General features: G+C 51.0%; 45 protein-coding genes. 32 read left to right on the top strand and 13 right to left on the bottom strand.

The annotated features are described in order from the left end of the window. Positions 1–307: 307 nt before the first annotated feature. On the bottom strand, positions 308–1,063 hold the full coding sequence (locus tag Q5741_RS15505; protein WP_305025019.1) for a spermidine synthase: 756 nt from the start codon (positions 1,061–1,063) through the stop codon (positions 308–310). 174 nt (positions 1,064–1,237) lie between these two features. Here Q5741_RS15505 and Q5741_RS15500 point away from each other — a divergent pair, with 174 nt between their 5' ends. The 7 genes from Q5741_RS15500 to Q5741_RS15470 all read left to right on the top strand — a co-directional run bounded on the left by Q5741_RS15500 (position 1,238) and on the right by Q5741_RS15470 (position 6,060). After that, a complete protein-coding gene (locus tag Q5741_RS15500; RefSeq protein ID WP_305025018.1) occupies positions 1,238–1,681 on the top strand; it encodes a hypothetical protein in 444 nt (147 codons plus the stop codon). A 28-nt stretch (positions 1,682–1,709) separates the two neighbouring features. Then, a complete protein-coding gene (gene csaA, locus Q5741_RS15495; RefSeq protein WP_305025017.1) occupies positions 1,710–2,039 on the top strand; it encodes a chaperone CsaA in 330 nt (109 codons plus the stop codon). A gap of 84 nt (positions 2,040–2,123) precedes the next feature. Beyond that, entirely contained in the window at positions 2,124–2,429 is a 306-nt protein-coding gene (locus tag Q5741_RS15490; protein WP_305025016.1) for a hypothetical protein, read from the top strand. Between the two features lie 189 nt (positions 2,430–2,618). Continuing rightward, positions 2,619–3,143 (top strand): sigma-70 family RNA polymerase sigma factor, encoded by a 525-nt coding sequence (locus Q5741_RS15485; RefSeq protein ID WP_305025015.1) that lies wholly within the window; start codon positions 2,619–2,621, stop codon positions 3,141–3,143. A gap of 36 nt (positions 3,144–3,179) precedes the next feature. After that, positions 3,180–4,244, top strand: a complete 1,065-nt coding sequence (locus tag Q5741_RS15480) for a hypothetical protein (RefSeq protein WP_305025014.1) — start codon at positions 3,180–3,182, stop codon at positions 4,242–4,244. Continuing rightward, a complete protein-coding gene (locus Q5741_RS15475; protein ID WP_305025013.1) occupies positions 4,241–5,221 on the top strand; it encodes an ABC transporter ATP-binding protein in 981 nt (326 codons plus the stop codon). Before Q5741_RS15480 ends, Q5741_RS15475 begins: the two co-directional genes overlap by 4 nt. After that, positions 5,221–6,060 carry an ABC transporter permease subunit gene (locus Q5741_RS15470; RefSeq protein ID WP_305025011.1) on the top strand — a complete coding sequence of 280 codons (840 nt, stop codon included), beginning with the start codon at positions 5,221–5,223 and terminating at the stop codon, positions 6,058–6,060. The genes Q5741_RS15475 and Q5741_RS15470 overlap by 1 nt, the downstream gene beginning before the upstream one ends. 136 nt (positions 6,061–6,196) lie before the next feature. On the opposite strand, the gene Q5741_RS15465 is transcribed toward Q5741_RS15470, so the two are convergent. The 3 genes from Q5741_RS15465 to Q5741_RS15455 form a co-directional block, all read right to left on the bottom strand. Next, positions 6,197–6,382 carry a hypothetical protein gene (locus tag Q5741_RS15465; protein ID WP_305025010.1) on the bottom strand — a complete coding sequence of 62 codons (186 nt, stop codon included), beginning with the start codon at positions 6,380–6,382 and terminating at the stop codon, positions 6,197–6,199. A 398-nt stretch (positions 6,383–6,780) separates the two neighbouring features. Beyond that, positions 6,781–7,161 carry a cytochrome P450 gene (locus tag Q5741_RS15460; RefSeq protein ID WP_305025024.1) on the bottom strand — a complete coding sequence of 127 codons (381 nt, stop codon included), beginning with the start codon at positions 7,159–7,161 and terminating at the stop codon, positions 6,781–6,783. Between the two features lie 57 nt (positions 7,162–7,218). After that, entirely contained in the window at positions 7,219–8,376 is a 1,158-nt protein-coding gene (locus tag Q5741_RS15455; RefSeq protein ID WP_305025009.1) for a VanZ family protein, read from the bottom strand. Between the two features lie 237 nt (positions 8,377–8,613). Between Q5741_RS15455 and Q5741_RS15450 the strand changes: the two genes are divergently transcribed. Together Q5741_RS15450 and Q5741_RS15445 are read left to right on the top strand one after the other, a co-directional pair. Then, positions 8,614–8,991 (top strand): hypothetical protein, encoded by a 378-nt coding sequence (locus Q5741_RS15450; RefSeq protein ID WP_305025008.1) that lies wholly within the window; start codon positions 8,614–8,616, stop codon positions 8,989–8,991. Positions 8,992–9,180: 189 nt separating this feature from the next. Next, on the top strand, positions 9,181–9,963 hold the full coding sequence (locus tag Q5741_RS15445; protein WP_305025007.1) for an exodeoxyribonuclease III: 783 nt from the start codon (positions 9,181–9,183) through the stop codon (positions 9,961–9,963). A gap of 100 nt (positions 9,964–10,063) precedes the next feature. On the opposite strand, the gene Q5741_RS15440 is transcribed toward Q5741_RS15445, so the two are convergent. Both Q5741_RS15440 and Q5741_RS15435 read right to left on the bottom strand, forming a co-directional pair. Next, a complete protein-coding gene (locus Q5741_RS15440) occupies positions 10,064–11,323 on the bottom strand; it encodes an MFS transporter (RefSeq protein ID WP_305025006.1) in 1,260 nt (419 codons plus the stop codon). Between the two features lie 161 nt (positions 11,324–11,484). Then, entirely contained in the window at positions 11,485–12,177 is a 693-nt protein-coding gene (locus tag Q5741_RS15435; protein ID WP_305025005.1) for an O-methyltransferase, read from the bottom strand. Between the two features lie 175 nt (positions 12,178–12,352). Between Q5741_RS15435 and Q5741_RS15430 the strand changes: the two genes are divergently transcribed. The 3 genes from Q5741_RS15430 to Q5741_RS15420 all read left to right on the top strand — a co-directional run bounded on the left by Q5741_RS15430 (position 12,353) and on the right by Q5741_RS15420 (position 14,553). Next, complete coding sequence (locus Q5741_RS15430; RefSeq protein ID WP_305025004.1) at positions 12,353–13,252, top strand: LysR family transcriptional regulator; 900 nt, start codon at positions 12,353–12,355, stop codon at positions 13,250–13,252. 67 nt (positions 13,253–13,319) lie between these two features. Continuing rightward, on the top strand, positions 13,320–13,556 hold the full coding sequence (locus tag Q5741_RS15425; protein WP_305025003.1) for a hypothetical protein: 237 nt from the start codon (positions 13,320–13,322) through the stop codon (positions 13,554–13,556). Between the two features lie 139 nt (positions 13,557–13,695). After that, the gene (locus Q5741_RS15420) at positions 13,696–14,553 is read left to right on the top strand and encodes a DNA-binding protein (RefSeq protein WP_305025002.1); all 858 of its coding nucleotides are present in this window, start codon (positions 13,696–13,698) and stop codon (positions 14,551–14,553) included. Between the two features lie 133 nt (positions 14,554–14,686). Here Q5741_RS15420 and Q5741_RS15415 read toward each other — a convergent pair whose 3' ends face one another. The 3 genes from Q5741_RS15415 to Q5741_RS15405 all read right to left on the bottom strand — a co-directional run bounded on the left by Q5741_RS15415 (position 14,687) and on the right by Q5741_RS15405 (position 16,728). After that, positions 14,687–14,866, bottom strand: a complete 180-nt coding sequence (locus Q5741_RS15415) for a hypothetical protein (protein WP_305025001.1) — start codon at positions 14,864–14,866, stop codon at positions 14,687–14,689. Between the two features lie 171 nt (positions 14,867–15,037). Beyond that, entirely contained in the window at positions 15,038–15,622 is a 585-nt protein-coding gene (locus Q5741_RS15410) for an AAA family ATPase (protein ID WP_305025000.1), read from the bottom strand. A gap of 44 nt (positions 15,623–15,666) precedes the next feature. Beyond that, the gene (locus Q5741_RS15405; protein WP_305024999.1) at positions 15,667–16,728 is read right to left on the bottom strand and encodes a suppressor of fused domain protein; all 1,062 of its coding nucleotides are present in this window, start codon (positions 16,726–16,728) and stop codon (positions 15,667–15,669) included. 292 nt (positions 16,729–17,020) lie between these two features. Between Q5741_RS15405 and Q5741_RS15400 the strand changes: the two genes are divergently transcribed. From Q5741_RS15400 to Q5741_RS15380, 5 genes are all read left to right on the top strand, one after another. Next, on the top strand, positions 17,021–17,980 hold the full coding sequence (locus Q5741_RS15400) for an AAA family ATPase (protein ID WP_305024998.1): 960 nt from the start codon (positions 17,021–17,023) through the stop codon (positions 17,978–17,980). A gap of 42 nt (positions 17,981–18,022) precedes the next feature. Then, a complete protein-coding gene (locus Q5741_RS15395; protein WP_305024997.1) occupies positions 18,023–18,658 on the top strand; it encodes an RNA ligase family protein in 636 nt (211 codons plus the stop codon). 222 nt (positions 18,659–18,880) lie between these two features. Continuing rightward, positions 18,881–19,969 (top strand): AbrB family transcriptional regulator, encoded by a 1,089-nt coding sequence (locus Q5741_RS15390; RefSeq protein WP_305024996.1) that lies wholly within the window; start codon positions 18,881–18,883, stop codon positions 19,967–19,969. Positions 19,970–20,301: 332 nt separating this feature from the next. Beyond that, a complete protein-coding gene (locus tag Q5741_RS15385) occupies positions 20,302–20,580 on the top strand; it encodes a hypothetical protein (RefSeq protein WP_305024995.1) in 279 nt (92 codons plus the stop codon). Positions 20,581–20,648: 68 nt separating this feature from the next. After that, positions 20,649–21,239, top strand: a complete 591-nt coding sequence (locus tag Q5741_RS15380; protein ID WP_305024994.1) for a TVP38/TMEM64 family protein — start codon at positions 20,649–20,651, stop codon at positions 21,237–21,239. A 49-nt stretch (positions 21,240–21,288) separates the two neighbouring features. Here the strand turns inward: Q5741_RS15380 and Q5741_RS15375 are convergent, their stop codons facing one another. Further along, positions 21,289–22,668: a cryptochrome/photolyase family protein gene (locus tag Q5741_RS15375; protein ID WP_305024993.1), complete on the bottom strand. Its 1,380-nt coding sequence runs from the start codon at positions 22,666–22,668 to the stop codon at positions 21,289–21,291. A gap of 183 nt (positions 22,669–22,851) precedes the next feature. Here Q5741_RS15375 and Q5741_RS15370 point away from each other — a divergent pair, with 183 nt between their 5' ends. The 8 genes from Q5741_RS15370 (at position 22,852) to rnhA (ending at position 30,591) form a co-directional block, all read left to right on the top strand. Continuing rightward, positions 22,852–23,526 (top strand): hypothetical protein, encoded by a 675-nt coding sequence (locus Q5741_RS15370; RefSeq protein ID WP_305024992.1) that lies wholly within the window; start codon positions 22,852–22,854, stop codon positions 23,524–23,526. Positions 23,527–23,622: 96 nt separating this feature from the next. Beyond that, positions 23,623–24,804 (top strand): DUF4272 domain-containing protein, encoded by a 1,182-nt coding sequence (locus tag Q5741_RS15365; protein WP_305024991.1) that lies wholly within the window; start codon positions 23,623–23,625, stop codon positions 24,802–24,804. A 132-nt stretch (positions 24,805–24,936) separates the two neighbouring features. Then, positions 24,937–25,173 (top strand): hypothetical protein, encoded by a 237-nt coding sequence (locus Q5741_RS15360; protein ID WP_305024990.1) that lies wholly within the window; start codon positions 24,937–24,939, stop codon positions 25,171–25,173. Positions 25,174–25,250: 77 nt separating this feature from the next. Beyond that, complete coding sequence (locus Q5741_RS15355) at positions 25,251–26,705, top strand: CAP domain-containing protein (protein ID WP_305024989.1); 1,455 nt, start codon at positions 25,251–25,253, stop codon at positions 26,703–26,705. 138 nt (positions 26,706–26,843) lie between these two features. Continuing rightward, the gene (locus Q5741_RS15350) at positions 26,844–27,881 is read left to right on the top strand and encodes a leucine-rich repeat domain-containing protein (protein WP_305024988.1); all 1,038 of its coding nucleotides are present in this window, start codon (positions 26,844–26,846) and stop codon (positions 27,879–27,881) included. Positions 27,882–28,149: 268 nt separating this feature from the next. Next, a complete protein-coding gene (locus Q5741_RS15345) occupies positions 28,150–28,695 on the top strand; it encodes a sigma-70 family RNA polymerase sigma factor (protein WP_305024987.1) in 546 nt (181 codons plus the stop codon). Continuing rightward, on the top strand, positions 28,688–29,815 hold the full coding sequence (locus tag Q5741_RS15340; RefSeq protein ID WP_305024986.1) for a DUF4179 domain-containing protein: 1,128 nt from the start codon (positions 28,688–28,690) through the stop codon (positions 29,813–29,815). Before Q5741_RS15345 ends, Q5741_RS15340 begins: the two co-directional genes overlap by 8 nt. A 104-nt stretch (positions 29,816–29,919) precedes the next feature. Beyond that, positions 29,920–30,591 carry a ribonuclease H gene (gene rnhA / locus Q5741_RS15335; RefSeq protein WP_305024985.1) on the top strand — a complete coding sequence of 224 codons (672 nt, stop codon included), beginning with the start codon at positions 29,920–29,922 and terminating at the stop codon, positions 30,589–30,591. Between the two features lie 60 nt (positions 30,592–30,651). Here the strand turns inward: rnhA and Q5741_RS15330 are convergent, their stop codons facing one another. Then, on the bottom strand, positions 30,652–31,818 hold the full coding sequence (locus Q5741_RS15330) for a hypothetical protein (RefSeq protein ID WP_305024984.1): 1,167 nt from the start codon (positions 31,816–31,818) through the stop codon (positions 30,652–30,654). Positions 31,819–32,001: 183 nt separating this feature from the next. On the opposite strand from Q5741_RS15330, the gene Q5741_RS15325 reads away from it, so the two are divergent. After that, positions 32,002–32,451 (top strand): Imm63 family immunity protein, encoded by a 450-nt coding sequence (locus Q5741_RS15325; RefSeq protein ID WP_305024983.1) that lies wholly within the window; start codon positions 32,002–32,004, stop codon positions 32,449–32,451. A gap of 65 nt (positions 32,452–32,516) precedes the next feature. Here the strand turns inward: Q5741_RS15325 and Q5741_RS15320 are convergent, their stop codons facing one another. Beyond that, positions 32,517–33,566 carry an anthranilate phosphoribosyltransferase gene (locus Q5741_RS15320; RefSeq protein WP_305024982.1) on the bottom strand — a complete coding sequence of 350 codons (1,050 nt, stop codon included), beginning with the start codon at positions 33,564–33,566 and terminating at the stop codon, positions 32,517–32,519. Positions 33,567–33,574: 8 nt separating this feature from the next. Further along, positions 33,575–34,189 carry an ANTAR domain-containing response regulator gene (locus Q5741_RS15315; RefSeq protein WP_305024981.1) on the bottom strand — a complete coding sequence of 205 codons (615 nt, stop codon included), beginning with the start codon at positions 34,187–34,189 and terminating at the stop codon, positions 33,575–33,577. Between the two features lie 298 nt (positions 34,190–34,487). Here Q5741_RS15315 and nirB point away from each other — a divergent pair, with 298 nt between their 5' ends. From nirB to Q5741_RS21610, 6 genes are all read left to right on the top strand, one after another. Then, positions 34,488–36,917 (top strand): nitrite reductase large subunit NirB, encoded by a 2,430-nt coding sequence (gene nirB, locus Q5741_RS15310; protein WP_305024980.1) that lies wholly within the window; start codon positions 34,488–34,490, stop codon positions 36,915–36,917. A gap of 9 nt (positions 36,918–36,926) precedes the next feature. Further along, positions 36,927–37,259: a nitrite reductase small subunit NirD gene (gene nirD, locus Q5741_RS15305; protein ID WP_305024979.1), complete on the top strand. Its 333-nt coding sequence runs from the start codon at positions 36,927–36,929 to the stop codon at positions 37,257–37,259. Between the two features lie 36 nt (positions 37,260–37,295). Beyond that, complete coding sequence (locus Q5741_RS15300) at positions 37,296–38,162, top strand: formate/nitrite transporter family protein (RefSeq protein WP_305024978.1); 867 nt, start codon at positions 37,296–37,298, stop codon at positions 38,160–38,162. Next, entirely contained in the window at positions 38,159–38,941 is a 783-nt protein-coding gene (gene cobA, locus Q5741_RS15295; protein WP_305024977.1) for a uroporphyrinogen-III C-methyltransferase, read from the top strand. The genes Q5741_RS15300 and cobA overlap by 4 nt, the downstream gene beginning before the upstream one ends. Before the next feature lie 133 nt (positions 38,942–39,074). Continuing rightward, the gene (locus Q5741_RS15290; RefSeq protein WP_305024976.1) at positions 39,075–40,565 is read left to right on the top strand and encodes a hypothetical protein; all 1,491 of its coding nucleotides are present in this window, start codon (positions 39,075–39,077) and stop codon (positions 40,563–40,565) included. A gap of 178 nt (positions 40,566–40,743) precedes the next feature. Then, positions 40,744–40,911: an Hsp20 family protein gene (locus tag Q5741_RS21610; protein WP_345784163.1), complete on the top strand. Its 168-nt coding sequence runs from the start codon at positions 40,744–40,746 to the stop codon at positions 40,909–40,911. Positions 40,912–41,106: the final 195 nt, after the last annotated feature.

The following is a 41,106-nucleotide window of genomic DNA, read 5'->3' as shown; positions in this document are numbered from 1 at the left end:
TCACTCGTCCCCTCGTTTGTTTTCATTTTATTTCATACGAGGGTGTTTATCGACTGCATTTTTATCGTAGCACTCCAAAACTTTATATTTTATTGTTCACCCCAGCTTGAAACATTCAACGATAGTGAGTTCGAAGGAGAACGAACCAGCGTATAACATGCTTTTCTAGCTCCGTCGCTTTCACTCCTGGTTCTGCCCGACGATCTCCGATGGGGATCATCAGGCGGACAAGCTGCTTCTTTTTCGGACTTGGAATAATCTAATACTATTAACTCAGTGCCTAATCAGGAACAGGCAAGATAACGAATCAGGCATGCGGAGGAGCTTCATCCGTAAGGATCAAGCCAGGCTGGAGGTGGATCTCTTCAAATCCGGCCAAATGCCGGGACTGATAGCGAAGCGGGCTCATGCTGCCGGCAAGGAGATAGTTGCGGATGTCCATACCTGTGGAGGAAGGCAGCAGGAAGGCGGTGGTATACGGAAAAACGGATTGCAGTGTCGTATAGACTGAACTGATTGTGTGATCGTAACGGGTCCGTCCGGCCAGGTTCATCAGCACCGCACCGCCCGGCACCAGCTTGCTGTACACCATTGTGAAGAAAGCATCGGATACGAGATGTCCCGGTGTCCCATCGGCAGAGAACGCATCCAGCAGCAGATAATCCAGGCTCTCGTCTTCCTCCTGTTCCAGTATGAGCCGTCCATCACCGATGATAACGTGATCCGTCCGGCTGCCGAACCATTGACGGCTGATCTCTACGACGCCGGCATCCAGCTCGGCAGTCACGACAGACCGGTCCGGCAGGTAATTCGCAATGGTACCAATGCCGTGTCCAATCATGAAAATCTTCTCGAACTCAGGCTGGTTATATTCCATCAAATGAATCATGGCACGGGGATATTCAAACAAAATACGCTCGGGACGATCCAGATCAACGGCTCCCTGAACGGCATCCTCGGAAAATTGCAGTATACGGAAACGCCCGCGTTCGCCGTACAGCTCTGCCGTATCCCATACGGAGATGTCATGGTGCTCTGTCTGTTCTTGGTGAATCAGCTTCAATGTGAGAGGCTCCTTTAGAAAAACAATTTAGAGAAGCAATATGATATAATGTGGCATAACGCCATTCAGGCCTTGTATCTATCCAAATGATTATCGCATGATGAATGTTCGTGTACAACCGGACAGGCTGCAGGCCCCTAATGATGAATGATTGGAGTTCAAGGAGGAGCCATCATGTCCTGGGTTAAATATGCGATGAAGCTGAATATACTGAGTGCCTTTTACGGGTTTGCCTTTTTTGCTGTTGTTGAGCTTCTGGTTAATACTTATCGGCTGCAGCGCTTGCTGGGCTTGGATACTGACCGTTATAACCAGGTCATGACCTGGGTTCATTTCGGCGGATTTTTTCTGGTGACCGGCATCGCTTATGCGACGGCACGTTACTGGATGCAGGGCAGGAAGTCGCTCCTGTGGTCGACGTTGTTGTGGTTTCCTTATGCAGCTCTGTTTATCTATGGGGTGGCCTCATTCTGGCCGATTACAGATCCGGGTGATAAACCAGGGCCGGGTGCAGGCATCATCATGCTGGGCATGACCGTGCTCTATCCTGTGTATTTGCTGTTTGTGAACGGGATAGCTGTATTGGGACGTTCCATAGCGGCAGAGTCGCATACATAACATGAATGACTATTGCGGAGGGATCAGTATGGCTACTATAGAAGATTTCATGAAGCTGGATATGCGGATTGGCACCATTGTGGGGGCCGAGCCTTTTCCGGAGGCACGTAAACCGGCGATCAAACTGGATATTGACTTTGGGGAGCTGGGAATCAAAAAGTCTTCAGCACAGATCACCAAGCGGTATCAGCCGGAAGAACTGATCGGCAGACAGGTCGTGGCGGTCGTGAATTTTCCGGAGCGCCGGATCGCTGGCTTCAAGTCCGAGGTTCTGGTGCTGGGCGGGGTTCCCGGTGAGGGAGATGTCGTTCTCCTACAGCCGGATACGACTGTCGCGAATGGTACCCCGATCGCCTGACCGGACTGCTAGATCTGATGGTATTACCGCCGATTTCCGGTTTCAGTACGTAGTCGGCATATATGGAAAGGAAGATTATACGGAATGTGGGTTGCAAGATTAATCATTATTGTGGTCAGCCTGATCTGTTTTGGCGCGGCTTATCTGCTGCGGAGCAGGCTTGGTCTGAGGCTGCTGACCGGTTATACCGGAGGCGGCGGGAAGTCCGAAATCTATAAGCGTTTTGCGCGGGCGAACGGGATGATGTTTATGATGTACGGTGTGCTGCTGCTGGCGTTGGTGTTTACCCTGGATTTTATCAACGTCTATGCCGTGTTTATCAGCTTTGTGGTGCTCAGCATCGTTCATATCGTTGTTGTTAACCGGTCGGTGCGGGTGAAGAGGCAGTAATCGGCATGAAGAAGATGACTCTAGGCGTCAGGCCCGGAAATTTAATAAAAACTGTAAGGATGAGGAGGAAGGCTGCCTGTGCGAAGGCGGTCTTTTTTATATCCACATGATTTATTTTGACAGGGATGCTATAAAAAAGCTAAAGGGTTCGTCTTACTTATATACCAGCTAAATCAAGGAGGGACCATTGTGACAGCGTCAGAGAATGAGACGTTCAAGGCTCTGTTTCACCAGCATTATCCCAGTGTGCGCCGGAAACTGGTCGCTATGGTCAGGGACGAAGCGGCAGCGGAGGATCTCGCCCAGGAGGTGTTTCTGCGGCTCTACCGCAATCCGCCGGATGATCTGTCCCTGCTGGGTGCATGGCTGCACCGGGTGCTGACCCGTATTGCCTATGATCATATGGATCGGCTCGGCAGGCAGCGGAGGCTGCAGGAGAAGCAGGAAGGCATGTTCGATCCGGCAAGGTCAACCGACAGCAGTGAGGAGCTGCTGATGCGCAAGGCAGAGCAGGAAGAGGTTCAGGCCTGGCTAAAGGAGCTCCCCGAACGGGACCGCAAGGCCTTGATGCTAAAGTATTCGGGTTATAGTTATGCCGAGATTGCTGAGGAAATCAAGGTGAATCCGCCCTTAGTCGGCAGTCTATTGAGCCGGGCCGCGCAAAAGCTGCGTAAATCCGCATCCAAAGCGGTATCTTCCAGACCTACGCTATAGAAAAATCGATTCTACCTATGACAGGAGGAAAACAGGATGACAAATGAATCTCAAGCAAAACGATTCCGTACGGAAGAAGCCTGGAACCGATTATCGCTCAGTCTGGAGAAAGAGACCGTCAATCCGTTCTGGGAGTCGGCAGTTCTTCCGGCGGATGAGAAGCCGGGGCAACCGGTGGAGGCGCTGCCGCCAGGCAAGACAGCTCCCGTATTCACAGCGGGTCAGCTGGCTGATCCTGTGCTGCCCAGCCCGCTCCGCAAGAAGCGGATGAGATGGACTGCTGCCGCTGCGGCATGTGCCGTTGTCATTGGTTTTGCAGCTACACCGATGGGGAATCAGGTGATGGCTGATGTACTGAACCAATTTCGTATGCAGAATCCGATCGTGGTCGACAGTGCAGGGATGGAACAATTGTTCCAGATGCTGGACCAGCCGGGGGAGATTGGCGGGATCAGCCAATATGGCAAATATAGCACCAAAGCTCTGGATGACGGTGATCAACTGAGCATGACCCAGATTCATCATAAGCTCGGTTATGACGAGATCAAAGGGTTAAACCAAGCCCCAAATTACTACGTTAACCCGACCCATATCTTTTCACTACAACTGGATGTGAAGAAGGTCAATGACCTTTCGCGGAGACTGGGGGTACAAACGCTGCTGCCGGAGGAAGCGGATGGCAGAACGGTGACCTTGACCGTTCCGGCAAAGGTGTACTACGTGCTTCAGGAAGGAGATCAATACTTGGGTGATCTGTCACAGTCCGGGCTTCCTGAAGTTTCGGCAGATAAGGATATCCCCTTGCAGGAGGTGATTCAGGGGCTGTCGTCCTCGCCGATTATGCCGGAACAGCTGCGCAAGGAACTTGTGAAGGCAGACGTACTGAATGGCAGGCTGCCGCTCCCGATCGTAACGGACGGTGCCGTTGAACAGGTGGAACTGAATGGTACCCAGGTCATTCTTGAACAGCATCATCTTCAAGAGGGCAACTACTATGAAGCTTACTGGATTCGTAATGCCCAGCTGTACACCTTATCGACGGTAATTGACATGAAAAAAGAGCAGCTGCTGGACCGCATTAAGGAGCTGATTAAGCCGTGAAGACTGTGATTCAGACGGCAGGACTCGGCAAAATCTATGCGAATGGACGCGGCTGCCGGGATATTACCCTAACCGTGGGGCAGGGGGAAGCCTTTGGCTTCCTCGGCCCTAATGGTGCGGGGAAAAGTACCTTCGTCAAGATGCTGGTTGGTCTGACTGCGCCGACGGAAGGCAGCGGCGAAGTGATGGGGCACCCGCTCGGTTCTGTAGAATCCAGAAGGCAGATCGGCTACCTGCCTGAGCTGTACCGTTATCAGGAATGGCTGTCCGGTGAGGAAGTGCTGCGGCTGCATGCCGGCCTTCTTGGCATGAGCAGGTCAGAGGCCAGCTCCCGGATTAACATGCTGCTCGACGAAGTCGGAATCGGGAAGCGGGGACGTGACCGGGTCAAGCATTACTCCAAAGGTATGCAGCAGCGCCTGGGACTGGCCTGTGCCCTGCTTGGAGATCCGCAGATTCTGTTCCTTGACGAGCCTTCATCCGCCATGGATCCTGTGGGGCGCAGTGAGGTCAGGGAGCTGCTGCACAAGCTGAAGCAGCAGGGGAAGACGATTTTTCTGAACTCCCATCTGCTGGAGGACGTGGAATCGGTCTGTGACCGTCTGGCTCTCATGATGAACGGGAGCATGCTGTACCAAGGCCCTCTCACTGATATTTTGCAGCGTACGATCCGTTGGCGTTTTCGCGTCGGCGGATTTTCGCCTGTTCTGCTGGATTGGCTTCGCGAACGGAGCGGACTGAATATTTATTTGGCTCCGGCGGGAGCAGGCAGCTCAGGCAGCGGGCCAGATACCGAAGGTATGGAAGACACGGTATGGCTGGAAGCGGAGCTCGACAGCGAGCATGAAGCGGGATGGCTGAATGCACTGATGGTCGGGCAGGGGATGACGTTATACGAAGTGAACCGCTTGAGCGACAAGCTGGAAGACTGGTTTATGGAAGCCGTCTCCGGCAGGAATCACAGGGGGGAACGTTAATGACTGTCATGATGTATACAACCTGGAAAGAGCTCGTACGGAAAAAGGTTCTTGTGCTTACCCTGCTTCTGACCGTGCTGTTCCTGCTGGCCTTCTGGTTTATCGCCGGATCGATCGGTATGAGGCATCCTGCGAATCCGGAACAGCTGTTTGAGCAGTTCTCGCGCCGCGGTGCGGTCCTGTCGCTTGGATTCTTTTTTGGATCCTTTATCGTCGCTTTTCTGTCCATTTTCAGCTCGTTCAGTGTCATATCCGGGGAGGCCGAGCAGTCTACACTTCAGGCCGTACTGGCCCGCCCGTTACTGCGCTGGAAATGGTATTTGGGGCGGTGGATCGGCTACGTCGTGTTCATTGCGCTGTACGCGCTGCTGCTGTTTACGGCTATCGTTACGATAACCGCGGTGCAGGCAGGCATGACCCGAATCTGGCAGGATATTGTTTACTCGCTGTTCCTGTTTCTCTCGGTTGTACCGCTATTGGTCAGTATGTCGATGCTTGGTTCCAGCCTGTTCTCCGGTATCGGCAACGGTGTATTTATGACGATGCTGTACGGTGCAGGCTGGCTGGGCGGAATGATCGAGAAGATGCGCGGGTTCCTGGATCTGAAGGAGCCAATGGCATCTACGCTTGCTAACATCGCTTCGCTGCTCTCCTTAATCATGCCGGCAGACGGGATACAGCGCAGAATGCAGTATATTCTTAGTCAGGGTCAAGGCAGGGACATCCCTTTTCTCAGCGGCGGCAGTGTTCCTTCGGATTCTTTTCTGATCTACGGTGCTATCTACGGAATTTTGGCCATCATCATCGGGCTCCAGTTATTCCGGCGCAAGGACATGTAAGCTGAAGGAGCAGTAATTGTTCTCCAATAAGCAAACAACTGCCTCTAACAGACTTCGAGCAGGATCGAAGGTTAGGGCAGTTGCAAGGTGGCGGTCACGGCTGCAGCAGGAAACAGGAGCAGATCGTCATAGGACATCAGCGCTTCAATATCCGCTTAATAGTCCAGTAGGAGATCCGCTGCGGCCCTTCCGCTGTCGTGATTATAAAGTGGTTGGCGTCGCTGCTGTCGGGTGAACATATGCCATAATAAGTCTCGCCGCTGATCAGATGAATGCCGATGATGCTGCCGGATGTGATGGCTTCCAGGATTTTATCTCTCATTTCGTACTGCTCCTTCAAACGATTTATACACAAAACGAAATCTTCTCTTACTAGTGTAAATATAATATTAAAATGTTAAAGAAATATGAAGAATGGTTGAAGAAAGCTCATGTTATGAAGATTATGAATATAATGAACATAACATTCAGGATGATAAGGGATTTCAAGTCATTTAGCAAGCAGTTAATGGCGGGAAATAGAATTGCTTTCTCTTTTTATTTCGTCAAAAACCGACCGATATTTAGCGCTACATCCTATAAAATCATTGCGGCTAAAGCTTTATGACCCACATAAGAGCGGTTTGAACCTTACATTCTGTAAATAAAAAAGGATATGCTTCTTAGTATAGACAAAGCGAAAGACCGCCACACGGCGGTCTTTCGCTTTTCTCCGGCAGATCACATCCGGCGCTGTATATGCTTCATGAGAAACCGGCTCGCAGGAATAGCCGGCATCCGGGACAGATCAATGGTCAGGTCCTGTTCAGGAACGGTATAGTCCAGTCTGCCATTCAGGTAACGGAAACTGATTGTCATCATATCAATCGTCAGCCACTCTCCGGCACAGCGGTGGTTCGTATAAGGATCGCCTCCCCCTTGGGGAATCAGGTCGAACGGACTGCCGTCCCAGCCTTTGAAGCGCTGCGGGCGAAACTGATCGGGATCTTCCCACAGTGCAGGATCGTGCGTCGTTCCATACACATCCAGCAGTACCATGGTCCCTTCTTCAAAAGAAAAACCGTTCCAGGTAAAATCACAGCTCGTCTCTGCGCCAAGCAGCCTGTCACTATGTATTTCTTTACTATTACCCGTTAGAGCCGCAAAATTCTCCAGGAGTTACTGCTTCTTTTCTGTATGCGTCAAATGATAGGTATGGGCAGCTCCGCTAACGGCTTCCTCCGGGTGCTGCTCTGCCAGCACCGGCTGCCAGGTAATACGCTGGTCTGTTCCGCTCCAAGCTTCGTAGAAGATTCTCCGTTCCCGGTTCAGGAAGCAGCGTACAAGGTGAATGAAGAAACACAGGTCCATGACCAGAAGAAGCATCATGATCAGTGCGTTCGGAATGGGAGGGAGGTCCAGCAGCCCCGGCAGCAGGTTAAGACCAAGCATTCCCCAGTAGAGCAGCCCGCAGCGAATGATCAATCCAAGCCAGAGTGGCCGCTCCAGGCCGACAAGATGAATACGGACCAGCCATTTACCGAAGGTGCGGCCCCGAGTTAGAGCCGGGATCAGTATGAAATACAGCCCTGTGGTCAACCAAAAGGCGGCGGGAATATCCATCACCAGCAGAATATTAAGAGCCGTCATCCAGAGCAGGGTATCCACGATCCAGGCGACGCCCCTTCGGGTGTAGGAAACTCGTTTGGCGGCTACGTCGACAGCCTCGTCGAGCTTGTCGATCCGCGGCAGCAGACCGCTTAACCAGGCGGCGAGCACCAGGCCAGTCATACCGCCGAGGGTATTGGCCAGCAGATCATCGACATCGAAGACGCGATAGGCGTGATCATAGATGCCGTAGATCCCGGTGAGCTGTGTCACCTCAAATGATAGCGACAAGGCAAAGCTGAGCAGCAGGCAGCGAATCCAGCCTGTTCGGAAGTAATAGCGCAGGAACATGCCGAACGGAACGGTCAGGAAGATATTGAACAGCACCTGGAGAAAAGCCCGCTCTTGGAGCATTCTCCAATAGGTGCCATAATCGCCGCGAACAGCGGTTGTTTCCTTGATGATGTCTTGAATAAAATGCAGCGGGATCAGCTGGACGGTTCCGCCGTGCATCGCCGCATTATGTCTGGATGCCGGCAGGGGCAGCAGCACCAGGAAATAAGCGTTCATTAAGTACAGCAGCATCAGATACAGCATGATGGCCCTGATTTTGTTCACGTAGCCGTAGCGCCGGTACTGTACGATCAGAAAGGGCATCGTGAACAGCAGCGCGGCCAATGGAAATAGTAGAAAAGCATAAGAGATCGGAAACAGATAAGATTGAAACATACAAAACACCTTTCAATAAGTTGTTATTCAGGAAGAGGCAGCAGGAAAAATGCCAGTACTCCCCCAGGTGATGGTTACTTTCATGCTAGCATATTTTGCGCAGAGTCCGGTTTAAGTTTTATTTAAATTATCGGTGTCCGAAAAGACGGCGTCAAAACAGGCTCCAGAGCTGAGCCGCTCACCCGAACCTCTCTCATTCTCTTTCATATATTGATAGGGAAAGGAGATGAGTAGCCAATGCCAATCATTAAGCATCACGTGCATCGTCGTTTTCCGCGCCTCTTCCTATTTAGTGACAAAAATTATAGAGGGCGGCGATTCGTATGGCGCGGGAATGTAGGGCTGCGCAATTTGGATAACCTGTATCCTAGGGGAATCGAGAGCCTTCGCTTCTTCTCGCCTAACCCCAACGCGACGCTTGTTCTGTTCAGCAGACCCAACTTCCAGGGCAAGTTCAAAATTTACCGCGGCATCACGAATATTGCAGATCTGGAGCGGGTGTTCGCACAGGGCGAGGTCAAGTCACTCGTCAGTGCCAACTTTTTCCTGTCCCCTCAGCAAATTCGCTTGATCCGGACCACGTGTGCTCTGCCTCCAGGATTCCGTACCATTTGACAGCAGGAGGAGGGTGTTACCCGAAAGATTAATAACATGCGAATGAATGATAGGACTGCACTGTACAGGTGCGGTCTTTTTTGTGTTGTCCGGAGCCGCAGCTTCATCAAACCTGTGCACCTTATTCACCGGCTGTTTATGTTAAAATCAATAGATAGCATGACAATGACAGCAAGGAGATTAATAGAGATGAAGCTGGTATCGTGGAACGTGAATGGATTAAGAGCCTGTGTAACCAAGGGCTTTAACGAATATTTTGCAGAGATGGACGCCGATATATTCTGTGTGCAGGAGACAAAGCTGCAGGCAGGGCAGATTGAGATGGATTTTGGCGGGAAGGAATATAAGCAGTATTGGAACTATGCGGTGAAGAAGGGCTACTCCGGTACGGCCGTATTTACGAAAGTGGAGCCGCTGTCGGTTCGTTATGGCCTGGAAGAGGACGAGGAGCCGGAAGGCCGGGTGCTGACGCTCGAGTTCGACACCTTTTATCTGGTCAATGTCTATACCCCGAATGCCAAACGGGATCTGACCCGGCTGGATTACCGGATGGAGTGGGAGGACCGGTTTCGCATCTATCTGTCCGGCCTGGACCGGATCAAGCCGGTCATTGTGTGCGGAGATCTTAATGTGGCGCATCAGGAGATCGATCTGAAGAACGCAAGGTCCAATATCGGGAATGCCGGGTTTACGTTTGAAGAAAGAGGGAAAATGGACAATCTGCTGGATGCCGGATTTATTGATACATTCCGTTATTTCCATCCCGAACAGACCGATGTATATTCCTGGTGGTCTTACATGCCAAAGGTCAGAGAGCGGAATATCGGATGGCGCATCGATTACTTTCTGGCATCTGCCTGTCTTCAGCCGTACTTGCAGGATGCTCGCATCGACTGTGCCATTCTCGGCAGTGACCACTGTCCGGTGGTGCTGGAGATGGAAGTGCCGGCGGTTGAGGAACGGACGGTATAGCTGCAGAGTAAATTCTAATAGGATAGTAACGAAAAAGCGTGCCCCGCTCTTACTGAGCATGGGCACGCTTTTGCATTGAAGACAGATCTCCCTGCTGCGGTTACATTGAGCTGGCCTGCGAACTGCCCGTATGCTGGTGCTTCTTCTCCTGTCTGCGGTGCAGCAGAGTCAGGATATAGGCACCGGCAAATGCAACAGCTACGAGCCAGATGGGAATGCGGGGGTCCAGCTTGTATGCCCATCCTCCGATAATTCCGGCGGGAGAAGTCAGCAGCAAAATCAGCACGGAGAGCATGGAGAACACTTTGGCCCGTTTCTCATCATCGATGGCGTTCTGTACGGCTGCCTCCAGGTAAGGGGAGCTGATCATCAATCCGACGGCGGAGAGGATCGTACTGATGCCAATCCAGAGCAGATTGCTTGATGGCACGACAACGATCATGACATTGGAAATAACGGACAAGGCGAAGCCTGCCATCATCGCTTTGTTGGCGGCGTTGTCTGAAATTTTCGGCATCAGCAGCCACAGCGTGAGCAGCATGATGACGGAGGATACAGCCGGGAACAGTGAAATCAGTCCGCTGTCCATATGCAGATAATCAGCCATATAGAGCGACAGATACGTGGTTTTGAGCGTAGCCTGAAAGTTAAACAAAATATATACGCTGAAGATCAGCAGCAGCCCTTTGCTCTGCAGGATCTCCCGGATGGCGCCGCCATAATCGATCAGGCTGTCCTTCAGGCCGAGCTCACGGGTTTCACGCATTTTACGGTAGCCGATCTCGGTTTCCTTCGTGGTCCAATGTCTTCCAACAAATTGAAAGGTCATCAGGACGCAGGCCAGCACGTACATGATCCGCATCCCGTTAACCAGTCCATACTGTTCGACAAGCAGGCCGCCAAGCGGTGCGAACAAGCCGCCAATCACGCTGATTATCTGCAGCAGGGTGAACACGTAGGTGCGGTCATCCGGCTTCGTGTCCTCTACGACGAGACAGTAGAAGGCCACGTGTGGAATCCGCTGGAACCCATTGATGATCGCTGCGAACAAAAAGAACCAGACATTCTGCGATACGGCCCACAGCAAGGTAGCTGCCGTCCAGCTGAGCAGGTCAAAATAAAGGATTGCCGACTTGCGTCCCATCCGATCGGTCAAATATCCGCTGAGAAAGGACGAAAAAACCTGCATAATGAGACTGATCGTCGTAATCCATCCGATTGCGGTTTCTGTTACACCAAGATGGTACATATACAGGGTGGCATAGGTCGTGAGCATGCTGTAGGGAATGAGAAAAAACGGCTCAAAGGCCAGACATCCCCGGCTGTTACCCTGCAGGCGTTGAAATAGCGGTCTTGCCATGTTTTTCGAATCCTCCGATGACATAAATGTATTATTTGTTATGATGTACAGTCTGTTATATTGTGGTATAAGAAATGATTCTCGTCAATGGTCTGAATAAAATAAAGCAGCCGCCCGACTAGGCGACTGCTTTAGGTTGTGTAACCTGATATCATCATCGTTCAAGAATTTACAATGCCTATCATAAACCCGTCATACCCTTTACTCCCGACAGTCTGAATTGCGGTAGCGGTGATCCGGTTGCTCTGTGCCAGCATATCGAAGAACTGCTGTACTCCCTGAACGCGCGGGTCAGGATGATGCTCATGAATAATTTGTCCGTCACGGATGACGTTGTCCCCGATAATGAGGGTGCCGGGACGTGAGAGCTGCAGGGCATACTGCAGGTACACCGGGTTGTTAGGTTTGTCGGCATCGATAAAAATCATATCAAATGGAGCTTCCCCTTCGTTCACCATGTTTGCCAGCTGCAACGGAGCATCCCCTTCGCGTACTTCCACTCTGTGATCGACCCCGGCCAGCGCCAGATTGGCCTTGGCCACCGCTGCATGACGGGGGTCAAGCTCCAGCGTAATGATCCGGCCTTCTTCAGGGAGAGCGCGGGCCATCCAGACGGTGCTGTAGGCTCCAAGCGTACCGATCTCCAGAATGCGGCGTGCTCCCTGCATGCGGACCATCAGATTGAGCAGCTTTCCCTGTGCAGGTGTCACATCATAATCAGGAAGGTTTGCGCGGCGGTTGTTGTATAGAATTTCTCTTAGTACAGAGTCCTGAGGAATAAGACGCTCGTTAATATAATCATCCACACGGCTCCATACATTAGGTTCATGTGCTGTACTAGATGGACTATCCATAATTACTCACGCTCCTGTAAGGCATATTGTGTTACTTACAGGTTCATTGTAGCGCGGGAATAAATATAAATATAATATATCTTTATGAATCATTAATATAATAAATATATGAAATGAAAAAAATATAATTATGTCTGTATGTAGCTGAAATATATACAGACAAGGAGGTCGGCACTTGAATCTTCATGCCCTGCGCTTATTCCATATCATTGCCGTTACAGGCAGTGTCACCCGAGCCTCACATGTGCTTAATATCAGCCAGCCGGCCATCACCGCCCAGATCAAGAAGTTCGAGAAGGAGTTGGGAATGACCCTGCTGACTTCTCGCGGAAGGGGGATCGCACTTACTGCTGAAGGAGAAGAATTCGCCCGCTATGCTGAACGGTTATTTGCGGTCGAGCAGCAGATGGAGCAGTACGTACGGGATTACAACGACGGAGGGAGGGGGAGCGTCCGGCTTGCAGCGACCTATCTGCCGGCACATTTTCTTCTTCCCGGCTGGATCGCCCGCTTTAAGAAGCAACATGAGCAGGTCGAGATGATGATTACAACGACCAATTCCAGCGAAGCGATGGTGCAGCTGCTGCAGGTGGAAGTAGATGCCGCCATCTACGGCGGTGTACCTGAGAGTCACCTGGACAGTGTTCAGTCTGAGGAGCTTTTTCAGGACGAGCTGTGGTTCGTGGTAGCACCGGGTCACCGTTTTGCGAATCAGCAGGTTACTTTAGCCGAGATGATGAAGGAGCCTTTTGTCATGCGGGAAAAAGGAAGTTCAACCCGTGAGAGGCTATTATCGCTCTGCCGGACTTACAGTGTCCCCGCCCCCTCAATCTCGCTGCAGTTTAACGGATTAAATGAAGCTATTAAGGCGGTTATGGCAGGCTATGGCGCCAACTTCGTCTCTTCACTGGTCGTGCGTGAGCAGGTTAGACGAGGAGAATTGTGCCGGGTGAACGTGGAGGGGATTCAACTGCTTAACTCAATTGCCGTCTGTACCCGTACGGGTGAACCGCTGCCCCCTCCGACACGCCGGTTTATCGAGCTGATTCGCCAATATCCGTATGTTCATCAATAATACCCTGATGCCTGACGCGTTCTGATGTGATACGATTTCGGGACTTCTGCAGAAGGGGAATAAGAAGATGCCGAGCTCTTCTGCAGCGACGGGGCAGCGTGCACTGCCGGACAAGACGACCGGCGAGGCGGCGGCCAAGGCACCAAAGACCGTTCCGCGCGGCGGCGGGACCATAACCCGTCATGACAATACTTCCCCGGGATCTGCAGCTTCTTCCACCTCACCTGGTTCATTTTCTACTTCGGGTAAATCTAGCACTTATGGTGGTTTTGGTAGCTCTGGTATGGGCAGCACCGGAGGGTGAAGCGGACGTAAAAATTATTTTGCAATCCAGCTAGATATTGTATATATTTGTAATATTATGGTGGGTACAAATTGCCGGACATTAGCAGCTAAGAGGCTCCCATTGATTAACGAGAATTTCGAATGTGGAGGCGTAAGCCATGGAAGATGAAATCTACCTGTTGTCGGAACGTAATCACCCATTAGATAAAGCGTTTGAATTGTTTCGAATCAGCTACAAACAGAATGATTGGGATGAAGCCGACCGGATTGCAGATTATATTCTTCAGAATGCCGACAGTTTGTACAGGAGCCAGCAGATGTGGGGCCATGTCCTGACCGTCGATTTATGTACGAAGCGTCATCTGGTATTCTATTTTGGTTATGGCTATTTGGCCAAATCGATCGTTTTGCAAAAAAGAAGGCGCTATGATGAAGCCCGATCCTATATAGCCCGATATGCCGATCTTACGTGGTTCAAGGACCTGAACCATGAAGGAGAGGAGGAAGTGGCGCTGTTCAGGCAGTTTGCTCATGCCAATACCTATGCTGTTGATCTGCTGTCAGGGATGAGGGAGCGGCTGCCGGAATATATACAATTTCTGATGGAGAATGATGAAGAGGTTTTGCCTGGGCTGGTTACCATCATGGAGGCGGCCAATCAGAATGACTGGGATGTGGACCTGGCTCTAGCAGATTTTGAAGAGGAGATGGAGACATTCGGCGGTCTGGAGGACACAGGGAACCGGGTCTACTATGTCAAGCTCTTGAACGAGCTGGTACTCTATTATGTGAGACGGCAGCAATATGAGAATGCAGTGAAATATATGCTTGAATATTTTGCGATTGCGGTTACAATGAACATATACAAGGAGATTGTTACACTAATTTCCATGTATGAAATGGTAAGACCCTACGCCTCAGTTGAACAGCAGGTGAAGTATCAATCCATTTTTGAAGGAGTGCATTCTTTTGAGAAAAAAAATCCTGACACTGTTTACGGCAGCAGTCTTTGTTAGCATTGTACTTCCTGCTTCTTCTGTTCTTCTTCAGCTTTTTAATCATGGGGTGAACGGCTAACCTTCAGTCATCATACAGAACTCCGAAGACCCTCCGGCATCTTGCCGGAGGGTCTTCTTCATGTTCAGCGGACTAGCGCTTGAAACGGTCGGTTAACTTCCGCTTGTTGCGCTGACGCCACAACCATCGTTTAAATACGTTTAACTCCTTGCGTTCCTGCAGTGTATCTTTCATCCCCTGAATCAGCAGTTCCGGCCTGCGTTTATCTTCGGGGTGCGTATCGCGAAGCTCTTGAATAAATTTGTCGTCCATCAGCGTATCTCCATATTCAGGATCGTACTACCATTACCCTATTGACCTAAATAGATTATACCGAACGTACGTTCTTAAATCAAATCTGAAGGCTTCTTGAGCTGTCATCGTCATTCAGCTATTACGCAGTAACTGCGGCTTTTGCCTATACCATCCTTTAGGAACTGCTGGTTACGGCCAGATCCAGTTCTCGATCTGCATTAATGTCTTCTCCGTATCTGGATTCGAGTTATTGATATAAGCAATGGATGATTCCGGAATTCGCCAGGCCAGGGTACGCGGTGCGAGAGAAGACCGAAACTCTTCCCAGCGCTCCAGCTTCCAGGCATCCAGCTTCAGGCCCCGTCTGGCAATGCGCTCCTGATACAGGGATTCATGCGGAAGATAAACGACAGCAGCTTTGACGTCCACTTCTTCCACGGAAAAGCCGATGCGTGCAAGCTCTCGGCTGATCCATTCCGCATCCTGCATCTCCTTGGTAAATGGACCGACGACAACCGTATCGATGCCCAGCCGCACATTGTCAAGGGCTGCTTCCATGGTGATCTGGTAGCCGAGATCCCGGCACAGCCGCTTGTATTCCGGCGAATCCCGGTCATCCGGATCCAGTCCTTGCATGGTCATTATCAACCGGGATGCTGGCCGCAGCAGAATATCCATATCCAGAAAAGTCATCTGGTGCCTGGCTGCAATCGCCTGGCCAAGTGTCGTTTTGCCGGCACCGGCCGGCCCTACAAAAAAGACAAGTTTACTCATGTTATCCTCCTGCATCACAGCGGCATGTAAACTGGATCTGATTGTCAGCCGATAGTGTGTACAATTTGTCCTTCAGTATCTTTAATATGGGTTTTGAGAATTTGGATCGTCAGTCCTTTGAATGCCGGTAAGCTGAAAGAGCTCTCCAAGGGCTGCAGCTGCTCAGACAGCAGGGTAACGGTCTCCTCGTCCAGCTGCAGACGGATTTTTTCCTCCTGGATATCCAGCTCTGACGTTATTCCCGGTTCAAATACAACCCGGATTTCCGGACCCACCAAGGTAAGCTCCCTGCCTTTCAAGATACGGCCGCGCAGCAGCTTGCCAATGATCTTTGCCTGCTTGGCACCCAGCTGAAGCGTGTGAGCGGCACTGCGGAACATCCCCTTCTTGCCGGACTGCCAGCTGAGCTGGTCATTATAGAGGAAGCCTGTACTGGAGCCTTCCTTTTCACTTCCTTCCTCGACGGCAGCAGCAACCTTTTCGCGGGAGAGTACCGATGGACGGGTGAGATCTGTGATGAAGTAGGGCAGGTAGTCAGCCCCCGACTTAAGCAGGCCATTCGTGTTCCAGATTTGCATCGCTTCCAGCTCATCCCCTGTAATACCCGTCATCTGAATGAATTCCAACTGTCCATTCGGAGTATTCAGGAGGCCGAGCTCAGGATCATTCGTAAAAGCCAAAGCAGTCAGAAGGGTGTCGGAGCCGAGACAGATCGGGCCATTCGCATCCAGGTAATCGCCGGGACGGAACACGTTGCCGCTGTTAAACACATATCTGCCCATATTCTGCAGCAGGTTGTGCGCCCAGGCAGGCGGCTCCGCCTCACCGCCTTCCTTGGCAAGCCGGAAGGTTAATTCAAAACCAAAGCCGCTGTAGTCCTTGTTATCAGACTCCTTGTCATACAGCTCAGAGAATCCATAGGTTACAAAATGCCAATGCGGACGGGGTTCCTGTACATCATAGACACTGATGCCATCCAGCGGGTCGGGCCCTCCCAGCATATATGAGATCAAAGTACCATAATGTTTGGGCTCCTGATCGGGATATAATGTCCGCAGCGCCTTGTCAATAGCATCCCAGCCGGCTGTGCTTGCTTCTTCACTCATTTAAGAATCCTCCTCAGTTTTGTGTCACTGATTCTTTCGATTTCGTGTTCTATCGTTTTGCTGCATATTCTACCATTTCGCCCGTAGACTCTCAAATCAGGGACTTCTTTTTACGACATTTGCCCTGAAAGAGCCGGGCCTTGGGAAAGATTGTGGAATTCCTGCAGCAGATCATGATATAGTAAAATACTGGATTATCCTTTAGTAACGGAAGGTGGTGAGAACGGTGTGAGTTCAGCAGAAGATCAGCAGACCTCCAGCACCATGTTGGACTGGAAAGGAGGTGAATATAATGAGCAGAATTCACATGCTGGTCGGTATGCCCGGCAGCGGCAAGTCACATTATGCCAAGACGCTGTCTAAATCCAGACGTGCCCAAATCGTTTCTACGGATGCGGTCCGTCAGCAGCTTTTTGGAGCTGAGAGCAGGCAGAAGAACAGCTACGCCGTATTTAACGAGGCGTTTCGCCAGATTGAACAGGCACTGTCCGCAGGACAGGAGGTTATCTTCGATGCGACCAACGGGGATCGCTCCCGCCGGCTGCAATTCCTGAAGAGATTTCATAATGTTCCGGTCGATGGTTATATCGTTGATACACCGTATGACATGTCCAGAGACCGAATCGGACAGCGCAAGCGCCGTCTTGATGATCGAATATTGACCAAGTATGCCAAAAACATGGAGCTTCCGATGAAGGGCGAAGGGTTTGATCAGCTGCATATCGTGCATACACCGCAGCCTGTCGGCCTGGAGCGCAGTGAGCTGGAGCGGCTGCTGCAGCAAATGCCGGATCATGATGAGCTGTTTCATCATCTGGCGGGGTGCGCCTATTTTGCACAAATGATCGGCTTTGATCAGGAGAATCCGTATCACTCCAGAACCTTATCCCGGCACACGTATGCCGTTCTGGAATACATGAACGTATTCTATGAAGGGGAAGACCTGCTGGCGATGCAGCTGGCAGCCCTGTTTCATGACGCGGGCAAGCCGTTCTGCAAGGTATGGAAGCCGGCCAGAGGCTATTACTCTTACTATGGTCATGAGCATATCTCCGCAAGCATGACTTGTCATGCATTGAAGGAGCTGGGTTATGACGATGAATTTGTACTGGATGTGGCTGCACGGGTCAGCCTGCACATGGAGATCCTGCACGGCGGTGATGCCGGAGCATCTAAGATTTACCATCTGGCAGGCGCCGACATGCTGTCGAAGCTGTACTTCTTCGCGGAAGGAGACACCTTCGGTAAATAGAATTAACTCCGATCCCATTTTAATAGAAGGGGGTGAAAATCAATGAGCAGAATCAAGTATCCCAAAACGATGCACCTTCCCTGGTCACGCAGCTATACGAATGATGATAAAATTTTGCAGTCTGCCGGGTGTTTTACAGGTAAAGATGTCGTTGTGACGGAAAAAATGGACGGAGAGAATACGACGATGTATCGTGACTTTATCCATGCACGGTCCCTTGACAGCAAAGATCATCCATCACGCCATCCCGTGAAGACGATTCATGGAAGCATCCGTTATCTGATTCCGGAAGGCTACCGCCTGTGCGGGGAGAATGTATATGCTAAGCACTCGATCGAGTATTCGGATCTTCCCGGTTACTTCATGCTGTTCTCGGTCTGGAATGAGCAGAATGTCTGCCTGTCCTGGGATGAGACCGAAGAATGGGCACAGCGTCTTGGCCTTGTGACTGTACCGGTATTGTACCGCGGGCCATGGGATGAAAAGGCATTGAAAGCCTGTTATACGGAGAAATCAACAGCCGGCGGAGTACAGGAAGGATATGTAGTCCGGAATACAGCAGCGTTTCCATATTCGGAGTTCCGGCAGAACCTCGCCAAATTCGTACGCCAGAATCATGTACAGACGGATGAGCACTGGCTGAGCAGACCGATTGAGCCGAATGGATTGAGCAGGTAACCGGGCAGATGAAGCAGAAATGATCAAGTATAGATAAACGAAGGGGTGAGTCCAATGTAATAATCAGCGGTCAATTCAATAGCAGAGAACAGGATGGGCAGCCGAAGGGCTGGCTTTTTTTGTGCTGTCTGGAAGTGAGCCAGTAATGACGGTCATTTGTATTTTGAGGGGAGAGATCCGTGTTATGATAGATGGAATTCTTGATGAGCGGAGGAGAACGAGGTGTACAGCAAAGAGAAATGCTTGCAGATCGGATTAACCTTGATTACAGGAGCAGCAGGAGGGCTGCTGTTCAGTCTGATTCACCTGCCGATTCCCTGGCTGCTCGGCCCGATGATCGGTTCATTAATAGGTTCAAGTCTGATAAAGAATAGGTATGTGTGGCCAGCAGGCCTGCGCAATACAGGCTTAATGATAGTAGGATACACGATTGGTATGTCGCTGACGGTGCAGGCGCTCCGGCGGATGGGTACGGAACTGCCCTATATGCTGATATTGACTGCTATGCTGCTGCTGTTCTGTGCAGGAATCGCGTGGCTGGTATCACGAATTTCCAAGATTGACTACCGTACCGCGCTGCTTGGCAGTATCCCGGGCGGACTCACCCAGGTCATTGCACTGGCGGAAGAGACCAGGGGGATTAATCTGACGGTCGTCACCCTGACGCAGGTCGTTAGGCTGATGATGATCGTCATCCTGACACCTCTGATTGTATTCAGTCCGTTCTTCGGGGCGGTGCACGGGGACCAAGGCCCTTTACAGTCGGCGGCTGTCAGCTGGAGCGGGCTGTATCCGGAGCTGATCCTTTTTGCGGCGGCCAGCATGGCTGCTGCATGGCTCGGGAACCGGATTCATTTTCCGACTGCCTTTTTCCTGGGCCCGGCACTGATTACCGCAGCGCTTCAACTATGTGGTCTTCATGGACCGGTGCTGCCCAAGCTGATCATTGATGCAGCGCAGCTGCTGGTCGGGATTCATATCGGGCTTATGCTCAAGATGGATCAGCTAATACAGCATCGCCGGTCCTTCCTGGTCGCTGTAGGGAGTGCCCTGCTGCTGATCGCCGGTGCACTTGGACTCAGCGCGCTGCTGACCGTGCTGCAGCCGGTGTCAATGGCAACGGCACTGCTCAGCCTGGCTCCAGGCGGGATGGATCAGATGGGAATTATTGCTCATGAAATCGGTGCTAACCTGTCCATCGTTGCGGGCTATCAGGTGTTTCGCACGTTTTTTATTTTTCTAGCTGTACCTCCGCTGCTTCGGCTGCTTTTCCGCCTGGTGGACCGTCGTAGAGCTGGTGGATCGGAATAGGGCTTTTACTCCTTGCTTGAGATGAAGCTGTTACTTTTGGATGGATTTTACTGGGGTTTATTGTATGATCGCGGCGAGGACTGTATAATTGCTGCATATCTGATAACGCATACATAGGAGGAGATTGTCGAATGAAGCTGCGTTCGCTTGCCTTGTTGACTGCCATACTGCTGTTCCTGTCGGTGTCCCCTGCGGTCTGATTTCGGCGGCTAAGCGGGCTTATTCCAGGCATCGTATAAGACAGCTGTCCCGAAGCGAAGGGGAGAGCTGTCTTTTTATCATACGGCATTTAACAGGAGGGGAGTCCAATATATAGGAAAGGTTTCTTCTGGATGGGCACAGCCAGTTTGTTGATCTGTTTGTGTGACTGTATGGGGAGCGGTCTGGCAAATATGATGCTGATCCATGGTAATCCGGTTGTGGAATTGCTGCTAAACCGGGAGCCGTTCGGAACCTGGTTAAGGGATTCGGGCAACCATTCATGGGAGACGAACAGCGCGCTTATTTCTCTTCGTTATCCTGCATACATCATTCACTTCATTTCCTATCTGCTGGTTGGACTGCTCATGGATTATACTTTACGTTTCGTCCAGTCAAGACGGATATACTGACAGCACAGCATCTAATGATCCAGGCAAAAGATTGACAACCGTCGGCAAGCCTGCCTATTATAGTTGCTATGACAGAGTTAAGAGATTGGATTATTTATTGGCTGGAGCTGTATGGCCCGGCCGGCTATGTGCTAAGCATCGGAATCAATGTAGTGATCAGTCTGCTCGGTGTTGTGCCGAGTGTCTTCCTTACAGCGGCGAATCTTGCAGTGTTCGGATTGGCGGAAGGCATGATCTTATCCTGGGCCGGGGAAGCGATCGGAGCAGTGGTGTCCTTCGTTCTGTATCGAAAAGGTCTTCGTCGTGCGGCAGATCATCGTGTCCTGCACTTGAACTGGATTCAGCGGCTGCTGGATGCCGAAGGAAAAGAGTCGTTTATGCTTATTCTGGCGCTTCGTTTTCTGCCCTTTGTCCCGTCAGGCGTCATCACGCTGATCGCTGCGCTTGGACGGACCTCGCTGCCAGTCTTTGTTACGGCCAGCAGTCTGGGTAAAATACCGGCTATTCTGATAGAGGGATATTCTGTTTACCAGATGCTGAAATGGGGCTGGCAGGGTAAACTGCTGTTGTCCCTGGCCGCTGTTCTGATGATTGTGCTCCTGTTTCGAAAAAGATCAGTACCTAAACAAAACAATAACCCGCAGTCCGGCTCTGGTTAACATAGAGACGGTTCCTGCGGGTTATTCCATATATCGTTTCCGTTTATTTTTAGGACTGCGGCTGTTCGCTCGTCTGCAGAATCCGTTTGTACGTCTCGATCGCAAGCGCTCGTGAACGTTTCAGATCCACAATGGCATCCGGGCCCGGAAGATGAATCTCCTTGCTGCCGAGATGAGCGCGTTCAGGCAGCCAGCGCCGCAAATAATGACCATCCGGATCGTGGGTCTGGGACTGTGTCACCGGATTCATGACCCGGAAATAAGGGGATGCATCAAAGCCCAATGAAGAGGACCACAGCCAGCCGCCCCGGTTCAGCACATTATCATAATCCGTCAGCTTCAGGCGGAAATAACGCTCGCCATAGATGAACGGACAGCCGAGATTCTTGGTCAGGAACATTGCGGTAACCATCCGCAGCCGGTTCGGCATCCAGCCGGTCTCATTCAGCTGCTTCATGGCCGCATCAATGACCGGAATTCCGGTTCGTCCCTCCGCCCATGCCTGGAGATGATCTGTGGACAGGTCCGTGAAATCAAAACGCTTCTCATAGGTGAAAAAGTCCGGATTCTGGCGGGCCTGGAAGAGATAAAAGTCCCGCCAGGCCAGCTGCCGCAGCCAGCTCTCAGGGGTCTCCTCCATGGTGCTGATCCGCTGATAGATGTCACGGACCGATAATGCGCCTACATTCAAGTGACGGCTGACCATGCTCGTTCCTTCCCAGGCATAACGGTCCCGTCCGTCGGCATAGTCTGTGATGCGCTCGGTCAAGAAGTGCTCGAAAGACTGCCAGTACTCAGCATGTCCACCTGCCTGTCCGGATTGCAGCGCATCTTCCATTTGCTTAACAATCTCGCTGGGAACAGCATACTGGTCGAGCAGCGTCTGATCTGCTTGGCAGGTCTGCAATTGTTCCAAGGCCGTTCCATAAGGCGGACGGGCATGCTCACGCATAAAGGTGTTCCAGCGGCGATAGAACGGCGTATAAACTTTATAAGGTTCTGAACGCCCGTTCCATTCGTTGAAGTCGGACAGATCCGCCAAGGTTTCTTCATCATATGCGGTGAAAGAGACTCCTCTTGCAGCAGCAATCTCCTGCAGCTGATTATCCCGCTGTCTGCCATAAGGCGTGAAATTACGGTGGGCCAATATCTCATTAATGGGATGGGTCTCCAGCAGCCGGTGAACAATTTCAGCCGGTTCGCCAAAGAGTATATTCAGCTGCCGGTCCTGCCGGCGGTAGACTTCGTTGAGGCTGGCAGCGTGATTCAGGAAGTTAATTCCGCTGTGTTCGCGGTACCGCTCGCCACGCTTCAGCAGGAACGGCTCCAGGATCAGAATATGGAGACTGGGCTCCTGACTGTATCGGATGGCTTCCCAGGCAGGAAGGTCATGGGTACGCAGATCCTTGCGGTGAATAAATAGCTTCATAAGGTGCAGGACTCCTTTCCGGGCAGAATGAATTACATTTCAGAGCATTTTAATATTCAGGATGTCTAAGTTACAATGAAGTGAGGTGCACGAATCTTGCACTCTAGTTTATTACACATAATATGATAGGTTGTTTCAAGTGGAATTTGCAATTCGTCAGACTGGGGTTGGAGGGAAGGAATGATGACGGCTTGGCAAGGTCTAAATCTGCCGAATCCGGCAGACCTGAAAGTACGTATGCGCAAACTGGCGGCACTCGATATTCTGCTCTGTGACGAGGACTGGCTGCGGGTACACCGATATGATGCAGCCTGGCAGCCTGGTCTGGAGCTGGCGTGCATCGATAACGGTGCAGGAGATCAGATGTTTGTCCTATTTAGCGAAATAGGCACGATTATCCAAGGATTCGACCATGAGTCCTCACTCAGCCCGCACGTGCAGAAGGATGGCTGCATCTGGCCGGGCATGTATGACGGAATGCCGGATTCCCTGTTCCGGCTGCTCCAGCAGCATTCGGATGAGCTGGGAGGAGAAGATGTAACATTTTGTCTGTGGAGGCGTGTTGAAGATCATGCCTGGCTGTGCGGTACACTCCGGGATTTAGATGAGCAGGAGGCATTACAAGCTGGCGGAGCCGACTTTTTGTTTGGTTATCTGGGGGAGACCTCACGGGATTATATCGATTGGGCGCAGGACTATTATGGTCTGGAACATGATCTGCCGCTGGTTAGCGTCAGCCGGATTTTCGGCGGTGAAGCGGTAGACGAACAGCTGATTGCTGATCTTCATCCAGAGCGTGATGCCGATGCCGCAATGCGCGAACTTCAGGTGATGGGCTGGCCGGTGCAGCCGGACTAGCCCTTGATGACGATGATGGAATGCAGTAGCCGCAGACACTGCAGGCGGTCCTGCAGCAAGAGAGTACAACCTTAGAGAAGACGGGAGGGCTACAACATGAAGAATTGTGCATTATACAGCTCTACCTTTGATCTGGGGCAGGTCGAAGGAATGATTCGTTCAATTTATCCGAACGCCAAGATGGACGTCAGCGGAAACGGGTGCCGCATTCAGGTCAAGAGCGGGAGCTGGCTCAACCGTAAAATTAAGACCTTTAACATCATGACCAGCAAGACACATCCTGAGGAGTTTGCCGCCATGCTCAAAGAGATGGAAAACTTCTTCCGTCAGATTCCGGCAGAGAATCCGAAACTCCATGAGAAGGTACTGATCAAGATCAGCACCCTGCAGATGGTGATAGGTATTGAATCGGATTCCGATATCAGCGATGCTGTACGCGCAGAGCTGCTCCGCATCATTCAGGAACTGGATGGTCTGATGTTATGGGAATCCAGCGAACTGCTCACCCCGGACGGAACGCTGCTGCTGGATACCCAGGGGCGCATGAACGCGGACGATTATCGGGTGACGGCGCCTTCCAGCTTCCTGCATGGGGAACTGGAGGACAGTGTGTCCGGCAAGAGCCGCAAGGCACATACGGAAGCGCTGCTGCGGGAGCAGGGTATCCCGGTAAACGAATATCTTCCTGCGCTGTGGGGAGATGAAGCCGCTCCGGGTATCCGTTCGCAAGAAGAGACGGTCCGGCGCGCTATCGCGCTCTGCATTACAGCACTCAAAGGTGAATGTATCGGAGCCGGGGAGAGCCTTGAAGATACGCGTCAGCTCATTCAGCGGGTGATCGGGCAGTATGAAGCGGACAGCTTTTTTTCACCAAAAGAGCAGGAATTCATTGGCCATGAGCAGCCGGACGCGACGGAGGCGGTTGGTTACTCGTGGGGATATGAAGGATTCTGGGTGCTGCTGTGGGCTCTAGGCCACGTGGATGAACTTGGCGCACCAGACCAGATCTGTGACGTCGCGGGGGCAGTCTCTCTGCTGCAGCAGTTTGACAGCTATGAAGCCTTTGCTGCCGCCTCGCATCTGCGCAGTCCGGATGAGATTCTGGACGCCGTCGATCTGATCTACCGGTATGACTGGATATGTGTGGACAGCCGTATTCGAGAACAGCCCGTACCGGGCGGACTGGACAGCGGTGTGGTCTATGAACGTCACCGTACGCTGAACTGGCTTGCAGGGTATATGGGCCAGGATTGGGATGAAGTCCGGACGGATACTTAAGCTGCTGTGATAGGGGGCGCTGCAGGATGATGTACCTGAAGTACCTGATCTAACTGATGCACCTGGCCGGCCGTAAGGCCGGCTTTTTGTATTAACATTGTATTTTTAAGATAAAAGAACGGGGAGATGCCAATGCAACTGTATACAGACCCGAGGGGTCAAGCTTATCAACAGGTTATTGACGTGGCGGTTCAGCATTCGGAGTACTTTGTGCTCGGGGAGAAATTCGGGGATGCACCTGACGTAGACCGGAGCCGCTATTGGGCCGTGCTGAACAGGCTGGAGCCTTACCAAGAGAAGAAATTTGCAATCTGTCAGGTGTCTCATTTTATATTCGGGCACTCCCGTTCAATATCTTATATTGATTAAACAATTATCCCTTTTTTGTCGATAAAATACATTGAATACATAATATTTACATTTTACAATTAGAAGGAGATTGAAACATGTTTAATCCAAAAGGGTACATACGCTGGTTATTTACGCTTCCGCTGGTCAGTCTGATGTTTGTGCTGCTCGGCACGCAGCAGATATCGGCTGCCTCCGTCGACAGTGAGCTGCCTGGACGAAGCGAGCAAGAGATCAACCAAAAATGGGCGCAATGGATGAGCGGCAAGGATCAGCCAGCCACATTCACACAAGCTCCTTCCGCCAAGGCTCCTTACGTAGCTGGGGTAGTAAGTGATACATCTCTGGAACAGGCTCTGCGTGCAGCTAACTTCTATCGCTATCTTTCCGGCTTGGACGGAGATCTCGTTCTGGACCCTGAGCTCAATCGTCAGGCTCAGCATGGCGCGGTTGTTGTCTCTACGGGGGAATTGACTCATTTCCCGGCTCGCCCCGCAGACATGCCCAAGGATTTCTTTGATCTAGGTGCCAAATCGGCTTCCAGTTCCAACCTTTACGCGTCCTATAATGCCTCCGGCAATCTGGCCGTCAAAAGTATTGAAGCTTACATGGATGATTCGGACGTGAGCAATATTGCTGCACTTGGTCACCGCCGCTGGATTTTGAGTCCTCAACTGAAGAAGGTCGGCTTCGGGATGGCATCCCGGGATAACAAAAACTATGCGAGTCATTTCAGCACCATGCAGGTCATGGATACCAGCCGTTCAGGAAAGCCCAACTATAATTACAGTCTGTACCCTAACAAAGGAGCATTCCCTATTGAGGCATTTCAGGCTTCGCAAGCCTGGTCCGCACAGCTGAATCCAGACGTCTTCGCAAAACCCTCAACTAAAGATGTTCAGGTGGAAATTATCGGTTCAGCCGATCAGAAGACTTGGGTTCTGGGAGCGGAAAACTCGAATAGCAGTGACCCTTCCAAGGCCTTTTTTAACGTTAATACAGATGGTTACGGTTATAATTATGCGGTCATTTTCCGCCCAGATAATCTGAAATCCCTAAAGGAGGGAGATACGTTCAATGTCCGGATTACAGGTCTGAAAAAAAAGGACGGTTCCAAAGCAGAAATCTCATATCAGACGCGTTTCTTTACGGTTAATCCCTCTTCACAGGAGCCTGTAACCGATCCACAGAATCCTGGGGCAAATCCTCAGGACCCTGGAACACAGCCTAATGAACCGGATGAAGGTGGCCAGGATGTTCTGGATAACCATCTGATGAAGTTTGAGTATACGGCCGATCGTACGCTGAAGGTACGGGGAACACTCACGGCTTACGCTAACCAAAAGTTCTCTTTTCAGATTAATGGTCCTTCACCTGAAGAAAAATATATTCGGACAGAGAATGTAACGCTGGATGCTGAGGGTCGATTTAGTCTCACTGTTCGTAATCTGGATGTGTCCGATCTGAACATCTACTTGCAGATCAGCGGCCAAAACTATATGTACATGATCCCTACGGCCAGCAATTCGAATGTTACGTATTACTTTGAATAGAAGGGAAATCTTTCGGAGGTAATACCAAAATTAAAGCAGTTGAAAACAGTCGGAATGCTGCATAGGCCAGCCAGCCGACTGTTTTTTTGATTTTGTGATATGCCCTATTTATTATGACACAGGAAAGGATGAGTGCTGGTGCAACTGTATACAGACCCCAGGGGTCAAGCTTATCAACAGATTATTGACGTGGCGGTTCAGCATTCGGAGTACTTTGTGCTCGGGGAGAAATTCGGGGATGCACCTGACGTAGACCGGAGCCGCTATTGGGCCGTGCTGAACAGGCTGGAGCCTTACCTGGAGAAAAAGATCGTCATAGATGGCGATGATCAGGAGGATGTTTCACGAATAAGAGAGACTTACCGCAGCCATGCTTTTTATACTGCTGGAACCTACTATTGGTACCGATGCTGTGAGGAAAGCGGTCAATTGCTGAAGCAGGTGGCGGACCGATTATCGGATTGGATTTATCCGAACCTGCCTGAAGACCTGTGTTTTGTGAAAAAAGGCGGTGGAGACTATCTATACTCCATTGTGCATGAACGTATGTACGGCATGGAAGTAACCGAAGACGAGGCAGTGAAACTGATGGAGCGGATACCAGGGCTGTTCCTGAAATTAAAGGCTCACCGGAATCTGGATGGTCTGCTGGATGATGCGATTAGACATAAGACGGATTGGTTGTACATAAGCAGGCATGGGCTGACAGAGCTGCCTGACCGTATTCGTAAGCTTACGGAGCTGCGTGAGCTGGAGATTTTTGAGCAGGATGTCTATCGTTTGCCTGAAGGATTGTTTGAATTGACCAAGCTCGAGAGTTTAACCATCATGTCTGCCGAACTGGAAGCCATTCCGGCATCCATTCAGAAGCTGAAAAATCTGAAAAAGCTTAATATCTGCTGTGCCAGCTCGAACCGTCCTGCACCCGGTTGGAAACCGAAGCCGAAGGAGGAAATCTCTCTAAACCGCATTCCGCCAGAAATTGGAGAATTGGAGAGACTGGAGGAGCTTACCATCCAGTATACTTCTATTCAAACGCTGCCGCCTGAGCTGGAGAAGCTCACAAGTCTGCGTTATCTGAATCTGGGTATGGGCATGATCAAGCAGAAGCCGGCTTTTCTCCGCCGTATGAAGCAGCTGAAGTATGTGACGGTAGCCCAGGATTCGTTATATTAGAATGATATATAACAAAGGTGCGGGGAAGCCTTTCTGCTTTTTTGCCTTCGGCAGAGAAAGGGACAGGTTTTTTGGTGTTTTCCAATCAACCAGCCAATCATTCAGTTTGTTCGGCTCCCGGACCGGAATTCCGTTTATATTTTCCGCGATATACTTCCTAGGATTAAGCTGGCTATACCCAGATATTTATGATACGGCGATTCCTAAATAAGGAAAACGGTTTGGGCGGCTCTGCCGTCTTAGTTATAGAGAGAAAGAGAGGTGAAGCATGGCTGGTGTCAAAATGGAAAGCAAAGGCTCTGTACTGCACAAATCTGAAGCAGAAACCACCTTCTACCAGATGGTTATGTCCCATAAGGATACGCTTATGAACATTGCCTACAGCTATCTGCGCAGCCGTGATGATGCGTTGGAAGCTGTCCAGGAGGCTACCTGCAGGGCATGGATTAAATACGGATCTCTTCGGAATCCACAGGCGTTCAAGCCGTGGATCATCCGTATTCTGATCTATGTCTGCATCGATGAACAGCGGCGCCGCAAGCGTGCTGTCCCGCAGTCGCCGGATGTGCTTCAGCAGATGATGGAGGCACCGGTGATGATCCGTCACGACCGGATGGAAATACACGCGGTCCTTCAGCAGATCAAACCGAAATACCGGCATGTTCTTGTATTGGAATATTACAATGACATGACGCTGATGGATATTGCGGCCATTCTTGGCAAGCCGGAAGGGACGGTCAAAACGTGGCAGCATAAAGGGCTGAAGCAATTGAGGGCCTTGATGAAGAACCGGGAGGAATGGGGTTATGCGTAATGCTGATGAGCAGAGATTAATGGCGGACGCGCGGCAGATGAAGCAGGAACAGGATAGCCTGAATGAGCTGGATGCGGCAGGTGCGGTGTGGAGAGGGATGCAGCAGGGCAAAAGGCGGAAGCGGCTGCGGACAGCCGGGCTTCAATTCGGGGCTGTTGTAGTGACGGCAGCAATCGTGTTCATGGTATGGGTCGGCGTTCAGCATTTCAACTCTTCGCCATCGATCCAGGCTGCCGTGCAGCAGGCGGATGATTGGGGACAGCTGGCTCCATTCCGGCAGGTAATGTCCCGTGCGGTTGACCAGCACACGCTGGAGTCGGCGATCAGACACGGTTATATTCAGATGGTCAATCAGACCGTGAAGGAAGGAGCCTACCAGATTACGCTGAATGCGGTGACTGCAGATGAGAATCGGCTGATTATACTGTACACGGGTGAGACCGATACCACCCAGGATATCTATGACATTCCCTCTGTGAAAGTGAACCAACGGCAGAATTCAAAAACGTTAGGTTGGCTGGGAGGGACCCAGAGCGTGAAGTCAAGTCTAGGTGAGTCCAAAAAGATGTACGGAATCACCTCCATCCCGCTGGACCGCAGCCAGCCTTTCCCGGAGCAGCTCAAGGCAGAATTCCGTGTGTCTTCTGTTGATTCAGGTATCTCCACCGATCCGGCACTTTGGAAAAACCGGAAATACCAATTTTCCAAATCTATGATTGTAAATTTTGATCTGTCCCTCAAATTCACGCAATACAAAACGGTCATCCTGAAGCCGGCCCAATCCTTTTTGCTTAACGGTTATCCCGCTAAGTTAGCTGAAGTGGAGCTGTCCCCTTTGGTTATGAATGTTAAGTTTGAGTTTGACGCCAGAGTGAATCGAGATTGGAAAATCAAAGAGGATACGATTTCGAAGCTAACCCCGGCAAAATTGGTTGCAAAAACACAGGAGCATGTGACAGAGCTATCGTCCGTCTCCGGTATTGACACAGAGAAAGGATACAGCTACCAATTCGGCAGCAACTTCCTGGATTCCCCGGATTCCCTGGTGCTGCAGCTGTATCCTGAAGTGCGGAAACCGGGGGCAGCTGACGCGGGTCTGAAAAATCTGACCATCAAGTAACTGTCCCGGTTCCGCTTCCCGTTCCTATTCACCGCAATGATTGTTATACTGATAAAACATGGCATGGACTATTCAAGATCAGGAACGGATAAAGGAGCGTACGCATGGCAAAGTCAAAATTTTACGTCGTCTGGGAAGGCAAGCAGCCGGGCATTTACAATACATGGGCGGAATGTAAAGCCCAGACCGATCATTACACGGGAGCCAAATACAAATCTTATGAATCCCGGGCAGCTGCAGAAGAAGCTTATCGAGCGGGCTGGAAAGGGAATTGGGGAACCGGCGCTGCTGGCAGCGGAGGAGCCCGAAGCGGCAGCAAGTCCGGGAGCAGTTATTCCGGACGAAGCGCTGCCGTAGAGACATCGGCCGAGATTGATTATGACAGCATTTCGGTCGATGTAGGCACACGCGGAAACCCGGGGCCGGTTGAATACAAAGGGGTGGACACCCGTACGGGCGAGACGATCTTCTCCTGCGGCCCGATATCCAAAGGAACCAATAATCTCGGTGAGTTCCTCGCCATTGTTCATGCTTTGGCTTATCTGAAGCAGCAGGGCAGCAGCAAGACCGTCTACAGCGATTCGGTCAATGCCATGAAATGGCTGAAGCAGAAGAAGGTAGCAACGACACTGCCAAGAGACCCGTCGACAGAAGAGATCTGGCTGATGATTGACCGGGCTGAGCGATGGCTGCAGAACAATACGTATCCCAATAAAGTGCTGAAGTGGCAGACCCGGCAGTGGGGCGAGATCAAGGCCGATTACGGCAGAAAATAATAAGAGTCGAAAAAGCCTGTACGCATGGATACGATGCGTACAGGCTTTTGGCGTATGCAGCTAGGACCCGATGTAATAGGAAGGGTCCATTGAACGTTTCGTGCCAATGAAAAGCTCTTTCTCCCGGGTCCAGCGCAGCGGCATACCGTGCCCGGCCAGTATCACCGTTTGGGTAACAGATTGAGGATGGATGATCCAGATCTCCTCGTTCACCAGCTGCACGGCATACAGGGTAGACGAGGAATCTGTGAACTTAATAAACCGGCTAATGTCCTCAGCCCGTTCGATTTTGGCCTGCTGAAGGAGCAGGCGCTTGACTTCGACCGGCAGCTGCTCATCCGCCTGATAGAACGTCTCATTACGGTCCACCTGGATATAATCTTTGCCTCTGCTGCGATTCTCCTTGTATCCGTCCACCGGGACGGCAACGGTTGCATTATCCTTCCAGCTGAACGGGTAAATGTACAGGAGACCGTCGCTGTGTGAGAGATAGCTGGCCCGTGCTTTGCTGTACTGCTTGCGGCCAGCCTCGTCCAGTACGATAAGATCGGCGTCGGGCCCCAGAAAGGAGTCTGACGCAACGAGCAGCGCGACCCGGCTGTTATCCGGTGAAGCGGCTACGCCATATATCGGGTTCTTCGATTCATACAGTTTGACGGTCTCGCTGGTTGTCAGATTGACCTTGTACAGCGTACGATTCCCTTTGACCGCAAAGGTTTGGTTGTCAACGATCCGGTCGGCGTACTGAACGTTCTGCCCATAGTCATTGCCGAAATCCTTCTTGGCCTTGGCCCACCGGGGTTCGGCCAGTGCTGAAGTCGTACCGTCAGGCAGCAGAATAGAAGGCGGCTTCCCGTCCGAGCTGTAGACCAGCATTTGCGGATCACTGCCGCTGTACCGGTTCCAGACCGGCTGGTACATGATATAAGAAGGGGAAGGCCATTCGGTTACAACACTCCCGTTTTTCTGGACCAGGCGGACGCCGTAAAAGTCTTCCCGGGGAGCAAGGGAGCTTACCGCTTCTTGGTCTCTACCTGTGGTGACTGCTTTCTTGGCATCCTGGGGATGAGTGCTCGAAGCCGGATTTGCTGCCGCAGTATGATCGCTCCGTAATACGGTGTCCGGCTGCGCCGGGTCTGATGAAGAACTACAGCCTGCCAACCCGCTTGAACAGACCAGGAGCAGGGATACAGCTATTCGGGCGGTACGTGAGATCATGGACTTCACCTCTATTCCGAGTTGGATAGATGAGGCTGGAAAAGCCTCCTATGAAATAGACGTGCTATTATGGATATAAGTTATTATTTTACAAGATATATTTATACCAATTACATCGAACAGGATTACATCGAACAGGATTACATCGAACAGGATTACATCGAATAGGAAACGAGTAACGGCAAGGAGAGGATGAGCCTGAAACACAATCCGGATCTGAACAGTCTCAAAAATACGATAATTGACCTGCTGCTTCGCATCAACATCTATAAACCGGGAGATGAGCAGCTGGTGGTAGATGCGTTTGCGAATGCGTCTGATCATCCTTTTCATGATGATTTTAAGGCATATATCGGGGAAGGGCCTCGCGGCTATACCATAGAGGAGTACGAACGGGGCATTATCTTCAAACGGGAGCGGGGCTGCCCGATGGAACACGTTGTGTACCGGGTTCTCTTTGACGCCATTCAGACAATGACACATAAGGCACTGCTGGACAGGTATCAGGTGGATAACAGGGATAGACATCTTAACTATACGGATGAGCTGATGGCAGAATGGGGAGAGCTGATCGAAGAGGCCTTTCGGGATATCGGAGAAGAATATTGGAACATGTACAGAGGGAAGAAAGAGATGGAATAGGCTTGCAAATAGAAAACCTCCTTTTTCCGTCACAGAAAAAGGAGGGGGGGTCTGTTGATCTGCCGCTACCTGGTATCATAACCCGAGCCGGCCGGCGCCAGAAGCGAATGCCGCCATGCTTGGTAGGTCTGCCAGGCTGCCCCGCTGTCGAGCAGGCTTTTACATGTGTACACACCCTCCTCAACCGAGTCGACGGCACCTGTCAACTGCAGGCGGACCGCGCTGTTCAGCAGGGTCTGATTATAGAAGGCCATATGTCCGCCGCCCTGCAGCACCTCCTCGGCTGTGCGCAGCTGCAGCTCTGCCGTCCATTCTATTTCAGGCACGGCCGTTTCCAGTCCCAGCAGTTCGGGATCAACGGTTGTTAAGGAGGCCGTCCCATCGTTTACGCTGTACATCCGGGTCGGCCGATGGATATGCAGATCTTCCGATCCTTCCTGTCCCTGAATGATCAAAGCGTTCCGGTAGCCGAGCTGAACGAGTAGACGGGAGAGACGGTCAAACACCGTACCATGGAAAATGCCGAACACGATCGAAGAGGAATGCCCGTAATCTACAAGCTTCTCCACCGTGTTGAAGATCGTCCGCATGTCGAGCTCCTCACGCAGCGGACGAATCTGCTGCAGCGGCGGGCACCACTGCTCGGAATCGGCATACAGCACCCCGCTTTCACGGGCAGCTTTAATAAAGTCTTCACGGGTCAGCTCCTTCATGCTCATGCCTGCCTCAGTGAACAGATCCTGCAGCACAATGCCCCGCTTGGGCGGCAGTGAGGCACAGCCATGGAGTGTGACGGGCTGTCCGGCCGCGGATAACAGGAAAGCTGCCGGGAAGGTGGCCATAAAGGTTTTGCGGCGTCCGTCATATGGGCTTGCGCAGTCCAGACCGTCAGGAAAAATGCGCTCACGGCGCGCATAACGGCGGCATACCTGTACGAAAGCCTGAAGTTCATCCAGCGATTCCTCCTTGAGACGTTCTGCAGCCAGGAATGCCCCGGTCTGGGCCGGTGTAGCTGTACCGGTCAGAATGAGTTCTGCGGCGGACAGCGCTTCGTCATATGACAGGTCCCGGGCTCCGCGCTTGCCTCGGGCTACTTCTTTAAGTAAATGAATCATAAGCGGGATCACCCTTTCAATGAGGATTTATGCAGCAGCTGATAGGCCTTGACGATGGAAGTAGCCACATCCACGATGCGTTTGCGTTCATTCATTGCCTGCTTGCGCAGGTGATCATAGGCCTCGGACTCGGAAATGCCTCTCAGCTTGGAGAGAATCTCCTTCGCCATATCAATCCACTTGCGTTCTTCAATTCGTGCCTGCAGCTGCTCCCGTTCCGTCTTCCAATGCTGACTGGCAAGAAAATGTCTGGAGCTGAAATGAAGTGACCAGTGAATTTCCAGCTCGGTCATGGAAGGAGACAAAATTCCATCCGGCAGCACGTCATCTTCACAGGCGGCAGCAGATTGGCTGGACGTTTCTTCACAGCACCACCACAGCACAGGGGCTGCCTTGCGTGCAGTTAGCCGGTTCCGCCAATCGGTGTATTCACTGATCGGTACATACAGCACGAAGGCATCCGCATCCTGAAGGGGCAGGGAAGCCTGCTCCAAGGTTACGGCGGCTTCTGTCTGATAACCGCTCAAGCGCAGGATATGCTCCGGCGCGGGCGGCGCCGCACACTTCGGTGAATGGTTGTCAAAAGTGAACATTTCGCTTTTGATGACTAATAGAGAGTGCATCGTCCAGAGCTCCTTTGGCTGATTTATGTAATATTATATAACACAAAAATCGGAAATCGTGAGTTTTTTTATAATAAAAATTTTGTATGTTATATATATTGACGTATCGTTGGTGCGCAGTGTATAGTCAGGTATAAATAATCATGAACGAATACAATGGCGTATTCGGATTAGGCAACGAAGCCTGTTTCATTTTACATGGAAGCCGTATGTTTCCTGTGAATTGAAGCGGGCTTTTTCTGTTCCCGGGTTCTAGGTACCAAGGTAAAGGTGAGATTACGGAGGGAGAGACACAGAGATGAATAAACAGAAACTGGTACTGGTCGGTAATGGGATGGCGGGGCTGCGTGCCTTGGAGCATCTGCTGAAGCTTGCCCCTGATCAATATGAAATCACGATATTTGGTTCGGAGCCGCATCCAAACTACAACCGGATCATGCTGTCATCTGTCCTTGCAGGCGGAGCTGATCTGAATGATATTGTGCTGAATGATCTGGACTGGTATGCCGGCAACCATATTCAGCTTCATCTTGGACATACGGTTACCCGGCTGGATACCGAACGCCGCAAAGTCTATTCCGATAAGGGAGCCGTTGTGGAGTACGATAAGCTGATCCTGGCGACAGGCTCCAATCCGTTCATGCTGCCCCTGCCTGGAGCGGATAAGGAAGGGGTTATCGCCTTCCGCAGCATCCAGGACTGTCAGATGATGATGGAGACCTCCCGGTCTTATCGCAAAGCAGCAGTCATCGGCGGCGGTCTGCTGGGGCTTGAGGCCGCAAGGGGACTGCTGCATCTGGGAATGGAGGTATCCGTCATACACATTCACCCTTATCTGATGGACCGTCAGCTGGATGAAGCTGCTTCCCGCATGCTGCAGTCCGAGCTCGAAGCCCAGGGCATGAAATTTCTGTTATCCCGCAGCTCGGAGAGTATTCTGGGGCGTAAGCGCGTGAAAGGGCTGCGCTTCTCGGGCGGCGAGACGATCGATACCGATCTGATCGTGATGGCGGTAGGAATTAAGCCGAACACCGAACTGGCGCGTGGAGCAGGCATTGAAGTGAACCGCGGGATCGTGGTGAACGATAATATGGAGACGAACATTCCCGGTGTCTATGCATTGGGTGAATGTGCCGAACACCGGGGGATCTCCTATGGCCTGGTGGCTCCCCTGTACGAGCAAGGGGCCGTGCTGGCCAAGCGGCTTGCAGGCGCACCGACGGACGGCTATCACGGTTCTGTAACCTCAACGAAGCTGAAGGTATCGGGAGTGGACGTCTTCTCAGCCGGGACGTTTATCGAGCAGGAAGGAACCCGGGTACTCAAATTTCAGGATGAAATCAGCGGTGTATATAAGAAGCTGGTCATTCATGAGGATCGCCTCGCGGGTGCTGTGCTGTTCGGGGATATTGATGACGGAGCGGAGCTGTTTTCCATCATCAAGAGCGGTGAATCGATCAAAGGCAGGGAGAAAGAGCTTCTCCTCGGGATCCCGTCAGACGCTCGCAATATCTCATCAGGTAACAACAGACTGATGCAAATGTCGAATGAAGAAATCGTCTGCGGCTGCAACGGGGTGTCCAAGGGAACGATCCTGGAAGCTATACAGGAGAAGGACTGTACCAGCGTGGGACAAATCAAGGCCTGCACCAAGGCATCGGCTTCATGCGGCGGCTGCAAGCCCCAGGTAGAAGGGCTTCTGCAGCTGTACGCCGGAGACAAGGCGGTTTCAGCTAAAGAGGGCATCTGCGGATGCACGACGCTGACCCGGGATGAGATTGTGGAGGAAATGAAGCGGATGCGCCTGATGTCTGTGAAGGAAGTGATGAATGTCCTGGGCTGGGACACCGAGGAAGGCTGTACGAAATGCCGGCCGGCGCTGAACTATTATCTGGGTATGCTGTGGCCGGAAGAGTATGTGGATGAGAAAGAATCCCGTATTACTAACGAGCGCTTTCATGCCAACATCCAGAAGGACGGTACCTACTCGGTCGTTCCACGCATTTATGGCGGAGTCACTTCACCGGCGGAGCTGAAGAAAATCGCAGAGGTTGCGGAGCAGTTCGAAGTTCCGCTGGTGAAGTTTACCGGTGGTCAACGGCTTGATTTGCTCGGCATCCGGAAGGAAAACCTGCCGAAGATCTGGGAAGCGCTCGATATGCCTTCAGGCCATGCCTATGGCAAAACGCTCCGCACAGTCAAAACATGCGTGGGCAATACGTTCTGCCGATTCGGAACCCAGGATGCGATTGGGATGGGGATCCGGCTGGAGAAGGAATTTGAACGGCTGAACACCCCGTCGAAGGTCAAGCTGGCAGTATCGGGCTGTCCACGGAACTGTGCGGAGGCGACGATCAAGGACTTTGGTATCGTGGCGATCGACGGCGGCTGGGAGCTGCATATCGGCGGCAACGGCGGCGTTCATGTCCGGGCGACAGATCTGCTGTGTGTGGTCAAGACAGAAGATGAAGTGGTCGAGTGGGCCAGTGCCTTTCTTCAGTATTACCGGGAGCATGCGAATTGGAATGAGCGGACATCGAATTGGGTGGAACGTGTTGGACTGGGGAGCATCAAGCAGGCGCTGGAGAGCCATGAAGAGCGGCTGGCACTGCAATCCCGCATCCAGGCTGCACTGGCGGTGACCACCGACCCATGGAAGCAGATCATTGAAGAGCCGGAGCTGCGTAAAAATTTTGAAAGCCTGTCCGGCGCCAAAGTCGAACAATAACCGGGGGGAATGACGATGCATACGAGAAAAGTGCTGGTGGGTGAAGTGGCTGATGTTGACCGCAAAGGTTCGCGCACGATCAGAGTGGATGAGCTGGAGATTGCGCTGTTCCGTTTGTCAGATGGCCAGATTTTGGCCGTCGAGAATAAATGCCCGCATAAAGGAGGGCTGCTCTCCGAAGGGATGGTATGCGGAACGAAAGTGCATTGTCCGCTGCACGACTGGCGCATTGATCTGGTCAGCGGCCGTGTGCAAGACCCGGATACCGGGTGCGTCCGTACGTTTCCCGTAGCAATTGACGCGGAACGCGGTCTCATTTATCTTACCCTGCAGTATGCCTGACCCCTAAATAAAGCAGCTTGAACAGGAGGAATAAATATGGATTATGTCAAACCTGCAGAAGTTCTCGAAAACATGATTGCATCCGGGCAAAGTAAAGCCGAGTTATCCCATTCCCAGCTTATTGTCCGGGGAGCTTTGGCTGGAGCTATTCTGGCCTGTGCAACCACACTGGCTTACACGGCAGCAGCGCAGACTCATGTGCCACTGGCAGGCGCGATCATTTTCCCGGTTGGCTTTATTATGATCATTCTGCTGGGGCTGGAGCTGGTGACGGGAAGCTTTGCCCTGATTCCGCTCGCTCTCTTGGAGAGGAGGGCGACCACCGCGCGTATGATTCACAACTTTGTATGGGTCATCCTCGGGCACCTGCTGGGATGCGGGGTTTACGCCGCGCTGTACGGGTTGACGCTGACCAAGATGGGCACGGATATGAGCAGCCCGCTGATTCAGACGATCATCAGTGCGAGCGAAACGAAGACAAATGCTTACCGGCAGCTCGGTGCCGCAGGCATGGGGCTGGTGATCATCAAGGCGGTGCTGTGCAACTGGCTGGTTACGCTGGGTGTTGTGATGGCGATGACCTCCAAGTCGACGCTGGGCAAAATTGCGGCGATGTCCCTGCCGGTCATTACGTTCTTCGCACAGGGCTTTGAACACGCTGTTGTGAACATGTTTGTCATTCCGGCTGGAATCCTGCTCGGAGCCTCTGTCACCTGGGGAGACTGGTGGCTGTGGAATCAGGTGCCGGTGCTTATCGGGAATTTTATCGGCGGCGCTTTATTCACAGGGATTCTATTCTATGTCTCACAGCGCGGATTTGCCAGGAAAGGCAGAACCGCGGAAGCGGGAGGGCTGCATGTACGTGAGCTCAACCTCGAAGTGGTCCCGGAGGAGCAGCGATGATGGCTGGCCGGGTGTCCATCGTGGGGGCGGGACCAGGAGATCCCGAGCTGATTACGGTTAAGGCTCTGCGGCGGATTCATTCCGCGGATGTTCTGGTCTATGACAGGCTGGTGAATGAGGAGCTTCTGCAGCAGGCTGCCCCGCAAGAGGCAGTCAGAATCTATTGCGGCAAAGCACCGGGTCAGCATGCCATGCTACAGGAGGAGATTAACAAGCTGTTAATCCAGTGGGCTGGCGCGGGAAAGCAAGTGGTAAGGCTGAAAGGAGGCGACCCGCTGGTCTTCGGCCGCGGGGGCGAGGAGGCCCTCGCACTCGCCGAAGCAGGTATCGCTTATGAGATTATACCAGGGATAACGTCAGCCTCTGGGATGGCGGCTAGCACCGGTATTCCGCTGACTCACCGCGGTATGGCAGGCTCCTGCGCCATGGTTGCTGGCAGCCGGTGTAATGATTCCGAGTCACCGGTCCGCTGGGATCTGCTTGCACACGCAGTAGATACCCTTGTGATCTATATGGGAATGAGGCAGATCGGGACGATACGGGCTCAGCTGCTGCTGCACGGGAAGCGCGCAGATATGCCGGCGGCAATCGTGGAGTGGAGCACAACGAACCGCGAACGTGTGGTGACCGGCACGCTGGATCAGCTGGAGAAGCTGGCTCTGGCGGCGAAGATCAAAAACCCGGCGCTGATTGTAATTGGTGAGGTCGTCCAGGTACGTGAAGAGCTGCTGGCAAGGTGCGAAGATTTCCGGATACAGCACGCGGTACAGATCAGCTGATGATGGTGTTGATGAGAATTTAAGGGAGCTTAGAGAACCTGCGGAGACGCAGGTTTTTTGTATGCTCTCATGTTATATGTCAGCTATACCGATAAAACGGTAAACGGAAAATGAGCTTACAGGGAGATAATTTATGATCTACGAGACAGAAACATTATTTAATGTGGAAATTAAATTAGCGAAGATTGAGAAGGTAATGAGAACTTCTGTTTCAATATTGGAAGAAAATCTATTCAGTGAAGCTGTTACATCGAATATAAATGTAATGATTGATGAGTTAGTAAAGTTCAATCAGGAACTCGAACCCATATTAACGATGCATCCTTCTGAGGTTGTTATTCAGAATATATACAAGGTATTTGATTTATTTGAGTTTTTGATTTCAGCCTATAACTGTAATAATGATAAAGAGATTATAGAGATATACGGTCAATTGCTTTACCATTATAAAATTCTACGTCAAAATTTCAACGCCTATAGCTATCAAGTCAGTGGAACAAAAAAAGTGATCGTTGTTGGGGTAAATCTGCTATCCAGCAATTTGAATAGTTACATAAATCCACGTAATCGGAAGATTCTCGCTTATATATCAGAACAGAACGAGTTGACCGGCAAATATTTGGCTGGAATTCCCATATTAGAATTTGAAGATGTATCGTATCTTTCATATGAATATTTGATTATCACAGACAACTATAAAATCGAAAGCATGCAAGATGATATTAAAATGCTTAATTTGTATGAGTTTGTATCCAATCACTATGATTTTGAACTATATAGAGCCTATAATTCTTTATATGGCAAACAAAAACAGATAGATAGCTTTATAACGGGAATATCCTATACTGAGGTAGGCATTGATGTGAATGAACTCCCTTATCAAACACTGAACTTAGCCGTATCGAGCCAGGATTTGTTTTATGATTTCCAGTGGGCAGAAGAAATAGTGAGTTATCATAAAAAAGGGAAACCAATAAAATGGGCCATCATTGGCTTGAGTTACTACAGTTTGGAGTATGATCTTTCCAGAAGCAAGTTCAAAAATAGAGCTTATTATTACTACCCATTCTTTAAAACCATTAGTAATCTGGAGGACAAAGAGAATAAAATTCAAAAGTATAACGAGTTTGAAGCTTTGGCTGCAGAACTATTCGTTGAACCCTATTTGTTGAGGATTTTCGATACCCTGAAATCAATGGCAGAGAGTAAGTGGGAAACGCTCACAAACGGCATTATGAATGAAGAACATAGAAATAGTGGACGGCAAGAAGCGGAGAGGGATGGGAATAAAGATTATCCTGAAACTGTAGGAGATAACAAGAAAATATTGAAAAAATATATCAATATGCTTATTGAGAATAATATTAAGCCGATTGTTGTGATCTGCCCTGTAAGCCGTTACTACCACCCGTATTTTCCTTCAAGAATAAAAAGAGACTTTGACAATTACATGGAAGATATGAGGAATGAGTTTGATATAGATATCTTGAATTATTTTGAATCTGAATGGTTTACTGATCAGGATTTTTACGATTCTACACATCTCAACAAAGCTGGTGCTCGAAAATTAACAAAAATGCTTAAACGACATTTAGAACAATCCAGTTTAGATGGTACAAAGTGATTATTGATGGTTAGTCAGACAAAGTCAAAAAAGGTCGAAATAAAAGAGAGCAAACCCTTTTTAAAATTATGATACCGCCAAAATAAATAAATACAGTCCAGTTTCGGGCTTTGAATCCCTAAAAATGGAAAGCTACAAGAGGAACTGTAAATAAGCTGCAATCATAATTATTCATTAAATAGCAAATGGACTGATTTTCATAGGTGATCTGATTCCCTCTCACTTCTATATCGAGAATATCGACGGGAACAGGATTACCGCCAAGCCGGAAAACGGGGTTATGAAGCTGGAAATTCCGAAACGCCGCGGGGAAGATACTTCCCGCAGACAGATTCAAATTGACTGATCGCTGTGTAGAATAGACAAATAAGTGAAGAGGAGAGCCTGTGCATATGCACAGGCTCTCATTTTTACAAAGGGACTTTCGAACGTTCACAGTGGCTCTGGCCCCTTGCCGTACGGCATCCGAAATGGGTGAGCTTGTCTTACGGCAGACTGAAGCTTTGGGTTCCTGAGCATGCCTGTGATGAGGAAGTTCTTA

Origin of the sequence: Paenibacillus lacisoli (genome assembly GCF_030580655.1) — a bacterium.
GTDB classification, from domain to species: Bacteria; Bacillota; Bacilli; order Paenibacillales; family Paenibacillaceae; genus Paenibacillus; species Paenibacillus lacisoli.
Note: the sequence above shows the minus strand (reverse complement) of the source record. Positions and strands in the feature narration are given on the sequence as shown.

Bases quoted from the DNA above. Each gene is read 5' to 3' on its own strand.
- Q5741_RS15385 (WP_305024995.1), top strand. From the start codon at position 20,302: ATGGGCACAGCCAGTTTGTTGATCTGTTTGTGTGACTGTATGGGGAGC.
- Q5741_RS15365 (WP_305024991.1), top strand. From the start codon at position 23,623: ATGAAGAATTGTGCATTATACAGCTCTACCTTTGATCTGGGGCAGGTC.
- Q5741_RS15290 (WP_305024976.1), top strand. From the start codon at position 39,075: ATGATCTACGAGACAGAAACATTATTTAATGTGGAAATTAAATTAGCG.
- Q5741_RS15450 (WP_305025008.1), top strand. From the start codon at position 8,614: ATGCCAATCATTAAGCATCACGTGCATCGTCGTTTTCCGCGCCTCTTC.
- nirD (WP_305024979.1), top strand. From the start codon at position 36,927: ATGACGATGCATACGAGAAAAGTGCTGGTGGGTGAAGTGGCTGATGTT.
- Q5741_RS15425 (WP_305025003.1), top strand. From the start codon at position 13,320: ATGCCGAGCTCTTCTGCAGCGACGGGGCAGCGTGCACTGCCGGACAAG.
- Q5741_RS15360 (WP_305024990.1), top strand. From the start codon at position 24,937: ATGCAACTGTATACAGACCCGAGGGGTCAAGCTTATCAACAGGTTATT.
- Q5741_RS15410 (WP_305025000.1), bottom strand. From the start codon at position 15,622: ATGAGTAAACTTGTCTTTTTTGTAGGGCCGGCCGGTGCCGGCAAAACG.
- Q5741_RS15340 (WP_305024986.1), top strand. From the start codon at position 28,688: ATGCGTAATGCTGATGAGCAGAGATTAATGGCGGACGCGCGGCAGATG.
- Q5741_RS15445 (WP_305025007.1), top strand. From the start codon at position 9,181: ATGAAGCTGGTATCGTGGAACGTGAATGGATTAAGAGCCTGTGTAACC.
- Q5741_RS15455 (WP_305025009.1), bottom strand. From the start codon at position 8,376: ATGTTTCAATCTTATCTGTTTCCGATCTCTTATGCTTTTCTACTATTT.
- Q5741_RS15395 (WP_305024997.1), top strand. From the start codon at position 18,023: ATGAGCAGAATCAAGTATCCCAAAACGATGCACCTTCCCTGGTCACGC.
- Q5741_RS15355 (WP_305024989.1), top strand. From the start codon at position 25,251: ATGTTTAATCCAAAAGGGTACATACGCTGGTTATTTACGCTTCCGCTG.
- Q5741_RS15380 (WP_305024994.1), top strand. From the start codon at position 20,649: ATGACAGAGTTAAGAGATTGGATTATTTATTGGCTGGAGCTGTATGGC.
- Q5741_RS15480 (WP_305025014.1), top strand. From the start codon at position 3,180: ATGACAAATGAATCTCAAGCAAAACGATTCCGTACGGAAGAAGCCTGG.
- Q5741_RS15345 (WP_305024987.1), top strand. From the start codon at position 28,150: ATGGCTGGTGTCAAAATGGAAAGCAAAGGCTCTGTACTGCACAAATCT.
- Q5741_RS15465 (WP_305025010.1), bottom strand. From the start codon at position 6,382: ATGAGAGATAAAATCCTGGAAGCCATCACATCCGGCAGCATCATCGGC.
- nirB (WP_305024980.1), top strand. From the start codon at position 34,488: ATGAATAAACAGAAACTGGTACTGGTCGGTAATGGGATGGCGGGGCTG.
- rnhA (WP_305024985.1), top strand. From the start codon at position 29,920: ATGGCAAAGTCAAAATTTTACGTCGTCTGGGAAGGCAAGCAGCCGGGC.
- Q5741_RS15490 (WP_305025016.1), top strand. From the start codon at position 2,124: ATGTGGGTTGCAAGATTAATCATTATTGTGGTCAGCCTGATCTGTTTT.
- Q5741_RS15470 (WP_305025011.1), top strand. From the start codon at position 5,221: ATGACTGTCATGATGTATACAACCTGGAAAGAGCTCGTACGGAAAAAG.
- Q5741_RS15370 (WP_305024992.1), top strand. From the start codon at position 22,852: ATGACGGCTTGGCAAGGTCTAAATCTGCCGAATCCGGCAGACCTGAAA.
- Q5741_RS15375 (WP_305024993.1), bottom strand. From the start codon at position 22,668: ATGAAGCTATTTATTCACCGCAAGGATCTGCGTACCCATGACCTTCCT.
- Q5741_RS15405 (WP_305024999.1), bottom strand. From the start codon at position 16,728: ATGAGTGAAGAAGCAAGCACAGCCGGCTGGGATGCTATTGACAAGGCG.
- Q5741_RS15420 (WP_305025002.1), top strand. From the start codon at position 13,696: ATGGAAGATGAAATCTACCTGTTGTCGGAACGTAATCACCCATTAGAT.
- Q5741_RS15440 (WP_305025006.1), bottom strand. From the start codon at position 11,323: ATGGCAAGACCGCTATTTCAACGCCTGCAGGGTAACAGCCGGGGATGT.
- csaA (WP_305025017.1), top strand. From the start codon at position 1,710: ATGGCTACTATAGAAGATTTCATGAAGCTGGATATGCGGATTGGCACC.
- Q5741_RS15315 (WP_305024981.1), bottom strand. From the start codon at position 34,189: ATGCACTCTCTATTAGTCATCAAAAGCGAAATGTTCACTTTTGACAAC.
- cobA (WP_305024977.1), top strand. From the start codon at position 38,159: ATGATGGCTGGCCGGGTGTCCATCGTGGGGGCGGGACCAGGAGATCCC.
- Q5741_RS15325 (WP_305024983.1), top strand. From the start codon at position 32,002: ATGAGCCTGAAACACAATCCGGATCTGAACAGTCTCAAAAATACGATA.
- Q5741_RS15400 (WP_305024998.1), top strand. From the start codon at position 17,021: ATGAGCAGAATTCACATGCTGGTCGGTATGCCCGGCAGCGGCAAGTCA.
- Q5741_RS15500 (WP_305025018.1), top strand. From the start codon at position 1,238: ATGTCCTGGGTTAAATATGCGATGAAGCTGAATATACTGAGTGCCTTT.
- Q5741_RS15320 (WP_305024982.1), bottom strand. From the start codon at position 33,566: ATGATTCATTTACTTAAAGAAGTAGCCCGAGGCAAGCGCGGAGCCCGG.
- Q5741_RS15300 (WP_305024978.1), top strand. From the start codon at position 37,296: ATGGATTATGTCAAACCTGCAGAAGTTCTCGAAAACATGATTGCATCC.
- Q5741_RS15415 (WP_305025001.1), bottom strand. From the start codon at position 14,866: ATGGACGACAAATTTATTCAAGAGCTTCGCGATACGCACCCCGAAGAT.
- Q5741_RS15435 (WP_305025005.1), bottom strand. From the start codon at position 12,177: ATGGATAGTCCATCTAGTACAGCACATGAACCTAATGTATGGAGCCGT.